The following is a 57,671-nucleotide window of genomic DNA, read 5'->3' on the forward strand; positions in this document are numbered from 1 at the left end:
CGAACTGCTCCGGCTCCCCGTCCCTGCCGCCCGACCCTGAGGAAGCGCTGTGACCGGTGTCCGCGGATACTTCCATCCCAAGACGGCGACGGGCGCCTCCTCGCTCGTCCCCGAACCGCCGTGGCACTACTCCGGCGATCTGCTCACCGTCGAGTACCGCACCGACCCGGCCCGGGTGCGCGAACTGCTGCCCGAACCGCTGCGGCTCGCCGAGGTGGACCCCGGCGCCGTCGCACTGATCTGGGCCGACTGGCAGTCCTGCGCCGCCTCGGGCGAGGAACTCCTCGATCCGGTGCGGGCCCAGTACAAAGAGGCGTTCGCCGTCGTCCGCTGCACCTACCGGGGGCGGACGTACACGCGCTGTGTGTACATCTGGGTCGACAAGGACTTCGCGCTCGCCCGGGGACTGCACCAGGGCTACCCGAAGAAGCTGGGCTCCATCCACCAGACCCGCCCGCACCCCTACGGGCCCGCCCCGCGGGTCGGCGCCGGCGCCCGCTTCGGCGCCACCCTCGCCGCCGCGGACCGGCGCCTCGCCCAGGTGGTCGTCACCCTGCGCGAGCCGTCCGCGGCCAACGGCTTCGTCAACAGCCACCCCATGGCCCACCACCGCTGGCTGCCCTCCGTGGAGAAGGGCAAGGGCCTGGCGCTCGACGAGCTGATCGAGTCCGAAGCCGCATCCTTCGAAGGGGGCCAACCATGGGTCGGCGAAGCGCAGTTGGAGCTTTTCGAGGCGCCCACGGAGGAACTGTCCCGGCTGGAGATCCGGGAGCCGATCGCCGCGTACTACCGGCAGGTCGGCGTGGTGTGGGACGGCGGCCGACTCCTGGAGTCCGGCACCTCCGGCGCCCGATGACCCAGCGAGCCCCGACCGAGCCGACCCCCGGGAGCCTGACGACATGAGCGGACCCACCACCACCGTCGCCGGAGTCACCGTCGACACCCGGCACTGGATCGGCGGCGCACGCCGCGCATCGGCCGGCACCTTCACGGACATGTCACCCATCGACGGCACGGCCCTCGGCGAGATCGCCCGCGGCACCCCCGTCGAGGCCGAGGCCGCCGTCGCCGCGGCCAAGGAAGCGTTCCCCGGCTGGGCCGCGACCCCCAGGACCGAACGCGCCCGCGTCCTGCGTGCCGTAGCCGACGGCGTGGAGAAGCGGATCGAGGAACTGGCCGTCGTGGAGACCGCCGACAACGGAGCCCTCCTGCGCTCCCACCGCCGGGCCGTCATGCCCAGGGTCGCGCACAACTTCCGCTTCTTCGCCGACCGGTTGCTCAGCCTCGAGCACGAGGACTTCGCCACCCGGGGCCACACCAACCACGTCAGCTGGGACCCGGCAGGACCGTGCGTGCTCATCACCCCGTGGAACGCGCCCCTGATGCTGGCCACGTGGAAGGTGGCCCCGGCCCTCGCCGCCGGGAACACGGTGATCCTGAAACCCGCCGAATGGTCGCCGCTGACCGCCTCGCTGCTCGCCGACATCGCCGCCGGGGCCGGGCTGCCCGCGGGCGTCCTCAACGTCGTCCAGGGGTACGGCTCCGAGATCGGCCCCACCCTCACCGGCCACCCGGACGTCCGCCGGATCAGCTTCACCGGTTCCGTGCGCACCGGCCGGAGCGTCGCCGCGTCGGCCGCCACCCACCTCACCCCGGTCAGCCTCGAACTCGGCGGAAAGTCACCCCTGTTGGTGTTCGCCGACGCCGATCCGGACCTGGCCGCCGAGCTCGCCGTCGAGCAGTACGACAACGCCGGACAGGTCTGTCTCGCCGCGACCCGCCTCCTGGTCGAGGAGACGGTCGTCGAGGAGTTCACCCGCCGCTTCACCGCGAAGGCGGCCCGGCTGCGCCAGGGCGACCCGCGGGACGACACCACCGACATCGGCCCCACCATCCACCCCCGCCAACTCGCGGCCGTCGACGGCTTCGTGGAGCGTGCGCTGGCGGCCGGCGCCCGCACGGTCGTCGGCGGCCACCGCCGGGGCGAGCGGTACTACGCCCCGACCCTGCTCACCGACGTCGCCCAGGACTCCGAGATCGTCCAGGAGGAGATCTTCGGACCCGTACTGACCCTGCAGACCTTCACCGACGAGGACGAGGCCGTACGACTGGCCGACGACACCCGCTTCGGCCTGGCCGCCACCCTCGTCACCGGCGACCCCGAGCGGGCCCGGCGTGTCACCGCCCGGCTGGTGGCCGGCACCGTCTGGGTCAACTGCTTCTACGTCCGCGACCTCCGCGCCCCCTTCGGCGGCGCCCGCCACTCCGGCGTCGGCCGCGAGGGCGGCAACTGGAGCTTCGACTTCTACTGCGACCTCAAGAACACGGTCACCGGGCCGAAGGGATGGCGGGACCATGGGTGAGATCGTCGGAGCCGGCCTGCTCGCCCACGTCCCCACCATCGTGCTGCCCGAGGCCGACCGCCTCGAACTCAACGAGGGCAAGGAGATCACCCTCGTCACCGGCCTGCGGCAACTGCGCGACGACGTCTTCGAGAGCGACGCCTACGACACCGTGGTCGTCCTGGACTCCCACTGGGCCACCACCGTCGAGTTCGTCGTCACCGCACAGCCCCGCCGCTCCGGCCTGTTCACCTCCGAGGAACTGCCGCGCGGCATGTGCCGTATGCCCTACGACTTCCCCGGCGACCCCGAACTCGCCCACCACGTCGCCTCGTTCGCGGACCGGCACGGCACCTGGATCACCCCGATCGACGACGCGTACCTGCCCATCTACTACGCCACCACCAACCTCTGGAAGTTCCTCGGCGAAGGGCTGCCGGACAAGCGGTGGGTGACCGTCGGCGTCTGCCAGACCGGCGACATGGAGGACCACCTGCGGCTCGGTCGCGCGCTGGCCGACGGCATCGCCGCCACCCCAGGGCGCCGGGTCCTCCTCATCGCCTCCGGCGCCCTCTCGCACACCTTCTGGCCGCTGCGCGAACTGCGCGCCCACGAGTCCGGCGACCCGGCGCACATCTTCACCCCCGAGGCACGGGCGGCCGATCACCAGCGCATCGCCTGGTTCAAGGAGGGCCGCCACGACAAGGTCCTGGACCGCATGGACGAGTTCTGGAAACACCGGCCCGAGGCGAAGTTCTTCCACTACCTGATGATGGCCGGGGCCCTTGGCGAGCAGGCGTGCACCGCGCGGGCCCGCCAGTACGGCGCGTACGAGAACTCCATCGGCACCGGCCAGGTCCACCTCTGGTTCGACCGGCCCGAGCACGGCTGGACCGGCACCGGGCTGCCCGCGCCGGCCGCCCCGCGCACCCCGCACAGCCGTACCTGAGGAGGTCTCCGCCATGTCCGAGCACCGCCGCATCCTGCTCGACGGGGCAGCCGTGGACACCGTCCGCGACGGCGACGAACTGGTCGCCGGGGACGGGCGCCGCGTCCAGGCGCGGGACGCCACGCACCTGCCCCCGGTCGTGCCGACCAAAGTGATCGCCGTCCACCTCAACCACCGCAGCCGCGTCGAGGAGTTCGGGATCCGCCTGCCCACCACGCCCACCTACTTCCACAAGCCCACCTCGGCGCTCAACTCGCACCAGGGCGCGGTCGTACGCCCCGAAGGCTGTCACTGGCTCAACTACGAGGGAGAGATCGCCGTCGTCATCGGCAGGACCGCACGCAACATCTCCCCGGCCGAAGCGGGCGCGTACATCGCCGGCTACACCGTGGCCGACGACTTCGGCCTGCACGACTTCCGCGACACCGACGCGGGCTCCATGCTCCGCGTCAAGGGCTCGGACACCCTGTGCCCGCTCGGCCCCGGCCTGGTCACGGAGTGGGACTTCCACGGCAAGAGGCTGCACACCTACGTCAACGGCCGGGTCGTCCAGGACGGCTCCACGGACGAGATGACCTGGGACATGCACTACCTCGTCGCCGACATCGCCCGCACCATCACCCTCTACCCAGGTGACGTGCTGCTGTCCGGTACCCCGGCGGGCTCCCGGCCCGTGCACCCCGGCGACGTCGTCGAGGTCGCGGTCGAGGGGCTGGGCCGGCTCGTCAACCACATCGTCGCCGGCCCCACAGCCGTCCGCACGGACGTCGGCGCCCAGCCCTCCGCATCCGAGGAGGTGCTCTCCACCGCGCTCGGCGGCGACTGGGAGTTCCGCGGCATCAGGCCACCGAAGCGCTGACCACACCCGGGAGGGCCGCATGACACCCGACACGCACGCCGTCACGCACGCCGTCACGCACGAGGAATGGATCCGCCGCGCCAAGGCGCTCGCACCCGTCGGCGCCCATCTGATCGACGGCGCCGACGCCCCGGGCGCGGGCAGCAGCTTCGGCGCGCTCTCGCCCCGCGACGGCCGGACCCTGGCCGACGTCGCCGACGCGGGCCCGGCCGAGATCGACGCCGCCGTCACCGCCGCGCGCCGCGCCTTCGACGCCGGCCCCTGGCCCCGCCTGGAGCCCGCCGAACGCGGACAGGTCCTGCTGCGCCTCGCCGGCCTGCTGGAGGAACACCGGGCGGAGCTGGCGCTCACCATCAGCCTGGAGATGGGCAAACCCATCACCGAGGCACACGACATCGAACTCTCCGCCGTCGCCGGCACGTTCCGCTGGTACGGCCAGCTCGCCGGCAAGCTCACCGACGAGGTGGCGCACACCACCCCGGACGCCCTCGCCCTCGTCACCCGGGAGCCCGCGGGCGTCGTGGGCGCGGTCGTCCCCTGGAACTTCCCGCTGACGCTCGCGGGCTGGAAGGTGGCCCCGGCGCTCGCCGCCGGCTGCACGGTCGTCCTGAAACCCTCGGAACACGCACCGCTGTCGGCGTCCGTGCTCGGGCGTCTGGGCCTGGAGGCCGGACTGCCGCCCGGCGTCCTCAACGTCGTCAACGGAGCGGGCCCGGTGGCGGGCCGGGCCCTCGGCCTGCACCCCGGGGTCGACGTCCTCGCCTTCACCGGCTCCACCGCCGTCGGCCGGCACTTCCTGCGCCACGCGGCCGACTCCAACCTCAAGCGCGTCTGGCTGGAACTGGGCGGGAAATCACCCAACATCGTGCTTCCCGACGCCCCCGACCTGGATCAGGCCGCGGCCACCGCCGCCTGGGGCATCTTCTTCAACCAGGGCGAGATGTGCACCGCGCCCTCCCGTCTCCTCGTCCACTCCTCCATCGCCGAACAGGTCACCGAGGCCGTCGTGGCACGCGCCCGCGCGCTGCGGGTGGGCGACCCCCTCGACCCGGCGACCGAGATGGGCGCCCTGGTCGGCGAGGGCCACCTCCACCGGGTGCTCGGCCATGTCCGTACCGCCGTCGAGGACGGCGCCCGCCTGCGCACCGGCGGCGCGCGCACCCTGACCGGCACCGGCGGCGTCTACCTCGAACCGACCGTCTTCGACCGGGTCGCGCCGGACAGCCCCCTGGCGCGCGAAGAGGTATTCGGGCCCGTGCTCTCCGTCTTCCCCTTCGACGACCTCGACGAGGCGGTGACCCTCGCCAACGCCAGCGAGTACGGGCTCGCGGCCGGGCTGTGGACCTCCGACCTGAGCACCGCACACCGCGTCTCACGCGCCCTCAGGGCCGGCACGGTGTGGGTCAACTGCTACGAGAGGGGCGATCTGACCGTGCCCTTCGGCGGCATGAAGCAGTCCGGCAACGGACGCGACAAGTCCGCCCACGCGCTGGAGAAGTACACCGAACTGAAGACCACCTGGATCCAGTTGTGACCCCCCGCCCGCTGATAGCGATGCCCGCCCGCTTCTCCGCCGTCAGCTCCTGCCTGCCCGAGCCGGGGGAGGTCAACGCCCGCGCCCTGATCGCCTCCGTCTGGCGGGCCGGCGGTGAACCCGCCACCCTCCACCCGTACGCCCCCGAGGGCACGGCCGATCCCGAGGACGTGCGCGCCCGGCTCGCCCGCTTCGACGGGCTGCTGCTCCCCGGCGGCGGTGACATCGCCCCGCACCGCTACGGGGCGGGGCGCACCCACCGGACCGTCTACGACGTGGACGACGAACAGGACGCGTTCGACCTGGAGGCGGCCCGGCAGGCCCTCGCGTGCGGAGTGCCGCTGCTGGCGATCTGCCGGGGCCTCCAGGTGGTCAACACGGCCCTGGGCGGCACCCTCCACCAGGACATGAACGGCGCCGACGGCTCCGGGCAGGGCCACCGGCACCTCCGGCAGTCCGTCTCCTTCGCCTCCCGGTCGGCCCTGGCACGGATCACCGGGACCGACAAGGCCGAGGCGTCCTGCTACCACCACCAGCACGTGGACCGCCCGGGGAAGGGGCTGCGCGTCACCGCGCGAGCCGCCGACGCCACGGTCGAAGCCCTGGAACTCACGGGCGACGGCGGCTGGTTCCTGGCCGTGCAGTGGCATCCGGAGGACACGGCGCACGAGGACTTGGTGCAGCAGCGCCTCTTCGACGCGCTCGTCGACGCGGCGCGGAGCGTCTGACTTCTTCGGGCCGGTTGCTCAGCCGCGGGCGCGGCGTCCGCTGCGGCGCGGGGTCGGGGCCGCGCCGTTCAGCAGGGTCCGGCGCCGCTCCTCGCCCTCCTCCTCGACCTGCTGCACGACGCGCCGCAGCCCGTCGGCCAGGCCACGGCATTCGGCGTCGCTCAGCCGCGAGGTGACGAAGGCCTCCTCCTCGTTGAAGGCGGGGAACACCTCGCGCATGAAGGCCTCGCCGTCGTCGGTGAGGCCGAGCAGGACGAGCCGTCCGTCGCTGGGATGGCCGGTGCGCCGCAGCAGCCCCCGCGACTCCAGCGTGCGCGCGACACCGGTCAGGGTGCCCTTCGAGATGCCGGCCTCCTCGGCGACGTGCCGGGTCTCGGACTCGCCCCAGACCCACACCACCCACAGCACCACGAAGCCGGTCCATGTCAGGTCCGAACCGCGCAGCACCGAGTTCTCCAGGTGCTGGCGGACGGCGGACGCCGCGCGGTAGATGTTGGCGACCGCCGCCATCTGCTCACGCCGGACGGGGATGCCGCCGAGTTTCGCCTCGGCGAGGCTCTCCGCCTGACGGATGGACCGCTGGCTCGGCACGGGCGCTCCCTCACAGTCATGACCGGTCCCGCGCGCGCCGCCGGAACCACGGTCGTTCGGCACCGAATCATACGGGGGCACGTCCGCGCGGCCCGTCCCCCGACCGGGCCGCGCTCGGACAGGCTCCTTCTCTCACCTCAGGGTGACCGTCACGGGCAGCTCCTTGATGCCGTTGACGAAGTTGGAGCGGACCCGGCGGACCGGACCGCTGAGGCGGATGTCCGCGAGGCGTGGGATCAGCTCCTCGAACATGATGCGGATCTCGGTGCGGGCGAGCAGGTTGCCCAGGCACAGGTGCGGGCTCGTCTTGCCGAAGGTGACGTGGTCGTTGGGGGTGCGGGTCACGTCGAAGACGTACGGGTCGGGGAACACGTCCTCGTCGCGGTTGCCGGAGGCGTACCACATGACGACCTTCTCGCCCTGCCTGATGGGCCGGCCGCCGAGCTCGGTGTCGCGGGTCGCTGTGCGCCGGAAGTGGTAGACGGGGGAGGCCCAGCGCAGGAACTCCTCCACGGCGACCGGCAGGAGCCCGGGGTCCCGGCGGAGCAGGTCGAGCTGCTCGGGGTGCTGGGTGAGGGCCAGCATGGTGTGGCTGATGGCGTGGCGCGTCGTCTCGTTGCCCGCGACGACCAGGAGCAGGAAGTAGTTGTCGAAGTCCTGCGCGGAGAGCGGCACGCCGTCGCGCGGGGTCTGGTTGACGAGGCGGGTGATCAGGTCGTCGCCTTGGCCGCCCTTGCGCTGCCGGGCCAGCTCACGTCCGTAGGCGAAGACCTCGGTGGCGGCGGGGGAGCGGAAGGGGAGATCGCGGTAGCGCTCGCTGTCCGGGTCGTCGAGCAGTACGTCCGCGTAGTCGGGGTCCGTGTTGCCGATGATGCGGTTGCCCCAGTCGATGAGCCGGCGGTTGTCCTCGGGCGGCACGTCGAGGAGGCGGGCGAGGACGTTGATGGGGAAGTCGGCCGCGACGTGGGTGACGAAGTCGAACGTGCCGAGGGGCAGCGCCGCGTCCAGGGTGCGGACGGTCAGGCCGCGCAGGAAGTCGGTGTACCGGCTGATGACGCTGTGCCCGAACTGCCGTTGCAGCAGTGTGCGCAGCGCGCGGTGCCGGGTGCCGTCGAGTTCCAGGATGGAGGCGCGTTTGGCGATCTGGTCGTCGTCGACCTCTTCCAGGTTGACGAACCGGGTCGAGGTGAAGGTCTCAGGGTCCCGGTCGACGGCGACGATGTCCGGGTGCCGGGTCAGCGCCCAGAACCCCGAGTTGGGCGCGGCCTCGGGCTGCCAGTGGACCGGGTCCTGGTGGCGCAGGGTGTGGAACATGCGCCACGGCTGTGTGCCGTCGCTGAAGCGGTCGAGGTCGGTGAGGTCGACCTCGTCGAGGGGCAGTGGCTCGACCGGGGCGGATGCCGTCATCGAGGGCTCCTTGGGGGCGGTCCGGATCACAGATGGTCGGCGTACTCGGTGAACTCCCAGTCCGTGACGTGGCTGTGGAAGCGGCCGACCTCGTCGCGCTTGTAGGTGAGGTAGGCGCTGACGAAGTCCTTGCCGAGGAGGCGGGTGAGGCCGGTGTCCGCCTCCAGCGCGTCGAGCGCGGCGGGCAGGCTCATGGGCAGCAGCGCCGCGCGGGCGGTGTCGTACCCGTACCCCTCCAGCGGGGCGGGCGGCTCCGTCGCGTCGAGGACACCGAGCAGGGCTGCCGCGGCGGTGGCGGCGATCAGCAGATAGGGGTTGGCGGAGGCGTCCCCGAGCCGTAGTTCGAGCCGGGCACCGGACCCGCGCTCGGGCGGCACACGCACCATGGCGCTGCGGTTGTCCAGGCCCCAGTCGATGAGCCAGGGGGCCAGGGTGTCGGGGCCGAAGCGCTTGTAGGAGTTGACCGTCGGGTTGAGGAGTGCGGCGAGCGCCGGGGCGTGCGTGAGCAGGCCGGCGACGGCGTGCCGGGCGGTGGCCGACAGGCCGTACGCGCCCGCCGGGTCGTCGAAGACGTTGCGGCCGTCGCCGTCGGTGCACGACAGGTGCAGATGGAAACCCGAACCGCCCGCGTCGTTGAAGGGCTTGGCCATGAAGGTGGCCATCCGGCCTTCTTTGCGGGCGAGTTCCTTGACGGCGGACCTGAGGCGGAACGCCCGGTCGGCGGCGTCCAGTGCCGTGGAGTGCCGGAGGTTGATCTCGAACTGCGCCCCGTCGAACTCGTGGTTCCCGGTGGTGATGCCGATGCCCAGATCGCGCAGCGGGCGCAGGACGCGCAGCAGGTGGTTGTCGGGGTCGGCGCGCAGACCGGCCGTGTACACGACTCCGGTGGCCGTGCTGTAGCGGCGCCAGCCGCCCGCCGCATGCGGATCCGCCTCGCAGAGGAAGTACTCGAGTTCGGGTCCGGCGACCGGGGCGAGACCGTGCTCCGCGCACCGCGCGAGCACCGTGCGCAGCAGGTCACGGGGGGACTCGGGGGCGGGCGCCCCGGTCCTGGCGTCGGTGACGTCGCCGAGGCAGGAGGCGACTCCCGGTTCCCAGGGCAGCGGGGCGAGGGTGGCGAGGTCGGGCCGGACGAGCATGTCGGGCAGCCCGGCGTCCAGCCCTCCCGCCACCGGCACGACGTCGCCGCGCGGGGTGGTGTGGTAGACGGCCCGGCAGAAGGCGAGCCCGTGCGCGCACGCCGTCGGCAGATGGTCGAGCAGGACGTCACGGGCCCGGTCGGTGCCGAGCAGGTCGGGGTAGACCACGCGGACCACGTCGATGCCCTCCTCGACGAGCCGCTCGGTGTGCCGGCGTAGCTGGGAGGGGTCGTGTGCGCTCACCGCTGCCTCCTCGGGCAGTTGGAACGGGGCCGTGACGTGGCCCGGGCGATGAGGTCGCCCGCCGCTTGTTTGATGCCAAACGGTATGTCGACCGTAGGGACGCCGGGCGCCTGACCGCAAGCCCGGCGGCCCAACTTGCTCCGCCTCGGAGGGGATTGACCGCGTCCGCACCCGCACTTACGTTGTTTGATACCAAACGAATGGCCCGGTCGTGCTCGGCGACGCGGCCGAGATCACGGCCCGGGGCCCCACCGGACGCACCGCTCGACTCCGGTACGGCGCCGCCCCGCCCACCGATCAGCGAGGAGCCGGGATGTCGGCGGATCCGCCCCAACGCCCCGCCACCGTGCGGCTGCGGCGCAACGCCCTGGGGGTCGTAGGCGTCCTCTTCCTCGTTCTGTCGGCCCAGGCCCCGCTGACCGGTATCGCGGGCGCCGTGCCGCTGTCGGTCGCGCTCGGCAACGGCCCCGGCGTCCCGGCCGCCTATGTCGCCGCGGGTGCGGTCGTCCTGCTGTTCTCCGTCGGCTTCGTCGCGATGAGCCGTTACGTCGTCGACCCCGGCGCCTTCTACACGTACATCGGCAAAGGGCTCGGCCCGGCCGCCGGGACGGGCAGCGCCGCCGTGGCGCTCTTCGCGTACTGCACCATCCAGGCCGCGATGTACGGCCTGTACGGGGCGACGCTCGCGGGGCTCCTGCGGACGCACGCGGACATCGACGTGGCGTGGTGGATGTGGGCCCTGCTCACCATGGCGGTGGTCCAGCTCCTCGGGGTGTCCGGCATCGACATGGGCGCCCGGGTACTGGCCGTCTTCGTGCTCGCCGAGACCAGCCTCCTGCTGGCGTTCGCACTGGTCACACTGGTGCGCGGCGGCGGTCCCGAGGGGCTCGACCTGACCGGGAGCTTCTCCCCGGGCGCCGCCCTGGACGGCGCGCCCGGGGTGGCGATGATGTTCGCCGTCGCGTCCATGTTCGGCTTCGAGGCCACCGCCATCTACGGCGAGGAGGCCCGGGATCCGCACCGGACCGTGCCCCGCGCCACCTATCTGTCCATCACGCTGATCACCGCGTTCTTCGCCCTCACCTCCTGGATGGTGATCTCCGTCCACGGCGCCTCGCACGCCACCGGGGCCGCGGGCCGCGCACTGGACAGCGGCGACTCCTCGGCGTTCGTCTTCCAGCCGATCGAGGACCTGTTCGGCGCCTGGGCGGGCGATCTGCTGCCCGTCCTGCTCGCCACCTCCCTCTTCGCGGGCATTCTTGCCTTCCACAATTCGGCCAACCGCTATCTGTTCGCCCTGGGCCGCGAGGGCCGCCTCCCGCACGCCCTGTGCGCTCTGAACCGGCGCGGCGCCCCCTGGGCCGCCGGACTGCTCCAGACGGCGATCGCGGTGCTGCTGGTCGTCCCCTTCGCCCTGGCGGACAAGGATCCCGTCGTGACGCTGTTCTCCTGGTTCAGCGGCGTCGCCGTCCTGGCCATCATGCTGCTGTACTTCCTGACCTCCGTGTCCGTGGTCGTCTTCTTCCGCCGCGCGCGCCTGGACCGCCGGCTCTGGAACACCGCAGTCGCCCCCGCCCTGGGCGCCCTCGGCATCGCCGGCGCCATCTGGCTGGTCCTGGCCAACCTGACCACCCTCATCGGCGGCGACCGCACCACCGCCACCTGGCTCGCGCTGAGCGTGCCCGCCGTCTGGCTCCTCGGCGCCGCCGCCCACCGCGTCCGCCCGGTCGAGCCCACGCCCCCGCGCCCCGCCCTCCAGAAGGACCCGCCGTGAGCTGAACCCCCGTGCACCGAACTCCCCGAGGAATGCTTGTGAACCGCTCCCCCCGTCCTCTCATCGCCATCCCCGCCCGCTTCGCGGTCTCCACCTCGGCCCTGCGCCACGCTGCCGAGGTCGTCGCCCGCGCTCTGGTCGAAGCCGTCTGGCGGGCGGGCGGCGAGCCCGTGACCCTCCACCCGCACGCTCCGGGCGGGAGCAGCGACCCGGCGCTCGTCGCCGACCGCCTGCGGCGCTTCGACGGCGTCCTGCTGCCGGGCGGCGACGAACTGGCCGCGGGCCGCTACGGGACCGCGCGGGCGTACGGCACCACGTACGACGCCGATGCCGAGCAGGACGGCTTCGATCTGGCCGTGGCCCACCACGTGCTGCGCACCGATCTCCCGCTGTTGGCCATATGCCGCGGTCTCCAGGCGGTCAATGTGGCGCTCGGCGGTACTTTGCAGGAGCATCTGGCGGGCCGGCGGCGCGAGCACCACCATCTCGTCCACCAGGTCACCGTAGAGCCCGCCACCCTGCTCGAACTGAGCATGGGTGCCCGGGTGGTGACGGCGTCCTGCCTGCACCACCGGCGTGTGGACCGGCTCGGAGCAGGGCTGAAGGTCACCGCGCAGGCGACCGACGGCACCCGTGAAGCGCTTGAACTCCCGCACCGGCGCGCCTGGTTCGCCGGTGTGCAGTGGCACCCCGAGCACACCGCCCCGCACGACCCGGCCCAGCAGGCCCTGTTCGAAGCCTTCGTCCGGGCCACGGGGGCGTCCCGATGAGTACCGCACCGTTCGTCCGCTGCCCCTTCGCAGGAAAGGAAGCCTCATGAAACGTGCCCTCGTGGTCATCGACGTCCAGAACGAGTACGTCACGGGCGCCATGCCGATCGTCTTCCCGCCTCTGACCGACAGCCTCGCGAACATCGCCGCCGCCATGGACGCGGCCGCCCAGGAAGGCGTCCCGGTCGTGGTCGTCCAGCACGCGGCCCCCGCGGGCTCTCCGGTCTTCGCCCGCGGCACCCACGGTTTCGCCCTGCACGAGGTGGTGGCCTCCCGTCCGCACGACCACCTCGTGGAGAAGACACTGCCCTCGTCCTTCGCGGGCACCGACCTGGACGCCTGGCTGCGGCGCGAGGGCGTCGACACGCTCACCGTCGTCGGCTACATGACGCAGACCTGCGACGAGTCCACGACCCGCGAGGCCGTGCACCTCGGCTACCGCGTCGAAATGCTCTCCGACGCGACCGGCACCACGGACCTGTCCAACCGGGTGGGGGCTCTGCCGGCCGCTGAGATCCACCGGGCCGTGCTCGTGGTCATGCAGTCGTTCTTCGCCTATGTGGCCGGCACCGCCGAATGGATCGGAGCTGTCCGCACCAAGACGCCGCTCGGCCGCCCGGACTTTGCAGCCGCTACCGACGCGGGACAGAAAAAGAGCCACGGCTGATTTCCCCCTCAACAAAGGGCCCCGGTGAACCGCGCCGGGGCCCCTTCGTATGCCCACCCGTACGTAAGCGCTTGAATTTCGAATACCTGTCCTAGGTGAGATGGTCTCGGATGGTCCGTGGCCAGAAAAAGCTCGCCGTGAAAGGCATTCGGCGACGGGGGGTGCGCCCCCGCCGTCGGTGTCCTGACGTCGGCTCCCTGGCAGGAAACGGCTCCCCGCCGGGCGCCTGGCGTGGGGCCCGGCGCGCCGGTTGCCTGCGGTTTCCGCAGTCATATGCAGCGGAACCGGTAATTCTCCTCTGCGTGCATACGGTCCACAGTGGCCTGCCCTTTCGGTCCGATGTAGGCACGTGCATGACAAAGCCGCGGCGGTCCGGTGAGGCGTTCGGGCCAAATTGAAACGGGAGAAGGGGAATTGTGTATTTCCGTGCCGCTGACATCTACGGTGGAGCCGCTCCACTACGCCTTGGTCGGCGAAGTCTCGTTGCGTTCTAAATCATCCGGCAGCCGGTAGGGATTGTGCGAAAGGAGGCCCCTGTGACGGAACCGCTTCAGAGTGGGTTGTTGATCGAGGCATTCGATGTACAACTGTTCAGGGAAAGCGCTGAATCGGTCCTCGCCAAGCTGGAGAAGCACCTGGCCGACCTGTCGATCCGCGGCCTCGAACTCGTCGAGCCCGCACAGCTGACCCGGGCGGCCAGGGCGCTGATGACCAAGGAGCGCGACCGGCCGGCCGCCTTCGACGAGGCGCGGCTCGCGGAGATCGTCGACCTCTACATCAGGACCGGCGTCCAGGTCCATTCACCCGGCTACATGGGCCGCCAGTTCTCCGGGGTCGTCCCGCTCTCCGGCGTCGTCGACTTCGTCAGCTCCGTCGTCAACCAGCCCTCGTCGTTCTACGAGGCCGGCCAGCTGCCCAACGTCGCCGAACGGATCATGGCCGACGAGCTCAACCAGTTCATCGGCTTCGAGCCCGGCACCTTCGCCATGGTGACCACCTCCGGCGGTTCGCTGGCCAACCTGACCGCTCTGCTCACCGCCCGCAACAGGGCCTTTCCGGGCGTGTGGTCCCGCGGCAGTTCGGAGATCCCGGGGCCGTCCAGGCCCGCCGTCGCCGTCGGCGCCGACGTCCACTACAGCGTTGCCCGGGCCGCCGGCATCCTCGGCATCGGCGAGGACCGTATCGTGCGGCTCCCGCTCGACGCCGAGCGCCGCATCGATGTCCGCCGGGTCCGCCCGGCCCTGGACGAGGCCGCCCGGCAGGGCCTCGACGTGTTCTGCCTCGTCGCGTCGGCGGGCACGACCGCGGTTGGCGCGTTCGACCGGCTCGACGCGCTGGCCGCCGTCGCGCGCGAACGCGACCTGTGGCTGCACGTGGACGGGGCCCACGGCGCGAGCCTGCTGGTCTCCGACGAACTGCGGCACAAACTGCGCGGCATCGACCAGGTGGACTCCCTGGCCTGGGACGCGCACAAGATGATGTTCGTGCCGGCGCCGTGCACGCTCCTTTTCTACCGGGACCGGGAACGCAGCCGCGGGGCGTTCCGGCAGACCGCCAGCTATGTTTTCGACGACCAGCCCAGTGTGTACACGGAACTCGACAGCGGCGACAAGAACTTCGAATGCACGAAGCGCCCCATGATCATGAGCCTCTGGGTGCTCTGGGCGATGTACGGAAGGGCTCTCTTCGCCGAGAAGATCGAGTATCTGTGCCGGTTGACGCGGTACGCCCACGCGATACTCGAAGAGCAGTCCGACTTCGAGACCCTGCACTACCCCGAGGCAAATATCATCTGTTTTCGCTATCGACCGGAATGGGTTGACGAGGACGAAGTGGCCAGGTTCCAGGTGGAGATCAGGAACCGGGTCAAACACCGGGGGAATTTCTTCATATCGAAAGTCGACGTGGACGGAGTGGCCGCCCTTCGTGTGGTCATGATGAATCACCAGATCACGACCGGGCACTTTCAGATGCTTCTCGATGAGATACGGAAGGCAGGAAAAGCTCAGTGACGAACTCGTACGGGGCCGCGGCGTCGCCCGCCGACGTCCAGTCCATGGTCAACCGGATCATCCCCGATGCGGAACTGACTCCACCCACCATCGACGCCGTGACGCTGCTGCCGTCGTTCGCCGAGAAGATGCGCGAGTGCGAACGGATCTGCCGGCAGCCGTACAGCGAGATCTCCCACGAGATCCAGGACGCCCTGGTCCTGCGCCGGCTGCAGCAGATGATCCACACCATCGGGCTCAACCCGGTCTGGCGCGCACGCCTGGAGACCGCGGGGGCGGACAAGCCCCCGGAGAGCTTCGAGGCGTGGCAGCACGTGCCGCTGTCCGACAAGGACACCCAGCGCGACCTCTTCATGGGCTCCCGCGACGGCATGGTCGTCCCGCACGGCCGCGGCGGGTTCGAGGTGGTCGCCAGCGGCGGCACCAGCACAGGCAAACCCCTGGAGACCGTGTACTCCCTGCGGGAACTGCGCGACACCTATGAGGTGGCCGGCCGGTTCCTCGGCACCTACCAGCTCAACGACCACCTGGCCGGCGCCGATCCCAAGTGGCTGCTCACCACGCTCGCCGACTACCAGATGTGGAGCAGCGGCACGATGGTCGGCGGCGTGCTCCAGAACGTGCCGGGCGTCAACTACATCGGCGCGGGCCCCGTCACCGCCCCCGTTCTGGAACACCTCTTCTCCTACCGGGGACCCAAGGCGCTGATGGGTATCTCGGCGGGTATCGCCATCCTCGCCGAGCTGGGCGCGGGCATGAGCCGCCAGGCCAGAGAGAGTTTCCGGGTCGCCCTGTACGGCAGCGGTGTGCTGCCCCGGCGCAACCGGGCCGAACTGAAGGCGCTCTACCCCAATCTGGCGATCCTCAGCTACTTCGCCGCCACGCAGGCGGAGACCATCGGTCTGCAGCTCGACGAGGCGAGCCCCGTGCTGACCGCGGTTCCGGGCCTGCACCTCATCGAGATCGTCGACGAGGAGGGGTTCTGGGTCCCCGTGGGCGAGGAGGGGGAGCTGGTCGTCACGCGGCTGCACGCCCACGAAGCGCCCCTGCTGCGGCTGAAGCTGGGCGACCGCATGATCCGCAGGCCCCGGCTCGACGGGTATCCGGGGCCGCAGGCCCAGCAGTTCGAGTTCGCCGGCCGCACCGGCGACGTCCTGCATCTCAACGACAGCCAGTACTCCGCGGCCCGCGCGTACGACGCGCTGCGTGACGAACTCAAGTCGGTGGGCGTGGTGGACCTGGACCAGTCGGCCCACGAGATCCAGTTCGCCAACCACCGCGAGAACCGCACCATCACCCTGTACGCCGCCGTGGACGACGTACTCGGACTGACCTACCGCGTCGACTCCATGCTCGGCCCGCAGGGGCTGCAGCAGGTGTTCGTCAACGCCCTGCCGCGGTCCCTCTCCCTGTTCAACGACGGCGAGGCCAACGCCGCCTCGATCGCGAAGACCGGCTACACCCTGCTCGTCAGGTTCGTACCCCGGCACTCGCCGGACATCGAGCGCACGGCGGTCGGCAAGGTGCCGCTGGTCCGTGACCACACCTGATCCGGCGCCCCGGAAGGAGACCCCCTGACCACCGCGTCACCCCCAGAGTCCCGCAGGAGGAACGAGTGGCTTACAAACCGCAGGTCAACATAGTCGCCGTGGTCGATGTCATCGGCGCCCTCTCCGGAGGAACACTGCTCAACGGCAATCTCTGCATGATGGACAACGGCGACCACGACAGCAGCGGACAGGGCACGCCGTACCTGTGCACCGTCGTCCGCCCCGGCCAGGTCGTCCAGTGGACCGTCCTCGCCGTCGACCTGCAGACCCCGGTCGAGATCAAGGGCATCACCTTCCTCGGCCAGAACGGCGAGGTGGTGCCCGCCGACCGGCTGTCCGCCGAGGGGGACGGCGACAAGCTCGACCTGGCGCACTGGGCCGGCATGGTCCCGCCGTCCCTCACCCCCGGCACACCCCACAAGTACCGCCTGGAACTGCAGATGTACGAGGGCGCGCACAGTGTGCTGCACGTCGACTCGCCGGCCCTGATGGGCGCATGAGCGCGACCGCGGGTCCGCACCGACCGGCGACAACCCAGAACGACGAGGTGGAAGCATGGCTCAACAGCTGGCGATCATCGTGCTCGTGGACGTGGGCAGCGCCCTCGAGGCCAACACGCTCCAGGGAAACACGTTCCTGTTCGACAACATGAAACTGCACGGCTCGGAGGGGCAGGGCACCGGCGATCTGGTGACCGCCATCCACGGCGCCTACTGGCGTGACGGTTCCCAGGCCACGGAGCAGGTGCTCAACTGGCTGCCCTACAGCCTGGGTTCCATAGCGCCGACCGTGCCGCGCGGCTACGAGGCGGACCGGGCCCGGCAGAGCGACTCGCAGGCGCTGGCGGAGCTGGACGCGATCACGGCCAAGCCCGACGCGGCGGGCTCCGATCCGGCGGCCGAGCTGAAGCAGATCCGCAAGGCGGTCGGCACCCGGGTCAAGACGACCCGGCGCACCAAGGGCCGCCTTTCGGGACAGAAGATCCTCGACGTCACCGGCCAGGTCGTCACCGACCCCACCAAGGACGCGTACAGCTACCCCGGCCCGGTGATCACCGACATCTACGGCCAGGCCGTCGACGAGAAGATCATGTATCCGGCGGAGTACGGCTCGCCGGACCTGGTGACCGACGGCTGGTACTGGTCCGCCACCGTGGACTCCTCCCGGCCCGGCACGTACGCGTACACGATGCGCATCCAGCTCCACAAGCTGGTGCAGAAGGGGAGCGAGACGCTCTGGGAGCCGGTGAACATGACCTGCGAGTCCAAGCTCAAGGTCACCACCGAGCCCAAGGTCAACGGCTTCACCGGCGCGGGCCTGGGTCTGCTGCCCATCCGGTCGACCGACAGGGGCGGCTCCATGTACGCGCAGGGTCCCGGTCCGCACGACACCACCGCGTAGACGAGGAGCGGCAGATGGCCACCAAGAAGAGGGCGGAGAACAACGACGTCGGCAAGCGGCCCATCTCGATCACCGCGGTCGTGGACTGCGTGGGCGCGCTCGCCACCGGCACCTTGCACGGCAACCTGTACTTCTACGACACCAACAGGGCCGGCGGATCCACCGGCGCCGGAACCGAGGAGCTGCGTACCCGCGTGCGGGCCGGCGACCAGCTTCTGTGGAGCGTCCTCGCCCTGGAGTGCGAGGCGTACCTGGCGATCGACGGCATCGAGATCGACCACGACCTGGTCGAGCCGGAGCGCAGGGTCTATCCCGGCACCGATGTCGCGTACTGGATCGGGACGGTGAAGAAGGACACCGACGGGGACCTCGGCTACCGGGTCAGGTTCAAGGTCGGTTCGCGGGACGAGCCGATCACCACGACGCTGTCCCCGAGCCTGGTCGGCTAGGGCCCCTCGTTCGAAACAGGAGGAGCGATGAGTACCAGCACCATCGGCAGCGCCCAGGAACAGAAGCAGAACCCCGGCCAGCTGAACTCGGTCCAGCTCAACATCGTCACGCTCATCGACATGGAACGGGCGACGGCGACCCAGTCGCTCGACGAGTCGATGTACATGATGGACAACAGCATCGGGGGTGACGGCCAGGGCACCAACCACCTGCAGACGGTCTGCAAGCAGGGGCAGGTGCTGAACTGGATCATCCGGCCGATCGACATGGAGAAGCGGCTCGACAACACCTGGCCGCCCATGCCGAAGATCAACAGCATCGTCTTCCTCGACACCGAGTCCGGGGACGAGGAGGACGTGGCGGAGCGCAAGATATTCACCGAGCTGAAGATCTATGGAGCGCCGGACCGGATGCGCGACAAGTTCACCCCGGTCTACTACTACTGGGCGGGCACCATCCTGAGCACCGCCAAACCCGGCCTGTACCGGTACCGGCTGGTGCTGGAGCTCGAGCAGGAGGGCACCAAGGAGAAGCTCTATCTGAACACCGAACAGCACCCGTCGATCCGCGTCATCGCCGTGTGAGCCCGACACAGCGGGGCGGTGGCCCGAGGTGGTGGCCCGCCCCGCTGTGTGTGTGGTGCCCGGAGGTGCGGGATCAGTGGCTGAGCGCCCGGTCCACGGTCCGGACCAGTTCCCCGTCGGGGGTGTCGCCGTCGAGGGACCAGAACATCGCTCCGCCCAGCCCCTTGGCGCGTACGTAGGCCGACTTCAGGCGCAGGACCTGCGGATCGTCATAGGTCCACAGAGTCGTGCCGTCGAAGAGCCAGGCGTGGCCGCCGCGACGGTCCCGGTACAGCTCGTACGTACCCGAATCCGCCCACGCCTTCAGCTCCTTGTAGTCCGCGTAGCCGTCGGCCCACTGGGCGGGAGCCGGTGCGGCCGCGGGCTGGCCCAGACCGTCGCCGCCGCCGGTGACGCCGGTCCAGCCCTGCCCGTAGAAGGGCATGCCGACGACGAGCTTGCGGGCGGGTGCGCCGCGGTGCAGCCAGGCGTCGACCGTGCCGTCGACGCTGAAGTCGTCGCGGGCGTACAGGGCCGACTGCTGCGCGGTCGTCTTCTCGCCGCTGACATGGAAGTCGTAGCCCTGCAGATTGACGAAGTCGAAGTCCTTCATGATCTTGCGGACCTCGAAGCCCGCGTCGATCTTCGCGGGTGCCGTCGGGACGAAGGCGGACAGCTCGTAGTGCTTGTGCTTCGTGCGGCCGTACGCGTCGAGCTGCTTGCGGAACTCGGCGACCAGCGCGGTGAAGTTCCGCTTGTCCTCCGGGCGGTACACGGTGTCCGTGTCGCCTTCGGAGCCCGGCCACTCCCAGTCGATGTCGATGCCGTCGAACACCCCGGCCGCCGCGCCCCGGCCCCCGCGGGCACCGTCCTCGGGGAGGTTGCCCTTGATGTACAGGTCGACGCAGGACGCGACGAAGGCCTTACGGGAAGCGGGTGTGCGGGCGGCGTCCGAGAAATGGGTCGACCAGGACCAGCCGCCGAGCGAGATCATCGCCTTGAGCCGCGGGTTCTCGGCCTTCAGCTCGCGCAGCTGGTTGAAGTTGCCCGCGAGGGCCTGGGTGTCGGTGTCGGCGACCCCGTCGACGGAGTTCTCCGCGTCGAGCGGGCGCTGGTAGTCGGCCCAGGGGTCCGACTCGCCGGGGACGTTGCCCATCAGGCACTTTCCGTCCGGGCTCGCGTTGCCGAAGGCGTAGTTGAGGTGGGTCAGCCGGGCGGCGGCTCCGCTCTTCTTCAGGTCCTGGACCTGGAAGTCCCGTCCGTAGACGCCCCACTGGGTGAAGTAGCCGACGCGGCGCGGCGTGTCGTGGCCGCCGCCGTGGGCCGAGGCGGCGGGCGCGAAGGCCCCGAGGAGGGAGAGGGAGCTGACGGCGACGGCCGCCCGGGTGAGAAGTCTTCGGCGCAGGCGTGGGCGCATGGGCGGGCTCATTCCTGTGAGGAGCGGCAACTGGCGTGCACGCAGGTGAAGTTATTGGTCTGGACCAAAACGGTCAAGAGGGCGGAACGACGACCTTGGACGATGCACTGCCGTGGCGTCGGACGACGCTCTGCCGGGGCCCCGGACGCGGCGGCCGAGCCCGCCCCAGCGGGATTGTCAGTGGTGGACGGCAGGATGTGGGTCATGACGACGACTTCTGCCGTTCCCGCCGTGCTGTCCGACGCCGCCGCCTACGCCCAGGCGGTCGAGGAGGCCAAGACCGCGTCCGCCGCGTACTACGAGGGCGGCACCTCACGCCTCGACGACGACGCGTACGACCGCCTGGTGCGCTCGATCACCGCGTACGAGTCCGACCACCCGGACCAGGTGCTGTCCGACTCGCCCTCCGGGAAGGTCGCCGGCGGCGCGGTGGAGGGGGACGTGCCGCACACGGTCCCGATGCTGAGCCTGGACAACGTTTTCTCGGACGAGGAGTTCACCGTCTGGGCCGCCTCGGTCGAGCGGCGCATCGGCCGCGAGGTCGCCCGCTGGAACGTTCAGCCCAAGCTCGACGGCCTCGCGATCGCCGCCCGGTACGAGGACGGACGCCTCACGCGCCTTGTCACCCGGGGCGACGGGAGCGCCGGGGAGGATGTCTCGCACGCGATCGGCACCATCGAGGGACTGCCCGCCGAGCTCTCCGAGCCGGCCACGATCGAGGTGCGGGGCGAGGTCCTGATGACCACCGCCCAGTTCGAGTACGCCAACCAGGCGCGCACCGAGCACGGCGGCGAACCGTTCGCCAACCCGCGCAACGCCGCGGCGGGCACACTGCGCGCCAAGGACCGCGCCTACACGGTGCAGATGACGTTCTTCGGCTACGGACTGCTGCCGCTGCCCGGCACCGACGAGGCGCTCGCCGCCGAGCTGGCCGAGGAGGCGCACGGCGCGCTCATGGACCGTGCGGCCGGGTACGGCGTCAACACCCCCGCGAGTACGGCGGTCGCGGGCATCGTGGTGCCGTCCGTCGAGCAGGTGCTCGTCCGGGTGAAGGAGATCGCCGCGCTGCGGGCCGAGCTGCCGTTCGGCATCGACGGGATCGTCGTCAAGGCCGACCTCGCCGCCGATCAGCAGGCGGCGGGGTCGGGCACGCGGGCACCCCGCTGGGCCGTCGCCTTCAAGCTCCCGGCCGTCGAGAAGATCACCAAGCTGGTCGGCGTGGAGTGGAACGTGGGCCGCACCGGCATCATCGCGCCGCGCGCGGTCCTCGAGCCGGTGGAGATCGACGGCTCCACCGTCACCTACGCCACCCTGCACAACCCCGCCGACATCACCCGCCGCGATCTGCGCCTGGGCGATCACGTCATGGTCTACAAGGCGGGCGACATCATCCCCCGCATCGAAGCGCCGGTCGCCCATCTGCGCACGGGCGAGGAGCAGGAGATCGCCTTCCCCACCGAGTGCCCGCAGTGCGGCTCCGGCATCGACACCAGTGAGCAGCGGTGGCGGTGCGAGCGCGGCCGCAACTGCTACCTGGTCGCCTCGATCAGCTACGCCGCGGGCCGCGACCAGCTCGACATCGAGGGCCTCGGGCACACCCGGGTCGTCCAGCTCGTCGAGGCCGGGATCGTGGCGAGCCTGCCCGACCTGTTCGACCGGGTGACGCGCGAGCAGCTGCTCGGCCTGGAGCGGATGGGGGAGACCAGCACCGACAAGCTCCTGGCCGCGCTGGAGGCGGCCAAGCGGCAGCCGCTGTCCCGGGTGCTGTGCGCGCTCGGTGTGCGCGGCACCGGCCGCTCCATGTCCCGCCGCATCGCCCGGTACTTCGCCACGATGGACCTGATCCGGGCCGCGGACGCGGAGGCGATGCAGCGGGTCGAGGGGATCGGCGCGGAGAAGGCGCCGGTCATCGTCGCCGAACTCGCCGACCTTGCCGAGCAGATCGACCGGCTCGCGGCGGCGGGACTGAGCATGACGGAACCGGGGGCCACGCCGCCCGCCCCGGCCGGGGAGGCGGACGGGGACACCGATGCACCGGCCGACGGGGACGCGGGCCCGCTGGCAGGGCTGAAGGTCGTCGTCACCGGAGCGATGACGGGCCCCCTCGAAAAGCTCTCCCGCAACCAGATGAACGAGCTGATCGAGCGGGCCGGCGGCAAGTCATCGGGCAGCGTCTCGAAGAACACCGGTCTCGTGGTGGCGGGAGAGGGCGCGGGCTCCAAGCTCGCCAAGGCCGAATCCCTCGGCGTCCGTCTGGCCACGCCGGACGAGTTCGCGGAGATGGTCGCCGACCTGCTCGACTGACCGGACCCGCGGGCAGGTTCTCAGGGTGCCGCGGCCACCTCGTCGGCGATCTGGCGGTCCTCGCCCGCGGGGTGCGTCACCCGGTGCACGAGCGCGGCCAGCACACCGCCGACCAGGGGCGCGACGATGAACAGCCACAGTTGCGACAGCGCGGAACCACCGGCGAACAGCGCCGGGCCGAGGCTGCGCGCCGGGTTGACGGACGTGCCGGTCAGCGGGATGCCGACCAGGTGGATGACGGCGAGGGCGATACCGATCGGCAGGCCGTCGAAGCCGACGACGGCGACGCGGTGCGTCACGGCGAGCACCACGAACACGAGCAGGAAGGTGAGGACGACCTCGGCGAGGAACGCGCCGCCGGTGTTGATGTGCACCGCGGACCGCGCGCCGTAACCGTTGCTGCCGAAGGCACCGTCGGCGTGGAAGCCCGGCACCTGCTTGGCCAGCAGGAAGAGGAGGGCCGCGCCGGCGATGCCGCCGACGAACTGCGCGATCCAGTAGCCGACCGCGGTCCGCACGTCGATGCGGCGTGCGCACAGCATGCCCAGGGTCACCGCGGGGTTGATGTGGCACCCGGAGATCGGACCGAGCGCGTAGGCCAGCGCCAGCAGCGTGAAGCCGAAGGCAAGGGCGATACCGAGGGTGCCGATGAACTCGACCCCGATGACCGCGGAACCCACGGCGAAGAAGACCAGAAGCAGAGTCCCGATGAACTCGGACGCCAACGCTCTCGTACGCATCGCCACCACCCTCACTACGTCGATACCAGCCGTAAGGAGAGCGTTGGGCCGACAGGGTGGGAGCGCCCCTCGGGAGCCGTGATGCAGGGCCGAACGGGTGAATTACGCGCACGTCGGGACCGAAAGGGTTTCAGCGCCTGTCCCGGCCGCCTGTCACCGCCGCCCGCCTCAGCCGTCCTGGACGGGCAGCGCGTGCAGCTTCGGCAGGTTCACCACGATCGCTTCCTGCGTGCTGCGCGCGATGACGACCACGGCCTCGTCGGCCGGATCCGGATTCTCTTCGCGGTGCGGCACGTACGGGGGCACGAAGATGTAGTCGCCGGGGGCCGTGCGCAGGCGGATCTCCTGCTCGCCGTCGCCCGTGTCCTCGATGAAGACGAACTCCGGGTGTCCGCTGACCACGTAGATGGCGGTCTCGGACTCGCCGTGGTGGTGGTCGGAGGACGATGTCGCGGGGGCGACATGGGTCTGGCCCATCCAGAGCTTCTCCGAGCCCACGGTCCGCCCGCTGACGGCGGCGAACCGGCGCATGCCGCCCGTCTGTGCGGTGTCGCCGTCCAGGGAGTCGGCGCGGATGTGGTGCAGACGGCTGCGCAGCGGGGTGGCGGCCGAAAGGTCCGGGGCGTCGTGCAGATGCGGGTGGAAACCTTCGCCAGGGGTGGTCAGCGAATCGCTCATGGCCCGGACGCTAGAGCGCCCCGGAAAAGGATGTCAAGAGGTGTCCATTGCGTCTCACCTGCGGCAATGTTCCCGCAACAAAGGAACGGGGGAGTACGAAGGACCTTGTCGTGGCCGGGGGTTCAGGCATGATGTGCGCATGCATATCTCCGCGAAGGCGGACTACGCCACGCGGGCGCTCCTCGAGCTCGCCCGTGTCCCCGATCGTCCGTTGACCTGCGAGTCCATCGCCTCCTCGCAGGGGATCCCGTTCCGTTTCCTGAAGTCCGTGGTGGGCGAGCTGCGCAAGGCCGGCCTGGTGCGCAGCCAGCGCGGCTGCGAGGGCGGCTACTGGCTGGGCGACCGTGCCGAGGAGATCTCCCTGCTCGACGTCGTGCGCGCCGTCGACGGTGAACTGATCACCTTGCGCGGTGAGCCGCTGGACGGCCTCGACTACCCGGGCGCCGCCACGGGCCTGCCCGACGTGTACCGCCGTATCGAGGCCGACGCGTCGGCGGTCCTGGCCGGGGTCACCCTCGCCTCGCTGCTGCCGGCCGACGCCCGCGAGCCGCAGCCGGACAGGACCGCCGCATGACGTCCCCGCCCGGCGCGCCGGAGCTCGAAGTCGTCGAGTACACCGACCCGTTCTGCCCCTGGGCCTGGGGTTCGGAGCCCACCTTCCGCCGTCTGCGAGCCGCCCTCGACGGGCGGGCCCGCTGGCGCCGGGTGTACGGCATCCTGTTCGACGACGACGATGACCCGCCGCCCGATCCGGTGGCGGAGACCGCCTGGTACGCCCGCTACGTCGAGCGCATCTGCGGCCACACGAAGGCGCCCCACGCCCCCCTTCTGTTCCGGGTCGCGGCGAGTTCCCGGCCCGCCTCCCTTGTCGCCAAGGCGGCCGAGGAGCAGGGGAGTTGCGTTGCCGACCGGGTGCTGCGGCGGCTGCGCGAGAGCATGTTCGTGACCGGGCGTCCCGCCGACACCCTCGGCTCCGCCTTGCATGCCGTGGAGAGCGTGCCGGAGCTGGAGGTGGAGCGGCTGCGGGCCGACGCGGCCTCCGACGCCGTACGCGAGCGTGTGCGGGCCGACCGCGCCGAGGCGCGCCGGCCGGTCCCCGAGGTGCTCCGGATCGACTCCGACTCGCCGCATCCCGGCGCGGCGAAGGAGGGCTCGGACGGCCAACTCCGTTACGCCTTGCCGACGTTGCTGTTCCGGACCTCCGGCGGCCGTCGTGTCGTGCCCGGCTGGCGCCCCTACGACGCGTACGCCGCAGAGGTCGAGGAGCTGAGCCCCGGCCTGCTGCCGGCGGCCGCGCCGACGCTGCCCGCGGCGCGGGCGCTTCGGCACTACCGCAGCCTCACCGGACCGGAGAGCCGGGCGCTGACGAGCGGCCCGTGGCCACCGCCCGACGCGGTGCGCGTCGACATCCCGGGCGGCCCGCTGTGGTTCCTGACGGAGGAGGCCCGGTCCGCTCCGATCTACCGGCCGAGCGCACCCGGCGCGTCCTGACAAGCCGTTGACCAGCGGCGAAAGTCCGTCCGCCGAATGAGACACCTTTTGGTGTCCATTGACATGGGCGGACGACCGGCCCCAGGATGTGGCACATGCTCACGACGCACCCCGGTGTGGTGTGCCGCTACGTGGATCTGCGGCGCACCTGTAGCGCCCTCTGTCGCTGACCGACCGAGTCCACCGCCCTCCGCGCTGCCCGCGCACTCTTCGGCCGAGCGCGTCCTCGACCGCGCCGCCGCTCCTGTGCTCCGCATCCCGGTCCACCCCGTGACTCGCTGACACCCACGCCTTCGCCCGTCGTGCCCGCATGCCCGTGCGCGCCGGCCGGTTCAGGCGTGCGTCGGTGCCGGTCGCGGGGGCGCCGCCCCTCGCCCCGCTCCCCGCCGCCCCGGGCGGCGGCGGGCCATCGACGAAAGAGAACCATGTCCGGACGCCGCACGCCCCGTCGCCCCGCAGGCCACCCCCGCCCCGCCGCCCGGCTGCGCACCGCAGGTCTCGTGACCGGCCTGGCCGCCCTTCTCGTCCCGGCCCTGAGCGCCTGCGGCGGCGAGGCCGCCTCCGCCGGCGCGGGCTCCGCCCTGAAGTGGACGTCCTCGTACTTCCCCACCCACTGGGACCCGGTCGTCGGCGGCAGCGGCGCCCAGTTCCGTGAACTCTCCCTCGTGTATGCCTCGTTGACGCGTACGGACGAGAAGGGGGACGCGGTCCCGGACCTCGCCAAGAGCTGGGAGTACAACGAGAAGGGCGACCGGATCACCTTCCATCTGCGCTCGGGCCTCAAGTTCAGCGACGGTGAGCCGGTGAACGGCGCCGCGGTGAAGGCCGCCGTCGAGCGGGCCAAGAAGCAGAAGAACTCCGCCCTCTACGGCGACCTCACCTCCGTCGAGTCCGTGGACGCCAAGGGGCTCGACGCCGTCGTCCATCTCAGCCAAGTCGACTACCAAATACCGCAGTTGTTCGGTCAGCGTGTCCTGCAGATCGCCAGCCCCAAAGCCGCGAAGTCCCCGGCGAAGCTGGACCAGAACCCGGTCGGCGCCGGCCCCTTCACCGTCACCCAGGTCATCCCCGGCACCAAGGCGGTCCTGAAGAAGAACCCGGACTACTGGGACGCCGACAACATCCACATCGACACCGTCGAACTGACCTCGGCCCCCGACGCCTCCACCGTCATCTCCGGCCTGCAGACCGGCGTCTACAACTTCGCCGACATCGAACCCAGTCAGGCCTCCGCCGCCAAGAAGGCCGGACTCGACGTCTTCGTCCAGCCCGGCTTCAATGCCTCCAACATCAGCCTGAACATCAACAAGAAGCCGTTCGACAACGACAAGGTCGTCGACGCCGTCCGCTACGCGGTCGACCGCCAAGAGTTCGTGGACAAACTCACCTTCGGCTACGGCGAAGCCACCGACCAGCCCTTCCCCAAGGGCTACGTCGCCTACGACCCGAAGTCCGAGAACGCCTACCCGCACAATGTGGCGAAGGCCAAGAAGCTGCTCGCCGAAGCGGGTTACCCATCCGGCGACCTCAAGCTCAAGCTGGTGATCCCCGCCGAAGACCCGCAGGCCGAGATCGTCCAGTCGCAGCTCGCCAAGGTCGGCATCACCGTCGACATCAAGATCGACAAGAACTGGGCGACGCCCTTCTTCGCCAAGGACCTGACCTTCTCGCTGTACTCCACCACCGGCCGCGACTCCGCCGCGCAGACCCTCACCGCCCACTTCGGCCCGAACGGCCCGCTCAACCTCAGCTCGCCCTACGAGCCCGACGGCTTCGAGTCCGCCATCGCCAAGGTCCGCGAGACGCCGCTCGACTCGCCCGAGTACGCCACGACCTTGCAGGCGGCGACGCGGGCCGGACTGGAGAGCAAGGCCCTCGTCTTCACGTACTCCCAGCCCAACCTCATCGCCAAGAGCAAGTCCATCTCCAAGCTGCCCGCGAACCCGGCCCACATCGACTGGACCGGCGTCACCATCGGCGGCGCCGAGTGAGCGCCCCACGCTCCCGGACCCGGCACGCCCTGGGCCGTGTCCTGGCCGTCATCGGCCGGTCGGTCGCCCTCTTCGTCCCCGTCTTCCTGGTCGCGACCTTCGTGACGTTCGCACTGCGCTCGCTCAGCGGACTCAGCCCGGCGCGCATCCAGTTGGGCGAGGAGGCGACCCCTGAGGCCGTCGCGCGCGTCGAGGCCGAGTGGGGGCTCGACCGGCCCTTCCTCGTCCAGTACGGGGACTGGTTCAAGGGCATCCTGCACGGCGATCTCGGCACCAGCTGGACCAACGGCGCCGACATCTCCACCCTCATCGGCGTCGGACTCGGCGTCAGCCTGTCCATCGCGACGTTCGCCCTGCTGATCGGCGTCGTCGTCGGCTTCGTCCTCGGCACGCTCGCCGCGCTGCGCCGTACCACCTGGATCGACCGGACCGTCACCGGCTTCGTCACCGTGATCTCGGTGATGCCCGCGTTCGTCGTCGGCATCGTCCTGGGCACCGTGTTCGCCGTCGGCCTCCATCTGTTCCCCTCGGCCGGTTACGTGCCCGCAGCGCAGGGCGTCGGACCGTGGCTCGCCCACATCACGCTGCCCGCGCTCGCCCTGAGCTTCGACGTCATCGCCGACGTCGCCCGGCAGTTGCGCTCCAGCCTGATCGCCGCGTACAGCGAGAACTACGTGACCGGCGCCGTCGTCCGGGGCCTGAGCCCCCGGCGGATCTTCTTCGGGCATGTCCTGCGCAACGGGCTCGGCCCGACCCTCGCCACGCTCGGCCTGAAGTTCCCCGCGCTGGTCGGCGCCTCCGTCGTCACCGAGTGGATCTTCGGCCTGCAGGGCTTCGGCCGGTTCGCCAACGACGCCGCCCAGTCCGGCGACGTACCCGCCGTCCAAGGAGTCCTCGTCGTGTCGATCGTCCTGGTCGTCACCTTCAACCTGCTCGTCAATCTCGTCCTGGCCCGCGTGACGCCGGCCTCGCAGAGGGGAGTGTGACCATGGTGCGCCGCGTCCTCGGCCTGACCTCCGGACGGATCGCCGTCGCCATCCTCGCCGTGATCGCCCTGCTCGCGCTCCTCGGCCCGCTGCTCGCCCCGCAAGACCCCCTCGCCACCAGCACCCACACCCTCGCGGACGCCTCGTCCGCCCACTGGCTCGGCACCGACTACCTCGGCCGCGACACGTTCAGCCGCCTCCTCGACGGCTCCCGCGTCAGCGTCCTCGGCTCCCTCGAAGTCGCCCTGACCGCACTGGTCGTGGGCTCCGTCCCCGGCATCCTGTCGGTCTATCTCGGCCGCGTCTTCGAGTGGGTCACGCTGCGGCTGACCGACACCCTCGTGGCCCTGCCGTTCCTGCTGTTCGCCGTCGCCGTGATCGCCCTCCTGGGCAACGGCATCACGCAGGCCATGCTCGTCACCGGCGTCCTCGTCTCCCCGCTGTTCTACCGGGTGGCCCGCGCCGCGACCCTCACCGTGGCCCGCTCCCCGTACGTCGAGGCCGCGCTCGTCTCCGGCGCATCCCTCGGCTGGATCGTCCGCCGTCACGTATGGACGAAGGTGCTGCCGCCTCTCGCGGTCGCCCTCGCCCAGACCATCGGCGTCGGCTTCGTCATCGTCTCCAGCCTCACCTTCCTCGGCATCGGCGTCCAGCCACCCGCCCCGACCTGGGGCGGACTGCTCGCCTCCGACCTCGCCTACCTCAGCCACCAGCCGTGGGCGCCCGTCGCCCCCGCCCTGCTGATCATGGTGACGGTCTGGGCGAGCAACCTCCTCGCCGACGCCATCCGCGACGTCTCCGGCGAAGCGGGCCGCGCCCTCGTCAACCGACGCAAGGCCCGCGCCCACCGCGTCGACACGGCCGAACCCGCCCCCGCCGGAGGTGCCCGATGACCCAGAAGACCCTTGCGCAGCCGGTCGCCGCGAGCGCACAGCGCCCCGCCCCGGCCACACCCGTGCTCTCCGTACGCGACCTGCGCATCAGCGACCTCGCCGGTGACCGCGAGATCGTGCACGGCGTGAGCTTCGAGCTGACGCCGGGCAGGACCGTCGGGATCGTCGGCGAGTCCGGCAGCGGCAAGACCCTCACCTGCCGCGCCGCACTGGGCATCCTGCCCCCGCACTTCGAGGTCACCGCCGGCTCGATCGAGATCGCCGGCAGCGACATCACCACCCTGACGCAGGGCCGGTGGACCGAACTGCGCGGCACCACGATCAGCGCGGTCTTCCAGGACCCCGCCTCCTACCTCAACCCCTCCATCCGCGTGGGCACCCAGCTCGCCGAGGTCCTGCGGGTGAAGCTGGGGCTCAAGCGCCGCGAAGCCCGCGAGCGCGCCGTCGAACTGCTGCGCGCCGTCCACCTCCGCGACCCCGGGCTGGTCCACGGCCAGTACCCGTACGAACTCTCCGGCGGCATGCTGCAACGCGTACTGATCGCCGCCGCCATCGCCGCCGAGCCGCGCATCCTCATCGCCGACGAGGCCACCACCGCCCTCGACGTGACCGTGCAGGCGGAGATCCTCGACCTCCTCGCCGATCTGCGTACGAAGAACGGGCTGGCGCTCGTCGTCGTCTCCCACGACCTCGCCGTCGTCGCGCAGCTCTGCGACGAGGTCCTCGTCATGCGGCAGGGCGAGGTCGTCGAGCAGGGACCGACCCGCTCGGTCCTGCACGACCCGCGCCACGAGTACACCCGGCTGCTGATCGCCGAGCACGAGAGCTACGGCCTCGACAAGTTCCGTACCCCGGCGATGACTTCGGCGAAGGAGGACGCATGAGCACCGGGAACCCGGCCGAGGTGGAGTCCAGCAGTCCGATCCTGGAGATCACCGGCCTCGACGTGCACTACGGGCCGCGCCGCCGGCGCCGCCAGGCCCTGCACGGCGTCTCGCTGAGCGTCGCCCCGGGCGAGACCGTCGGCCTCATCGGCGAGACCGGCTCCGGCAAGTCCACGCTCGCCCGCACGGTCCTCGGCCTGGTGCCCGTCTCCAGCGGGTCGATCGTCGTCGGGGGAGCGGAGGTCGGCTCCTACCGCCGCCGCCAGTGGCGCGAGCTGCGCCGCAGCGGCATCATCCAGTACGTCTTCCAGGACCCGCTGCGCAGCCTCGACCCCGACCTCACCGTCGAGGACTCGCTGAGCGAACCCCTGCTCGTCCAGGGCGTGCCGCGCGGCGAGGCGGCCACCCGCGTCCGGAGCTTCCTGGAGCGGGTCCGTCTGACCGAGGACCTGCTCGGACGGCTGCCCGGGGAGCTCTCCGGAGGCCAGCGCCAACGCGTCGCCGTCGCACGGGCGTTGGTCACCGAGCCCCGCCTCGTCATCCTCGACGAACCGGTCAGCGCCCTGGACTCCGCCAACCGCGTCCAGATCCTGGAGATCCTCAAGGAGCTGCGCGCCGAGGGCACGGCGCTGGTCCTCATCTCCCACGACCTCGGTTCCGTCGCCGGTGTCGCCGACCGTATCGCCGTCCTCTACCAGGGCGAACTCGTCGAGGTCGGCTCCGCCCACAGCCTCGTCAACGAGCCGCGGCACGCCTACACGCGCCTCCTGCTCGGTTCCGCGCCGACCCTGCACGGCGCCCCGGCCGACCGGGCCGAACGCGACGCGCTGCGCGCCCTGTTGCACACATAGAAGCCCGTAGAAACCCCCCGAGAGGAACGACCATGTCCCGGAAGAGGATCCACCTCGCGCTGCACCCCTACGGCGTCGGCGGCCCCGGCCAGCACGGCCTGTGGAAGGACCCGCGCGTCGCCAAGAACGCCAGCATCGACATCAACTACTACATACGCCAGGCGCAGGCCGCCGAACACGCCCTGTTCGACGCCCTGTTCATCGTCGACAGCCAGTTCATCAACGCGACCTACCCCTCGCACTACCTCAACCGCCTCGAACCCCTCACCCTCCTGTCGGCCGTCGCCACCCACACCCGGCACCTCGGCCTCGTCGGTACGGCCAGTTCCACCTACAACTCACCGTTCAACCTCGCCCGCCGCTTCGCCTCCCTCGACCACATCAGCGGCGGCCGCGCCGGCTGGAACGTCGTCACCAGTTTCGACACGGGCACCTCGAAGAACTACGGCCTCGACGAGCACCTCGACTACGCCACCCGCTACGGCCGCGCCCTGGAGTTCGTCCAGGTCGCCCAAGGCCTGTGGGACTCCTACGAGGACGACGCGTTCCCGGCCGACGTCGAACGGAACGTCTTCCTGGACCCGCTCAAGCTCCACGACCTCGACCACGTGGGGGAGCACTTCAAGGTCGCGGGGCCGCTGAACCTCTCGCGCTCGCCGCAGGGCCAGCCGGTGATCTTCCAGGCCGGCGTCTCCGAAGAGGGCCGCGACCTCGCCGCCCGGGTCGCCGAGGGCATCTACGCGCCCGGCGGACCGCTCCAGCAGGCGCAGGAGTACTACGCCGACATCAAGCGCCGCACCGCCGCCCACGGCCGCAACCCCGACCACATCAAGATCTTCATCCACGGCGGGCCCGTCGTGGCCGCGACCGACGAGGCCGCCCGGCTGCGCGAGCGCGAGATCTTCGAGGAGGACAACGACTTCGACCGCCATCTCGCGCTCCTCGGCCGCTCCTTCGGCGCGTACGACTTCAGCGTCCACGACCTCGACGCGCCCTTCCCCGATGTCGCGCACCTCGCCGAGAAGGGCGGCCGCACCGGCGCCGCGAAGATCATCGAGCGGGCGAGGACCGAGAACCTGACTTGGCGTCAAGTAGCGCAGTCGCTGGCCGAGTTCCGCCGCTCGCCGTTCGTCGGCGCCCCCGAGACCGTCGCAGACCGCATCGAGGAATGGTTCGACGCGGGCACCTTCGACGGCATCAACCTGGCCTTCCGCACCGAGGAGGAGCTGGAGCTCTTCGTCGACGGCGTCGTCCCGATCCTGCAGAAGCGCGACCTGTTCCGTACCGAGTACGAGGCCGACACCCTGCGCGGCAACCTCGGCCTGCCCGTCCCGGCCAACCGGCACACCGCCGGGGCGACGGGCGCGTGAGTGCCCCGCGCCGCCTCCGCACCCAGTGCGATCCGGCGGCCGCACCCCTCCTCGTATCCGCACCTACGTCCGCACCGACGTCCGCATGCACGTCCGCGTCCACACCCACGCCCGCATCCGCAGGAGCAGTCGCATGAGCCAGCAGTACACCGACCATCACGCACCCGAGGGCCTGCGCACCCGTGGCACCGTCGTCGTGGTGCCGGGCCGGGGCGAGACCCGTGCGACCTACGACCGGCTCGGCAAGCGCCTCGCCGCCGACGCCTACCGGGTCCGCGTCATCGATGCGGCGGAGCCCAGCGACACTCAACTCGGCGCATATATGCGGGAGTTCGGGGAGCGCCTCGCCGCTGCCGTGGCGGACGCGGCCCCCGAGGACGGCACCGTACGCCCGCTCGTCCTCCTGGGATCCGACACGGGCGCCGCCGCGCTCGCCGCACTGACCGGCAGCCCGGACAGCACCGGCGCACCCCGGCCGGACGCCCTCGTCCTCGCCGGCCTCCCCGGGGACGGCGCCGCCACCAGCGCCGGCTGGGACGACGAACTGGACGTCCGGACGACCTGCCCCGCCCACCGGAGCGTCCTCACCGCCGACCCCGGCGTGCGGCGCGGAACCCTCGACGGCCCCGTGCCGCAGGCCCTCCTCGACGCCGCCCACGCCACCGTCTCGGACCTCCCGCACCTGCTGCTCGTCGGCGAGGACGACCGGCTCGCCGACCACGACGGACTCGGCCGGCTGGCCAAGGCGCTGCCCCGCGCCCGCCACGCCGTGGTCCACGGCGCCCGCCACGACGTCCTGAACGACCAGCAGCACCGCTCGGTGGCCGCCGAGATCGTCACGTTCCTCGAAGCCCTGCGCAACGACCTGACACCGCTCGTCACCGTCGGGGCCAGCGCCTGGTGAACGTGAACGTGTGAACGCCCGACCGTGAACGTGTGCACACCTGATCACACCGCAGACCTCGCTCCACCGAACCCGGAAGGTTCCCCATGGCCGCCGTCCTCTCCGTCTCCGGAAGCCCTTCAGCCACCTCGCGCACCGGCCGGCTCCTGCGCCACATCGACGCCCGGCTCATCGACAGCGGCCACGAGGTGACCACCCTCGACGTCCGCGACCTGCCCGCCGAAGCGCTGCTGCGCGCCGACTTCGGGCACCCGGCGATCATCGACGCCGCGGCGCGGTTCGCCCGTGCGGACGGGATCGTGATCGGCACGCCCGTCTACAAGGCGGCGTACAGCGGTCTGCTGAAGGCACTGCTCGATCTGCTCCCGCAGTACGCCCTGGCCGGGAAGACGGTGCTGCCGCTCGCCACCGGCGGCAGCACCGCCCATGTCCTGGCCATCGACTACGCGCTGCGTCCCGTCCTGACCTCCATGGGCGCGGCCCATATCGTGCCCGGCTGGTTCACCCTCGACAAGGACATCACCGTCGACGGCGGCCGCACGGTCATCGCGGCGGCGTCCGCCGAGGCCCTGGGTCAGGCCGCCGACGTCTTCTCGGCCGAACTGACCGGCCGGGTGAGCGTCCTGGCCTCGTAGCGGACAGGGTGTGCGGTGCCGTTTTGGACACATCCGGGGTGTGTCTGGCAAGGTCGCCCGTCCGTTCCCCTATAACCGGAAGGACGTGGCGCGGTGACCGAGGTGAGTACGCGCAGTGTCCAGGAAGCCGCTGCGGTGGAGCAGCTGCGTGCGAGCACCACGACGCTCTCCATCCCCCAGGGTTTCGACCTGTGGCAGCCCGAGGAGATGGAGGACTGGCTGAGCGAGGTGGAGGACGACCCGGATGTCTCGGACGCCGACTTCTACGAGGCCCGCCAGGCGGTCCTGAGTGCGATGGGCAAGGACACCGACTGAGACGGACCGGGCCGGGACAGGCGGAAGGCCGGACGTCCCGCATGACGTCCGGCCGAGGTTCCGCGCAGTCGGCGCGTGTGCGCGTCAGCTCTTGGGCATGAGCACGGAGTCGATGATGTAGACGTTGGCGTTGGCGGTCTTCACATTGCCGCAGACCACGTTGGCCGTGTCGTTGACCTTGTAGGACTCACCGGAACCGGCCGTGGTGAGCATGGACTTCTCCAGCGTCTCGAACGAACCCTTCTCCAAGTCCTTGGGCGCCAGCTTCTGGCCCACCACGTGGTAGGTGAGGATCTTGGTGAGCATGGCCTTGTCGTTGAGCACCTTGTCCAGGTCCGCCTTCGGGATCTTGTCGAAGGCGTCGTTGGTGGGCGCGAACACCGTGATGTTCTCGGCATTGTTGAGCGTGTCGACGAGACCCGCCTTCTTCACGGCCGACACGAGAGTGGACAGCGCGGGGTTGTGCGAAGCGGCCGTGGCGACGGGGTCCTCGGCCATGCCGTCGAAGGAGCCCGCGCCGTCCTTGGGCACCGAGGAGCAGGCCGGGCCGAACGGCTCCGTCATGGACCCGGAGGAGTCGGAAGGGCTGGCCATGTCCGAAGCCTTGGAGGAGCCGGCCGAGGCGCTGTCGGACGCCTTGTCCTTGGAGTCGCTGTCCGAGCAGGCGGTCAGGGCCAGGGGAAGGACGGCGCTGACGGTGACGGCTACGGCGATGCGACGGATTCGAGTGCGCATGGCAACTCCTCAACGAGATGGTTCACAAAGGCGATCTGCCTTCGTCGGTGGGAATCCGGAACTGATCGCCGCGCGGATTGGTCGATCGCCCGGATGAGTGACAGCCGGTGTGCGAAAGGCGTGGGAGTCAGTCGACGGTGACGACGACGGAGTGCCACCCGGAGGCACCGTCCGGGACGGTCGGTGCACGCTTCTCGGTCTGTGTCTCGCCGGTGCGGTCGGTGGCCCGCACGGTCAGCGTGTGGCTGCCCTTGGTGGCCTGCCAGGGGTAGGACCACTGGCGCCAGGTGTCACGGGTGTCCTCGGCGGCGAGCCGGGCTTCCTCCCACGGCCCGTCGTCGACACGGACCTCGACCTTGTCGATGCCGCGGTGCTGGGCCCAGGCGACCCCGGCGACCATGACGGTGCCCCTCTCCGGCCGGGCGAAGGGCTTGGGCGTGTCGATCCGGGACTCGGTCTTGATGGGGGCCTGCCTGGCCCAGTCCCGCTCGACCCAGTAGGAGTCGTAGGCGTCGAACGTGGTCAGCTCGATGGACTCGATCCATTTGCACGCGGAGACATAGCCGTAGAGGCCGGGCACCACCATGCGGACCGGGAAGCCGTGGGCGAAGGGGAGTGGCTGCCCGTTCATGCCGACGGCGAGCAGGGCGTCGCGGCCGTCCATCAGGTCCTCGACGGGGCTGCCGATGGTCATGCCGTCGACGGAGCGGGCCACGAGCTGGTCGGCGGGGCCGCCCTTGGACGGCGGCCGTACCCCGCACCGCTCGAGCAGGTCGGCGAGGCGGACACCGATCCAGCGGGCGTTGCCCGCGTACGGTCCGCCCACCTCGTTGGAGACACATGTCAGCGTGATGTCGCGTTCGACGAGAGGCATCTTCAACAGGTCGTCGAAGGAGACGGTCAGCTCGCGCGCGACCCCCTTGCCGTGGAGGCGCAGCCGCCACTTCGTGGCGTCGACCCTCGGCACGGTCAGGGCGGTGTCGACGCGGTAGAAGTCGTCGTTCGGCGTCATGAACGGGCTGATGCCGCCGATCCGCAGCGCGGCGCCACGGGGCACGGGCGCGGCCTTCGACGCCGGGGCGGGCAGCACCACGTTCCCGCGCGAGGCCACCGCGTTCTGCCCCCGGGAGCCGCTGAGGGCCCGGCCGCCGAACGCCGCGCCGGTCGACGCGGCGGCGGCCGCGGTGGCGGCGAGAAGGAAACCCCGGCGGTCCCAGCCCGGCCCGGTGGCGTCGTCCCGCTCGCGCGCACCGCCGGCCGGATCGAGCCGTCCGGCCAGCCAGTACAGCAGCCCGGCGCCGGCCAGCGCGCCCACGACGGACGGCAGGGCGTCGGTGAGACTCGTCGAGTCGGGCCGGTTCACCGCGGCAAGGGCGCCGACGGCACCGAACACCAGGACCCCGGCCGAGCCGGCCGACCGCCACCGGGTGGCCAGCATGCCGAGGCCGACGGCGAGCAGGGTCAGCACGGCGAGGATGCCGAGCCGCAGCACGAGCTTGTCGTCCGTGCCGAACTGGCGGATCGCCCAGTCCTTGACGGCGGGCGGAGTGCGGTCGATCGCCGCGCCGCCCACCGCGACGACCGGCCCCGACTCGGGACGTACGGCGGCGGCGAGCAGTTCGGCGACGGCGATCGCCGCGTACCCGGCGAGCAGGCCGCTCAGTGCGCCCAGTGACAGCCGGGGGAGGCCGCGGAGCGGGTGTTGCGTTGCGTCGTCCATGGCGGGAATCCGTCCCCGAGGCCTGCTCGGATTGGTGGTTCACGCCGATGGATCAACCGGCCCGCGTCAGGCGGGCAGCGGCAGCAGCGCCACCGGCTGCGACGTCGGGTGCCGCGAGCCGCCCGCCGGCTCGACCGTGACGCCCATGCCGGACGCGTCGCCCACCGCACCGTCCATGAGCACGGTCTGCGCGGTGCGCCCGGGGTCCATCAGGCCGGCGGGCCGCATCGTGCCGTCGTCGTCGAACCACAACTGGTAGACCTTGCCGCTCGGCGGCCGGGCCATGGACGCGGCCACGAACACGGCCTTGTCCCGCTCCTCGGAGACGACGACCGTGCCGCTCGCGCCGTCCGCCAGACGCGCACTGCGGGTCCTGGCGTCGGGCGCCGCGAGGACGTCGGCCACCTGGTCCGTGGCCTGCTGGGCCTGCCGGGCGTCCTGCCGCGCGTCCCGGGCCTCCAGGTGCTGCCAGACCGTGGTGGCGCCGAGCGCGGCGACCGCGGCGAGGCAGGCGGCCAGCGCCCAGTTCGAGACCGTGCGGCCGCGCCGGGACGCCCCGGCGGCGGCCGGGCCCGCGGAGGTGCGCGGCGGCTCCTGGCGCACGCTGTCGATCCGGCGCAGGACCGACTCCTTGAAGCCATCGGGCGGTACGAGGGTAAGAGCACTTCCGAGTCGGGCCGCCGTGGCGGACAGCTCCCGGACCTCCTGGGCGCAGGCCGGGCACGCGGCGAGGTGCCGTTCGAACTCGGCCTGTTCGTCGGGGTCGAGGGCGTGCAGGGCGTAGGCCCCGGTCAGCGTGTGCAGTTCGGCGGTCATGCGCTCACCCCCAGGCAGTCCCGCAGCCGGATCAGTCCGTCGCGCAGCCGCGTCTTGATCGTGCCGAGCGGCACCGCGAGCAGTTCACCGACCTGGCTGTAGGTGAGTCCACGGTAGTAGGCCAGCGACACGGACTGCCGCTGGAGTTCGGTCAGCGTCCGCAGACAGCGCCGCAGCTGTTCGTGCTCGAGCCGCGTCTCCACCGCCTCGGTGACCTCGTCGAACTCGGGTGTCCGCGCCAGAAGGGCCGCCTGGTGGTCCCGCGCGGCGGCGGCCTCCACCGAGCGGACCCGGTCGATGGCGCGGCGGTGGGCCAGCGTCAGTACCCAGTTGATCGCCGTCCCGCGGTCGGTGCGGTAGCGGGCCGCGTTGCCCCACACCTCGACGAGCACCTCCTGCGCCACCTCCTCCGACTGCGCGCGGTCCCGCAGGACGCCGCGCACCACACCCAGGACCGAGCCCGCCACGGCGTCGTACACCGAGGAGAACGCGTCCTTGTCGCCCTTGGCCACATCGGCCATGAGCTCCTCCAGGGTGGGTCCTGTTCCTGGCGCGGGACCGATGTGGACCGCTTCCTTCACGTTCGAGACCTCCGAGCTCTGCGGGCGCGCACACGTGATCACGGGTGCGGTGGTAATACGGAGCCGCGAGGTGTACGGATGGGTCGGGCCGCCAGATTTCCGACGGCGCAGGCCGGCCCGGGACCGGCGGGACCGGAACGGTCAGGAGCGGCGGGACCGGTGCTCCGCGGTGGCGGCGATATTTCGGGCCATGCCGCCGAACACCACGGAGTGGAAGGGGGCCACGCTCCACCAGTAGGCCTGCCCTGCCAGGCCCCGGGGGTGGAACAGCGCCCGCTGCCGGTAGCGGGCCCGGCCGCCGTCCACCTGCTCCACGGACAGCTCGAGCCAGGCCAGTCCGGGCAGCCGCATCTCGGCGCGCAGCCGCAGCAGCCGGCCCGGCTCGATCTCCTCCACGCGCCAGAAGTCCAGCGAGTCGCCGACCCGCAGCCGGGCCGCGTCGCGCCGGCCGCGCCGCAGCCCGACGCCGCCGACCAGCCGGTCGAGCCAGCCGCGGACGGCCCAGGCCAGCGGGAAGGAGTACCAGCCGTGCTCGCCGCCGATCCCCTCGACCACGTCCCAGAGCCGCTGCGGCTCCGCGTCCACCAGGCACTCCCGCTCGTCCGTGTACAGGCTGCCGCCCGCCCAGTCCGGGTCCGTGGGCAGCGGATCGCTGGGTGCGCCGGGGTAGGAGGCGGAGGACCAGCGCGTGGCGACCTCGGTCTGCTGGACGCGGCGCAGCGCGAGCGTCACGGCCTCGTCGAAGCCGATCATTCCGCCCGGCGGGTCCGGTACGTACCGGGCGATGTCGTGTTCGTGGCAGACGACCTCGTGGCGCAGCGACTCGCAGAGCGGCCGGGCGATGGACGCGGGCACGGGTGTCACCAGGCCGACCCAGTGGCTGGACAGGGTGGGGCTGAGCATGGGCACCGGGAGCAGGAGCCGCTTGGGCAGCCGCGCCTCGGCCGCGTACCGGACCATCATGGCGCGGTAGGTGAGGACGTCGGGGCCGCCGATGTCGAAGGCGCGGTTGACGTCCGGCGGCATCGTCGCGCTGCCGACGAGCGTGCGCAGGACGTCGCGCACGGCGACCGGCTGGATCCGGGTGCGCACCCAGCTCGGCGTCACCATCACCGGCAGCCGCTCGGTCAGGTAGCGCAGCATCTCGAACGAGGCCGAGCCCGAGCCGATGATGACGGCGGCCCGCAGCACCGTCGTCGGAACCCCGGAGGCGAGCAGGATGTGCCCGACCTCGGCGCGGGAGCGCAGGTGCGGGGAGAGTTCGTGCTCGGGGACGCCCACCGGGGTGAGTCCGCCGAGATAGACGATGCGCCGCACACCGGCCTCGCGGGCCTGGTCGGCGAAGATCCGCGCGGCCTCCCGGTCCGTCTCCTCGAAGCCGTCGCCGGTGCCCAGGGCGTGCACCAGGTAGTAGGCGACATCGACGCCGGTCAGCGCCGCGCGCACGGAGGCGGCGTCCATGATGTCGCCGCGCACGATCTCCGTGTCCTTCGCCCAGGGATGGTCGCGCAGTTTGGCGGGGGTGCGGGCCAGACAGCGCACCCGGTGCCCGGCGTCGAGCAGTTCGGGCACCAGTCGGCCGCCGATGTACCCGCTCGCCCCGGTCACCAGGCAGAGCATCCCGTCGTCGGCCGCGTCCAAGACCACTCCCTCGTTCGGTGCTGCTGTCTCCACCCTGTGATGTCACGGTCCGGTCCGCCAGCGGGCGGGCCGGACAGATGTCCGGCGGTCGCCCGCTTTCGGTGGCGGGGCCGGGAGTCTCCCGGCCCCGCCACCGAGTGTCACGTCACGGTGATCCGATCGATGTCGGGTGCCCATCCGGTGGGGTTGGCGATGGTGATGCTGTTGCCTGTACCCGCGTTCAGGGCGACACTCACCGTCGTGGAGGCGGTGGTCGCCCAGTCGGCGGTCGGGGCGAAGTCGATGGTGCGGGTGGCGCCGCCGCCTGCCCGGACGGTCGCCGAGCGGGGTGCGGCCGTCGCGTAGTGGATGGTCAGCGTTCTGGTGCCGCCGCTGCCGCCGTCGACGCCCCGGAAGGTGAGCGCCGCGCCGTTGCCGACGTAGCCGACCTTGTGGCCGCCGGAGCAGCCCGCGCAGTCGGCGACCACGGCGGTGCCGGTGAGCGTGTTGCCGGCGGCTTCGGCCTCGTAGGCGGCCGGGTCGGTCGTGCCGCCGGAGCCCACGGTCAGGGCGCCGAGGTCGAGCCAGCCGTCGGCGTGCTGGCCGGAGTTGGCGAAGCGCAGCTTCTTCGCGGCGGAGCTGACGTCCTCCAGGGGGTTCTTGGCCTTCATGACGAGTTGGTAGTCACCCGAGGCGATGCCGGAGAGGTCGATGCCGGAGTCGAAGTACTGGGCGTAGCCGTAGTCGAGGTACGTGGGGTCGGGGCCGAGGTTCCAGTCGGGGAAGGCCCGGATCTTCTGCGGCATGACCTTGCGCAGGTCCCAGGGGGTGGCCCAGGTCTTGACGACGTTCCCGGAGGTGTCCTTCAGGCCGAGGCTGACCGTCCAGGGGTAGTAGAACGGGGCGACGCCGCTGTTGTTGATCCGCACACCGACGGTGGTGCTGCCCTGCGCGGTGTCGTGGAAGTAGGCGTGGTCGACGCTGAGGTCGTAGCCCATCATCCGGACCGCGGCCCCCACTTTGGCGTCGCCCGCCGCGTAGTCGGCGCTGCCTTCGTTGATCTTCCAGGTGGTGTGCTCGAGTTCGAGGCAGGCCTTCATGTCGTCCACGGCGCCGGTGCCGCCTGGCCAGTCGGCGAAGGCGGTGGACTGGATCTCGGGCCGTACCTCGCCGCCCATGGAGGCGGTGGTCCAGCGGTTCTCCACGCCGTGTTCGAGGGCTTTCTGCAGTTGGGCGTAGGGGGCTCCGCCCAACGACGACGGCAGGGTGACCCCGGCGAGCGGACTGCCCTCGCGGTAGCAGAAGGAGTCGTCGTGGTAGCCGATCCGTGGCAGGCCGTCGGCGGCCCCGCCGGCCGACTCCGCGTATCTGACCTCGACCTTCGTGCGGGTGAAGGCGTCGTTGTAGGCCTGGACGAGCCGGGCGCCGTGGGCGTCGGTGGGCATGTAGTTCGGATACGTGTCGCCCGAGGTGTCGGTGTCGTACGGCCACGTGTGCCACTCGCCCCAGAGCCCGACCAGTCCCATGTGGATGAACCCGATGCGCGGGTCGCCGTCGTAGCGTGCGCCGTACGCGGCGATGAAGTCCTCGAGCGCGTCCAGCAGGTACGGGCTGTCGTAGTCGGGGCTCGTGGTGTTCCAGTAGCTGTTGGTGCGGTTGTCGACGTGCCCGGCGAAGCAGGGCGGGATCGCGTTGGCCGGATGGCTGCCGCTGCCGCCGGGATACTCGATGTAGAAGCGGATCGCGGCCTGGTTGCCGTACGAGGCGGTCTCGTCGAGGGCCTTGTCGAGCACGGACCAGTCGTAGTGACGGCAGTCCGACGCGGAGTCCATGACTTCGGACAGGCCGAAGTAGCTCCAGGTCAGTGCGTGCGGATAGCCCGTGTTCTGGTCGCTGCCCGGTTGGTAGAACCGGGCGAAACCCTTGAGCGGGTTGTCGAGCGGCGCGTCGGCGCGGGTGAGCGCGTGGGCCGGCAGCGAGGGGTCGGGGGCGGGGCCGGGATCCGGACGAGGGGGTGCGCCCTGCGCCGAGGCGGTGGACGCCGAAGCGGACGCGGGTTCGGGCGGCGGGGCGGCCTGAGCGGTGACCGGGAGCGCGGTCAGGGCGACGGCGACGGCCGCGGAACCGAGCGCGGCCAGCAGTCTTCTGCCGCGTCGTCGAGCGAAGGTGCGCATGGGGTCAACCTCCGTGTGTGTCATGGGACTTGGGTTCCTGCGAGGTTCAGCAGCGGATGAGCGGCCCGGTCGTCCGGCGGTGCGGTGGCCTCGTGACGAGATCACCGAATTTATGCGCCAGCATTGACAAAGTTTCGCTGCTGCTCATCAATATGTGTCCACGGAGCCCCACTGACAAGAGGTGCGGCGAAGATCCGCTCGGAGGCGACCCATGGGCGCGGACACGGCAGTTGCGCCACCACCTGAGATGGCGGGCCCCGCCCCGGGCGGACCCGCAGGCTCAGGAAAACCGCGCCGAGCCCGCGACGACCGCAAAGCGGCCTGGCTCTTCCTGGCTCCCGCCCTGGTGGGCTTCGCGCTCTTCTACGCGTATCCGACCATCCGCGGTGTCTACTACTCGCTCACCGACTACAACCTGCTGTCCCCGCCGTCCTTCACCGGCGCGGACAACTACCACCAGCTCATCGGCGACGACCAGTTCTGGAACGCGCTGAAGGTCACCGGCTACTACGTCGTGCTCAACATCGGCTCCCAGACCGTCCTCGGCCTGGGCCTCGCCACCCTCATGCACCGCCTGACCAGGTCGGTGGCGCTACGGGCGATGCTCCTCGTGCCCTGGCTGGTGCCCAACGTCACCGTCGGCCTGCTCTGGATGTGGCTCCTGGACGCCAACCTCGGCTTCGTCAACCACATCCTGGACGCCCTCGGCCTCGGCACCACCGGCTTCTTCACCTCACCGGACCTGGCGATGCCGACCATCGCGGCCGTCAACACCTGGGCCTACACCGGATACACGGCACTGCTGCTGTACGCCGGCATGCTTCAGGTCCCTCAACACCTGTACGAAAGCGCCTCGTTGGACGGCGCGGGCGAGTGGCGGATGTTCACCAAGATCACTCTGCCGCTGCTGCGGCCGGTCCTCGCACTGGTCCTGGTCGTGTCACTGATCGGCTCGTTCCAGATCTTCGACACGATCGCGGTGACCACCAAGGGCGGGCCGGTCAGCGCCACCCGGGTCATCTACTTCTACATCTACGAACAGGCCTTCACGAACTTCCACATGGGCTACGCCTCCGCCGTGGCCGTCGTGCTCGCGCTCGTCCTCGGCGTGCTGACCGCCGTACAGATGCGCCTGCTGCGTGCTTCCCGCTCGGACCTGGCCTGAGGAGACGGACCGTGAACCGCATACGTACGAACAGCATGCGCAGAAGGGTCTCGCCGGGCCGGATCGCCGCCTGGACGGCGCTCACCCTCGCCCTGCTCGTGACCGTCTTCCCGTTCTACTGGATGGTCCGCACCGCCCTGACGCCCGCGGCGGACATCTACTCCGACGCCACCAGCCTCGTCCCGCACCACCCGACGATGATCAACTTCCTGCGTGTCCTCGGGCTGACCAGCGAGGAGGAGGCGCGCGCCGCCGGCGGGTCGGGCGCGCACGTCGACTTCCTGCGCTACCTGCTCAACTCGGTCGTCTACAGCGGACTGATCGCCGTCCTCCAGACACTGTTCTGCGCCATGGCCGGCTACGCGTTCGCCCGCCTGCGCTTCCCCGGCCGGGACGCGGTCTTCGGGGTGCTGATCGCCGCGCTCATGGTGCCGCCGATCTTCACCGTGCTGCCCAACTTCGTCCTGGTGAAGAACCTCGACTGGCTGAACACCTTCGCCGGCATGGTCGCGCCCAGCGTGCTCATGACGCCGTTCGCGGTCTTCTTCCTGCGCCAGTTCTTCCTGTCGATCCCGCGGGACGTGGAGGAGGCGGCCGTGCTCGACGGCGTCGGCGCCTGGGGCATCTTCTGGAAGATCGTGATGCCGATGAGCCGCGGCCCGCTCATCACCATCGGGCTCACCACCACCGTGTGGGCCTGGAAGGACTACCTGTGGCCGCTGCTGACCGGCCGCGACGAGCAGACCCGCGTCCTGACCGTCGCGCTCGGCATCTTCCAGCAGCAGTCGCCCAACACCCAGCCCGACTGGACCGGACTGATGGCCGGGTCCGCCCTGTCGGTCCTGCCCGTCCTCGTCCTGCTGATCGTGCTGGGCCGCCGACTGGTCGAGTCCCTCAACTTCACCGGCATCAAATAGCCGCCCCCGCACCGCTGTTCACCCCCCACGCCGCACGACTCCCATCCCTGTACGAGCCCGAGAGGCCCCTCGTGATGAGTTCCACGCAGAAGAGTTCCAGGCGCCGGCGCACCGGCGCGGCCCTGCTGTGCCTGAGCGCCCTGTCCACCGTCGTCTCCTGCGGCGGGTCCGGCGGCGACTCGGCCGGCGGCACGACCATCGACTACTGGCTGTGGGACGACAAGCAGCTGCCCGCCTACCAGGAGTGCGCGACCGCCTTCCAGAAGGCCAACCCCGACATCACCATCAAGATCACTCAGACGGCCTGGGCCCAGTACTGGACGAACCTCACCACACAGCTCACCTCCGGCGACGCACCCGACGTCTGGACCAACCAGGCGTCCTACTATCCGCAGTTCGCCACCACCGATCAGCTCCTGGACCTCCAGCCCTACGTCGAGAAGGACAAGCTCGACCTCTCCGCCTACCAGGCAGGACTCGCCGACACCTGGGTCAAGGACGGCAAGCGCTACGGGCTGCCGAAGGACTGGGACACCATGGCCCTCGTCTACAACACCACCATGCTCGAGAAGCAAGGTGTGGACGCCGCGCAGCTCGCCGACCTGACCTGGAACCCCGACGACGGCGGCACCCTGGAGCAGGCGATAGCCAAGGCCACCGTCGACACCGAGGGCCGGAACGGCCTCGACCCCGACTTCGACAAGAAGCACGTGAAGACGTACGGCTTCCTGCCCGAGTGGGCCGACGGCTCGCAGGGCCAGAACGGCTGGGGCGAGTTCGCCGCCGCCAACGGGTTCACGTACCTCGACAAGAACCCATGGGGCACGAAGTACCGCTACGACGACCCGAAACTCGCCGAGACCATCGCCTGGTTCAAGCACCTCATCGACCAGGGCTACGCGCCCCGCTTCGACAAGCAGTCGAGCGTCGCCAACTCCGAACTGCTCACCGCGGGCAAGGGCGCCATCATGGTCGCGGGCTCCTGGACGATCCCCACCTTCACCGACCCCAAGGTGAAGCAGAAGCTGGCCTTCGCCCCCCTGCCGACCGGCCCGGCCGGCCGCAAGAGCGCCATCAACGGCCTGTCCGACGCCATCTGGGCCGGCAGTGAGCACAAGGACCAGGCCTGGAAATGGGTCGAGTTCCTCGCCTCGGCCGACTGCCAGAACCGGGTCGCCGAGCACGCCGTCGTCTTCCCGGCCCTGAAGTCCGCCACCGACAAGGCGCTCGCCGCGCACCGGGCCAAGGGGCGTGACGTCCACGTCTTCACGGACATCGTGGGGGACAAGGACAGCACGTTCCAGCTGCCCGTCACCGAGCACGGCACCGAGATCGGGCCCATCGTCCAGGACGCCGTCCAGTCGGCCATCCTCGGCCAGGCGCGGCCGCAGTCCGCACTCAAGTCGGCCAACGACAAGGTCAACGGCCTCTTCAAGTAGCCCAGGCCCCGCTCACCCGCACATCCGCACATTCCTACGCAAGGAGATCCATGGCCCAGGTCGTAGACCTCGCAGGGCGCACGTTCGCCGTCGAGCTCACCGGTGACGCCCCGCCCCGGCCCGTAGACGGAGGCCTGCTGCTGCCGCCCGGCCGGGTGGCCCTGCTGCACAGCCTCGGCGACGCGCTGTTCTACCGGCACGGACACAACTCCTGGAGCCCGTGCGGCTGGACCCGGCTCTCCGCCGCCCCGCTGCGCATCGAGAGCGACGAACGCCGCGTCACCGCCGACGACACCGTCTGGGACGACCCCGCCCGCCACCACTCCTCCGCCGTCGCGGCCCTCCAGGGAGCCGACGGACAGGTACTGCTGCTCGGCGCCCTCGGCCTCGACATCCCGCGCCTCACCGCGGACCGGGACGCGCTCGCGGGATGGTCCGAGCGGGGCGACGCCCCCTGGTTCCTGGCCTACGGCGACGAGGAGGAGGTCTTTGCCGCCTACGCCCGGCACCTCGCCACCCGGATCGGACACAGCCGCAAACGGGCGGGCAACGTGTGGTGCAGCTGGTACGCGTACTACGAGAACATCACCGAGGAACAGCTCACCAAGGACATCACCGCCCTGCGCGGTCTGCCCTTCGACGTCGTCCAGGTCGACGACGGCTGGGAACGGACCGTGGGGGACTGGCAGCCCAATGACAAGTTCCCCTCGGGAATGCGGGCGCTGGCCGACCGGATCACGGACGCGGGCCTGCGGCCCGGTCTGTGGATCGCCCCGTTCATCGTCCTCCCCGACTCCGACACGGCCCGCGACCGCCCCGAGCTGCTGCTGCGCGACGGCCGCGGCGAGCCGGTGGTCGCCGGCCACAACTGGGGCACCGGCTACTGGGCCCTCGACCTCACGCTGCCCGCGGCGCAGGACCACCTGCGCGAGACGATCCACCGGGTCAGCCGGGAATGGGGCTTCACCTACCTCAAGCTCGACTTCATCAACGGCGGCGCGGTACCGGGCGCCCGCTCCGCGGACCTCGGCCGCGAGGAGGCGTACCGGCTCGGCCTGCGAATCATCCGCGAGGAAGCGGGCGCGGACGCCTACCTCCTCGGCAGCGGCGCCCCTCTGCTGCCGTCCCTGGGGCTGATCGACGGCATCCGCAGCGGCCCCGACGTCGCACCCCTGTGGGAGCACTACGCGACGCAGGACCCCTCCGACGCACTCGCCCGCAACGCGGTCGTCAACGCCCTGCACCGGCTCTGGCAGACACCCCTGCTCGAGGTCGACCCGGACGTCGTCTACTTCCGCAGCAGGCTGAACCTGCTGACGGACCAGCAGCAGAGCTGGCTGCGCGACCTCGCCGACATCTGCGGATTCCGCGCGGTGTCCGACCCGCCCGGCTGGCTGCACCCCGACGAACTGCAGGCGATGACCCAGTACTTGGCCCACCACCCCGAGATCCGCAGGCTCGGCCGCTACCGCTTCGCACTCGACGGACGGGAGGTCGACTTCACCCCGGCGGTCATGCCCGAGTCGGAACAGCGCTACCCGATCGCCTGATGCCTTACCCCGCTGCCAGGAATTAGTAAACTCCTCAGCATTATTGAGAAGCATTGTTGAGTAGCGGGCACCGCAACCCCTCCAGGGAGCACCAGCATGGCGACGACCGGAACAGACATGTCCCGGATGCGCGAGATGAACCAGCTGTCGATCGTGTGGGCGCTGCGCGGCAATCCACCCTCCACCGTCACCGAACTCGCGGGCCGCGCCGGACTGTCACGGCCCGCCGTGGACGTACTGGTGCAGGCGCTCGTCACCGACGGATGGGCGGAGGTCGAGGAACCGGGGGCCAGCAGCGTCGTCGGGCGCCCCGCCCGCCGCTTCCGGTTCCGTGCCACCGCGGGCCACGCGCTCGGCATCGACATCGGCGTCCACAAGATCCTCGTCATGGTGAGCGACCTGGAGGGCGACATCGTCCGCACCGCGCGGCGCCCCGTCGACCCCGAGGCGGCGCCCGAGGCGCGGCTCGCGGCCGTCGACTCCGTCATCGACGAGGTGCTGGCGGACGCCGGCATGACACCGTCCGACATCTGGGCCGTCACGGTCGGCGTGACAGGACCGGTCGACGCCACCGGCCGCACCACCCTGTTCAGCCCCCTGCCCGGCTGGCACACCACCGATCCGGCCGCCCACCTCGCCACCCGCTTCACCTGCCCGGTCCAGGTCGAGAACGACTGCAAACTCGCCGCCGTGGCAGAACGCTGGAAGGGCGTCGCCCAGGACGCCGACGACATCGTCTTCCTCCTCGCCGGGCTGCGCACCGGCGCCGGACTCATCCTCGACGGCACCCTGCGCCGCGGCCACGGAGGCGCGGCGGGCGAGATCGGCGCCCTCAAGGCCGTACGGTGGCTCACCGCCCCCGACCACCTGGAATCCTGCCCGGGCGTACCGGCGACGGCCGGCGAAGCGGCGGCGTGGGTGTTCCAGGCCGCCCGCGAAGGCGATCGGGACGCGAAGACCGCCGTCCGGCGCTACGCCCGCGACCTGGCGATCGGCGTCGCCGCCCTGGTGCTCGCCCTCGACCCCCAGGTCGTCGTCTACGGCGGCGGGTTCTCCCGCTCCGCCGACGTGATCCTCGACCCGCTGCGCCGCGAACTGACCAAGCACTGTCTGCGTCTGCCGGAGCTGCGCACCTCGACCCTGGGCGACGAGAGCGTGGCTCTCGGGGCGCTGCGCCTGGCCCTCGACGAGATCGACAGCCGCCTGCTCCGCGACGGACTGGCGGCCCCGACGGCCCCGCGGGGGTAGGCGGCTCGGCGCGGCCACCCGGCCCCAACTGGTGGCCGAAAGACCGGAATTGGTCACTGAGGCGGTTCCGTTTCGGTGCCCGGGGACTACGCTGGAGCCGTACCGTGAGTTGCCCGAGCCGGGTGGATCCGGCGCAGGGGTGGTTCGGACGGTTGACAGGGATCGAGGCGGCAGGCAGCACGTTCCGTCAGCGGGCATGACACGGCTGTCGGCAGCCGACTTTCAAATGGTGGCCTCTTCGGGCGCGTCTGTGCGCCTTGCCCCAGCCCGCTGCATGGTCCGGGGGGTGACGGAAGGGACGCCTGTGATGTCTGCCGTACCACGTGATGTTCTGGTCGCCCAGGCCGTCTTCGACCTGGCCGCGCGCCCGGACGGATTCGATGTGCTGGAACTGATGCACGATCTGACGACGCACACGGTGCGTCTGGTGGGGGTGCGCTCGGCCGGGGTGACCATCCTGGACCACGACGGTCGGGTCGACTACCTCACCGCCTCCGACGAGGACTGCCGGCGCCTGGAAGAGGACCAGGTCGAACTGGACGAGGGGCCCTGCGTGGACAGCACGCGCAACGGCAGCCTCCTGTCCCCGGTGAACCTGCATCGCGCCGGCCTCGGTTCCCAGCGCTGGCCCCGGTTCACGCCGCGGGCCCTGGCCGCCGGATACAGCAGCGTCGCCTCGGTGCCGCTGCGCGTCTCCGAGAGCGCCGTCGGAGCCGTGAACCTGCTGCATGCCGGGCCCCGCCGGCTGACCGGTGTGGACCTGCAACTGGTCCAGGTGCTCGCGGACACCGCCGGGACCCGCCTGCACCAGCGCCGGACCCTGATCGCCCGGAACGACGTCATCGCCCAGCTGGAGACCGCCCTCAGCTCACGCATCGTCATCGAGCAGGCCAAGGGCATACTGGCCTCCCGCCTCGGCACCGACGTCCAGGACGCTTTCGTCCGGCTGCGCGCGCACGCCCGCTCCCGGCAGCAGAACCTCACCGACCTGGCCCGCATGGTCGTCCGGGGACAGATCCCGGCCGACCTCGACAGGACACACTGAGTGGCCCGCGACCAGTGGGACAGCGACTCCGGCGATGTCCCACCGCCCCGTGACGCCCTGACCGAACTGCTGGCCCGCGCCCGTCGCGCCATCCGTTCCGGATACGGACCGGGCCGCGCGCTGCCGTCCCCCACGGCGCGTCTGTTCGGCGTCGACGCCCTGACCCTGAACGCACTCACCCATGAGCGTCAGCTCGAACTGCTGTGGGCCGACCCGCCCGACGGGCTGGGGCCCGAACTCGACACCCTGCAGTACACCCTGGGCGACGGCCCCACCCTGCAGTCCGCATACGAGGGCCGGACCGTGACCGAGCCCGACCTTGCCGCGGCCGACACGGCCCGCTGGCCCCTGTTCCTGCCCGCCGCCGCCGGCACCCCCGTCCGCGCCGTCGTCGCCCTGCCCCTGCTGCTCGGCGGTGCCGGTGTCGGGGTCCTCACCGGCTACCGCACGACCCCCGGGTCCCCCACAACCCGCCAGCTGGACGTCCTCCGCGACCTGGCAGCCACCCTCCTGCTGTTCCTGACCGCCGACGTCGCCGTTCAGGCCAACGGCACGACACCCGGCACCGGCCTGCGGCTCTACCGAGCCGAGGTCCATCAGGCCACCGGCTATCTCGCCGCCGAACTCGACATTCCCCTGGGGCAGGCCCTGGTGCGGCTGCGGGCACACGCCACCGCCTACGACCGCGCCCTGGCCGACCTCGCCCACGCCTTCCTCACCCGCAGCCTGGCCGCCGACGCCCTACACCGGTGAACCCCGGACCACAGGCCGGACGCACGACCGCGCGCATCGCCCCTGGGATGATGCGCGCGGCCCGGCCGGGCGCGGGATCAGGGCGCCCAGGGCGCCTCCACGGCCCACGTCGTGTCCTCCGCGAACAGACTCGGGTTGTCCGCCGCCCGCGATCCGCCGGGGACGGCGAGGTACACCTCGGAGTTGTAGTGACGCAGGTACTGGCCCGGGTAGTTCTGGGCCATCAGCCGGACGCCGCCCTGCCCCTGGACCGCGCAGAACGTGGCGTCCGCGCGGAACAGCGCCGAGCCGTCACCGGCCTCCCGGTGCACGCGGAACTCGCGGTGGCGCAGATACTCGCCCGGATAGTTGCGGGACTCGAAGGAGTAGCACGCGCTGTCGGCGAGACCCGGCACGATGCGCCACGTGGCGTCGCTCTTCAGCAGGGCGCTGCTGCCGCTGCCCACGACCTCGGTGTACGCGAGAGCGTCCTGGTGCCGCAGGTAGCGGTCGGTGTAGCCGGGCGTGGTGACCCGCAGCGACCTGTACCCGCTGGGCAGGGTGACCGGCGCCGCCGTACTCCGCGAAGCGTCGATCAGGGCCTGGTTCGCCGCCTTGATCCGCCCCTGGTCGACCTTGGTCACCTGACGGTCGTACGTCAGCAGGCCGTTGACCTCGTTCTCGACGTCGGTGATCTCGGTGTAGACCGACGCGGAGAGACCGGCCGGCATCTGCTGGAGGCGCAGCGCGTCGATCAGACCGATGAACCGGTTGTTCAGGTGAGCGGCGTCGGCCTGGTCCTCGTAGGAGAAGCCGTTGCCGGGCGACCACTCGTGGCCCGGCACCCGCAGCCCGAGTCCGCCGAACTCGCCGAGGACGGCGGCCCGCGTCGACGATGGACGGGTGACACCGGGACCTACGTAGTTGTGGTGGTCGATCACGTCACCGTTGCCGCCGTCGACCGCGCCGCAGCAGTTGATACCGCTCATGTTGTCGACGAGGCGCGAGGGGTCGGCCGCCTTCACCTTGTCGGCGATCCTGGCCTGGTCGTACTGGCCCCAGCCCTCGTTCTGGTTCACCCACATCACGAGCGACGGGGAGCTGCGGTGCTCGTCGATGACCTGGTCGAACTCGGCCTCCCACTGCGTGCGGGCGGCGGCGTCCGGGGCGCGGGTGTCCATCGCGGGCATGTCCTGCCATACGAGGAGCCCGAGCCGGTCGGCCCAGTAGAACCAGCGCTGCGGCTCCACCTTGATGTGTTTGCGGACCATGTTGAAGCCGAGGTCCTTGTGCTTCTGCAGGTCGTACTTGAGGGCGTCGTCGGTGGGCGCGGTGTAGATGCCGTCGGGCCAGTACCCCTGGTCGAGGGTGCCGGTCTGGAAGACGAACTTGCCGTTGAGCAGCAGCCGTTGCTTGCCGTCGAACGTGCCGCGCGAGATCGACCGCATCCCGGCGTACGAGCCGACGGTGTCGACGACCGTGGAGCCGCTGACGAGTTCGGCCTTCACGTCGTACAGGAAAGGATCATCGGGCGACCACAGATGCGGGTTGGCGATGCGCACCGAGACCTGCGATCCGACCGCGCCCGTGACCGTGCCCACCGTCGTGCCGCCGGAGCTGACGGTGACGCGCGCGCTCTGGCCGCTGATCCCGTCGCCCCGGACGGTGACGCGCAGGGTCGAGTCGGACAGGTTCGGCACCATGTCGAGGCGGGTGATGTGGGCGGCGGAGGTGGGTTCCAGCCACACGGTCTGCCAGATGCCGGAAGCGGCGGTGTAGAAGATGCCGCCGCCGGGGTGCGGTGTCACGTCGTTGATGCGCTGCTTGCCGACGGCCTGACCGCCGGTCTGGGTCGGGTCGAACACGGAGACCACGATGGTGTTGGTGCCGCCGTTGAGCAGGGGCGTGATGTCGTGACCGAAGGCGTCGTAGCCGCCGTTGTGGACGGCTCCGGCCTGCTGCCCGTTCACCCACACCGTCGTACGCCAGTCACTGGCGCCGAAGTTGAGCTGGACCCGGCGGCCGTTCCAGTTCGACGGCACGGTGAACGTGCGCTTGTACCAGAGCTTGTCGTTCTGGGTGATCTTGCGCTGGATGCCGGAGAGCGCGGACTCCGCGACGAACGGGACGCGGATCTGCTCGCTGAACGAGGCCGGCTGTCCGGCGCTCGCCGAGGTGACGGCGAAGTCCCAGATGCCGTTCAGATTGGCCCAGTCGGGGCGGGTGAGCTGCGGCCGCGGGTACTCGGGAAGCGGATTGTCCCGGGAGACCTGGCCGGTCCACGGCGTCGTCATCGGAGACGGTTTGGGGGTCCAGGCGGCCGGCGCGGCCTGTGCCGCGGGGGCCAGGGCGGTGGCGCCGCCCAGCAGCAGCGCGAGGGTGCTCAGCAGGATGCCGAGCGCGTGCCGCACGGATCTGAGGCGGGTGGGGGCGGGGCGATGGCGCATCGGAGCTCCTCGTGACGCAGGTCGCGGCCGGTGGGGCCGCCGGACGGCGGTACGGAGGTGCGGGTTCTTTCTCTACAACGCTGTACAGAGGGGGACCGGCATGCGGCCCGGTTCCGGGGACCGGTGGTGGGGGAGCCGGAGACGTCGCAGGCGGGCACGTGCAGCCGATGCCACGTTCTTACATCGTTGTAAGAGGGTTTTACGCACTGCCCGCGGGCGCGTCAACGCTCCGGACGCGCAAATCTGCGCGGGCGGTCGACGAGGGCCGAAAACGGTTCAGGCCGCCGGGCCGCCGGTGCCGCGGTGCGGGCCCAGTTCGCCCAGGACGGCGGCGAGTTGGCCGGGAGTGAGGGCGGGGGAGGCGAGCGGGAGCGCGGCGGGCGCGGTGTGCAGTCCCGCGAGGAACAGGGCGAGCGGCCGGCGCCAGGCGTCGGCGTCGGTCGCGGCGGTCAGGGCCGGAACGGCGCGGCCGAGGGCGGCCAGCGCGAACAGGACGTCCTCGGCGGTCACCTCGGGACGTACGGTGCCCTGCGTGCGGCCGCGCTCCAGGAGCAGTTCGACGGTCCGGCGATTGTGCGCGTGCACCGCTTCCAGCGCCTCGACGCCCCGCAGGCCGGTGGTCATGAGGTCGTTGGTGCCGCGGTCCGTGGCGAGCACGGTGAAGACGGACTCCAGGTAGCCGGTCAGCCCCGCCCAGGCGTCCGGGGCCTGCCGGGCCTCCTCGCCCGCGGCCATCGTGTCCGTCAGCGGTTCGCGGAAGACGGCGTCGACGAGTGCGACGCGGGTGGGGAAGTGGCGGTAGAGCGTCGCGTTGCCCACCCCCGCCCTGCGGGCGATGACATCGAGCGGCGCTTCCAGACCCTGCTCGCGGAAGACCTCCTGGGCCGCCTCGATCAGCAGCTCCCGGTTGCGACGCGCGTCGCGCCGGCGGGGAGCGGTCCCAGGATCCGCACCGGTGCTCATCGTCGTCCTCCATCAGGGTCTGCAGCGGCAAGCGGGGAGTGCTCCCCGGGCGAGATGCTATCGCCCCTCCAGTAAACGGGGAGTGCTCCCCACTTGGCCGCGCGAGTGAGCGGCCGGACCGGCGCCCGGCGCACACACGACCGGGGTACGGCCCCCCGGGTTTCTCCGCGAGGGACCGCACCCCGTGCCGTCAGTCCTGGGCCATGGCGGGCGGAGCCACGCCCGTGCCCCAGCTCGTCGGCCTGTCCGAGAGCTTGACCTTCTCGGTGCCGGAGCGGAGCAGGTCCTCATGGGAGAGCCAGCTCTGGCGCAGCTTGCCCTTGCGCGTGTCCACGGAGGACACGTATTGGAGCTTCGACGCGTCGGCACCCGGCGCCTCGATGCTGATCCTGCGTCCGTGCTCGGGCCGGATCTCGACCTTCTCGAACATGGGCGCGGAGACGATGTACTTCGCGGAACCGGGCTGGGCCTCGAAGATCCCGGCCATCGCGAAGACGAGCAGCGACGAGGTGGAGCCGAGGTCGTCGTTGCCGGGCATGCCGTACACGCTGTCCGTGAAGAGCGTCCGCATCGCCCGCAGCACCGCGGAGGTCTTCCACGGCGCACCCGTCCACGCGTACATCCACGGCGCGTGGAAGTCGGGCTCGTTGTTCGGGTTGAAGGCGAAGTTGTTGTGGTAGTCGTAGGCGCCCGTCACCCACGACTCGGACGCGGCCTTCGCCGGGTCGGTGAGCACGGTCGGCAGGTCGAAGAACTTGTCGAGCCGCTGCTCGGCCGCGCCCTGCCCGCCCATGAGACCGAAGAGGGTCTTCGGGTCCTGCTGGGCGAGCCACTGGTACTGCCACGCGGTGCCCTCGTGGAAGGCGCCGGACTGCGTCGGGTCGGGATCGCCCGCCAGGCTGCCGTCGGCGTTCTTCGTCACCGGGAACCCGGTGAAACCCTGCGAGGTGACGTCGGTGTCCCACAGCTTGCTGAAGTTGTCGCAGCGCGAGGCGAGCGTGGCCGCCTTGTCCTGGTATCCGAGACCGTCGGCCATCGTGGACAGCGCGCAGTCGGCGAGCGCGTATTCGAGCGTCGCCGAGCCTGCCTGCCGGCTGTCACCGTACTTGTAACCGGGCAGGTTCTGGTAGCCGACGAAGCCGTTCTCGACGTAGGTCGGGTTGCCGTCGCGGCCCCGGAAGAGCGACTGGTCCGCAGGCACCTCATTGACGTTCTTCCACAGCGCGTCGAAGAGCTGCCGCGAGGTGCGCTTGTCGAGCAGACCACGGTTGTACAGGTCGACGACCCACGGGGTGACGGGGTCGCCGCTCATCACGTTGGTCTCGCCGCCGCCGAGGCCCCAGCGCGGCAGCCAGCCACCGTCCTGGTAGACGCGCAGCACGGACTTGGCCATGTCCGTGGCCTTGTCCGGGTTGAGCAGAGCCACCAGCTGGTTCTGCGAACGGTAGGTGTCCCAGAGCGAGAACATCTGGTAGTACGGCGCGTCCGCCCGGTGCACCTTGTCGTCGAAGCCGCGGTAGCGGTTGTCGACGTCGGAGCCCACCGACGGGTGCAGCAGCGAGTGGTAGAGCGCGCTGTAGTACGTGCGCTGGTCGGCGGTGCTGCCACCGGCCACCCGCATCCGGTTCAGCTCGTCCTGCCAGGTGTCGTGCGCGCCGGCCCGGGCCTTCTCGAACGACCTGGGCTGCTCCGCCTCGCGGTTGAGACGCGCGCCGTCCACCGAGGTGTAGGACAGGCCCACCGAGGAGCCCACCTGCTTGCCCTTGGCCGGGTCGAACGACAGCCAGGCGCCCGCGCGCTTGCTGCCGCGCGACGCCTCGCGCTCGCCCGGGGTGAGTGTGCCGTCGGTCCACGTACCGAAGTCGGCGAACTTCCGGTCGAACTTGGCGCTGAAGTAGACCCGGTAGCGCTCCTTGCCGGTCTCGCCGCAGAAGTTGCCGCCCTGCACCCAGCCCTCGACGGTGTCGTTGCCGACCACCTTGATGTCACCGGCGTACGTGCTGCCGTTGCTCTCGCCGGCCTCGATGAGCACGTTCTCCGCGCCCGATCCGCCGGGGTATGTGTAGCGGTGCTGGCCGGTCCGCTGCGTCGCGCTGAGCTCGGCCTTGATGCCGTTGTCGAACTTCACGCCGTAATAGCCCGGCGACCGGGTCTCGTTGTCATGGTTGAACTTCGCGCCGTACTGCGCCGGGTCGGACGACGTGACCGCGCCCGTGGTCGGCATGAACCGGATATTGCCCATCGTCTGACAGCCGACGCCCGACAGGTGCGTATGACTGAAGCCCAGGATGGTGTCCTGCGCGTAGTCGTAGGAGGCGTACTTGTTCAACTGTGTGTCGGGGCTCAGCTGCACCATGCCGAACGGGGCGGCGGCGCCGGGGAAGGTGGTGCCGTCCCCGTTGTTGCCGATCGACGTGTCGACCAGCTCGGTGGGGTCATCGGCGAACCGCGGCCCCCGCTCCCGGGCGTTCGCGACGCCCGTGGTGACGGAAGCCGATGCCATGGTGGCGATGATCAACAAGGCGGTGGACAGGCGCTTCCACGCTCTCATCGAGATCCTCTCTCGTACGACAACGTTGTCATATTCGTGCCTGTCGATCTTTGTGCGTGGGGTGCCGCTACGTCAATGCATCGTTGCAAGCCGCTGGCCCGAAGTCAGCTCAATGCAGGTCAAAGCCCCTCGGTGGTGTCCGGCGGGCGGGACAGGACGACCAGGCTCCGCTCCTCCACCAGGAGCGACGTCTGCGCCTTGTACTCCGTCTCGTCGCAGACGCCGTCCGCTTCGGCCGTGTCGATCAGCTTGGTCCAGCGGATGCCGAACGCGGCGTCGGGCAGCGTGAACTCCGTCGGTCCCCAGTAGCAGTTGAACAACACCAGGAAGGAGTCGTCCACGACCGTGGGCCCCTTGAGAGCGGGCGCCGAGATCTCGTCGCCGTTCAGGAACACGCCGATGGCGTGGGCGTCCGGCCGCCGCCAGTCCCTGGGCGTCATCTCCGCGGCGTCCGGCCGCAGCCAGACCAGGTCCGGCAGCCGCCGTCCCTCCTGCGTGCCCCCCTCGAAGAAGTGACGTCGGCGCAGCACCGGATGGGCCTTGCGCAGGGCGATGAGTTCGCGGGTGAACCGCAGCAGGTCCTGCTGCTCCTCGTCGAGTTCCCAGTCGATCCAGCTCACTTCGTTGTCCTGGCAGTACACGTTGTTGTTGCCGCCCTGGGTGCGGCCGAGTTCGTCGCCGTGGCTCAGCATCGGGATGCCCTGCGACAGCATCAGCGTCGTCAGGAAGTTGCGCTGCTGACGGCCGCGCAGCTCCCGCACCGACGGGTCGTCCGTGGGCCCCTCCGCGCCGCAGTTCCAGGACCGGTTGTGGGCTTCACCGTCCTTGTTGTTCTCGCCGTTGGCCTCGTTGTGCTTGTCGTTGTACGAGACCAGGTCGCGCAGGGTGAACCCGTCGTGGGCGGTGACGAAGTTGACGCTCGCGCGCGGGCGCCGGTACTCGTGCGCGTAGAGGTCTGCGGAGCCGGTCAGGCGGGAGGCGAACTCGGGCAGGGAGCGGTCGCGGGCGCGCCAGAAGTCCCGGACGCCGTCGCGGTACTTGCCGTTCCACTCCGACCACAGCGGAGGGAAGTTGCCGACCTGGTAGCCGCCGTCGCCGAGGTCCCAGGGCTCCGCGATCAGCTTCACGCGGCTGATCACCGGGTCCTGCTGGATGATGTCGAAGAAGGCGGAGAGCCGGTCCACCTCGTGGAACTGGCGGGCCAGGGTGGCGGCGAGGTCGAACCGGAAGCCGTCGACGTGGCACTCGGTCACCCAGTACCGCAGCGAATCCATGATCAGTTGCAGCACGTTCGGGTGCCGCATCAGCAGGCTGTTGCCGGTCCCCGTCGTGTCGTAGTAGCGGCTGAAGTCCTCGTCGGACAGCCGGTAGTAGGACGCGTTGTCGATGCCCCGGAAGGAGATCGTCGGCCCCTTCTCGTTGCCCTCGGCCGTGTGGTTGTAGACCACGTCGAGGATCACTTCGAGGCCCGCGGCGTGCAGGTCCTTCACCATGGTCTTGAACTCGGTGACCTGCTCGCCGAGCGTTCCG

Annotated in this window: 50 protein-coding genes (1 of these 50 cut by a window edge); 34 read left to right on the forward strand and 16 right to left on the reverse strand. The window is 70.7% G+C overall.

Annotation, left to right across the window (positions count from 1 at the left end; translation table 11 throughout):
• The first annotated feature begins 49 nt into the window (after positions 1-49).
• From ABD366_RS12985 to ABD366_RS13010, 6 genes are read left to right on the forward strand one after another with little or no spacing between them, the layout of a single operon-like run.
• Positions 50-856: an acetoacetate decarboxylase family protein gene (locus ABD366_RS12985; RefSeq protein ID WP_324777247.1), complete on the forward strand. Its 807-nt coding sequence runs from the start codon at positions 50-52 to the stop codon at positions 854-856.
• Between the two features lie 43 nt (positions 857-899).
• Positions 900-2,363, forward strand: coding sequence for an aldehyde dehydrogenase (locus ABD366_RS12990; protein ID WP_324777249.1), 1,464 nt, complete (start codon positions 900-902; stop codon positions 2,361-2,363).
• Positions 2,356-3,291, forward strand: a complete 936-nt coding sequence (locus tag ABD366_RS12995; RefSeq protein ID WP_324777251.1) for a 3,4-dihydroxyphenylacetate 2,3-dioxygenase — start codon at positions 2,356-2,358, stop codon at positions 3,289-3,291. The genes ABD366_RS12990 and ABD366_RS12995 overlap by 8 nt, the downstream gene beginning before the upstream one ends.
• Positions 3,292-3,304: 13 nt before the next feature.
• Positions 3,305-4,150 (forward strand): fumarylacetoacetate hydrolase family protein, encoded by an 846-nt coding sequence (locus ABD366_RS13000; protein ID WP_324777253.1) that lies wholly within the window; start codon positions 3,305-3,307, stop codon positions 4,148-4,150.
• Between the two features lie 19 nt (positions 4,151-4,169).
• Positions 4,170-5,684 (forward strand): aldehyde dehydrogenase, encoded by a 1,515-nt coding sequence (locus ABD366_RS13005; protein WP_324777255.1) that lies wholly within the window; start codon positions 4,170-4,172, stop codon positions 5,682-5,684.
• Positions 5,685-5,704: 20 nt separating this feature from the next.
• Positions 5,705-6,412 (forward strand): gamma-glutamyl-gamma-aminobutyrate hydrolase family protein, encoded by a 708-nt coding sequence (locus tag ABD366_RS13010; RefSeq protein WP_324777293.1) that lies wholly within the window; start codon positions 5,705-5,707, stop codon positions 6,410-6,412.
• An 18-nt stretch (positions 6,413-6,430) separates the two neighbouring features.
• Here the strand turns inward: ABD366_RS13010 and ABD366_RS13015 are convergent, their stop codons facing one another.
• From ABD366_RS13015 to ABD366_RS13025, 3 genes are all read right to left on the reverse strand, one after another.
• A complete protein-coding gene (locus ABD366_RS13015) occupies positions 6,431-7,003 on the reverse strand; it encodes a MarR family winged helix-turn-helix transcriptional regulator (RefSeq protein WP_324777257.1) in 573 nt (190 codons plus the stop codon).
• 132 nt (positions 7,004-7,135) lie between these two features.
• A complete protein-coding gene (locus ABD366_RS13020; RefSeq protein ID WP_324777259.1) occupies positions 7,136-8,410 on the reverse strand; it encodes a cytochrome P450 in 1,275 nt (424 codons plus the stop codon).
• Between the two features lie 26 nt (positions 8,411-8,436).
• Positions 8,437-9,792 carry a glutamine synthetase family protein gene (locus ABD366_RS13025; RefSeq protein WP_324777261.1) on the reverse strand — a complete coding sequence of 452 codons (1,356 nt, stop codon included), beginning with the start codon at positions 9,790-9,792 and terminating at the stop codon, positions 8,437-8,439.
• Positions 9,793-10,105: 313 nt separating this feature from the next.
• Here ABD366_RS13025 and ABD366_RS13030 point away from each other — a divergent pair, with 313 nt between their 5' ends.
• The 9 genes from ABD366_RS13030 to ABD366_RS13070 all read left to right on the forward strand — a co-directional run bounded on the left by ABD366_RS13030 (position 10,106) and on the right by ABD366_RS13070 (position 19,000).
• Positions 10,106-11,566: an APC family permease gene (locus ABD366_RS13030; RefSeq protein WP_324777263.1), complete on the forward strand. Its 1,461-nt coding sequence runs from the start codon at positions 10,106-10,108 to the stop codon at positions 11,564-11,566.
• Between the two features lie 32 nt (positions 11,567-11,598).
• Positions 11,599-12,336 (forward strand): gamma-glutamyl-gamma-aminobutyrate hydrolase family protein, encoded by a 738-nt coding sequence (locus ABD366_RS13035; protein WP_324777265.1) that lies wholly within the window; start codon positions 11,599-11,601, stop codon positions 12,334-12,336.
• Between the two features lie 46 nt (positions 12,337-12,382).
• Positions 12,383-13,003: a cysteine hydrolase family protein gene (locus tag ABD366_RS13040; protein WP_324777267.1), complete on the forward strand. Its 621-nt coding sequence runs from the start codon at positions 12,383-12,385 to the stop codon at positions 13,001-13,003.
• A 536-nt stretch (positions 13,004-13,539) separates the two neighbouring features.
• A complete protein-coding gene (locus ABD366_RS13045; protein WP_324777269.1) occupies positions 13,540-15,015 on the forward strand; it encodes a pyridoxal phosphate-dependent decarboxylase family protein in 1,476 nt (491 codons plus the stop codon).
• Entirely contained in the window at positions 15,012-16,565 is a 1,554-nt protein-coding gene (locus ABD366_RS13050; protein WP_324777271.1) for a phenylacetate--CoA ligase family protein, read from the forward strand. Before ABD366_RS13045 ends, ABD366_RS13050 begins: the two co-directional genes overlap by 4 nt.
• A 65-nt stretch (positions 16,566-16,630) precedes the next feature.
• Positions 16,631-17,065: a hypothetical protein gene (locus tag ABD366_RS13055; RefSeq protein ID WP_324777273.1), complete on the forward strand. Its 435-nt coding sequence runs from the start codon at positions 16,631-16,633 to the stop codon at positions 17,063-17,065.
• Between the two features lie 55 nt (positions 17,066-17,120).
• Positions 17,121-17,966: a hypothetical protein gene (locus tag ABD366_RS13060; protein ID WP_324777275.1), complete on the forward strand. Its 846-nt coding sequence runs from the start codon at positions 17,121-17,123 to the stop codon at positions 17,964-17,966.
• 14 nt (positions 17,967-17,980) lie between these two features.
• The gene (locus ABD366_RS13065) at positions 17,981-18,415 is read left to right on the forward strand and encodes a hypothetical protein (RefSeq protein ID WP_324777277.1); all 435 of its coding nucleotides are present in this window, start codon (positions 17,981-17,983) and stop codon (positions 18,413-18,415) included.
• 27 nt (positions 18,416-18,442) lie between these two features.
• Positions 18,443-19,000, forward strand: a complete 558-nt coding sequence (locus ABD366_RS13070; protein WP_324777279.1) for a hypothetical protein — start codon at positions 18,443-18,445, stop codon at positions 18,998-19,000.
• Between the two features lie 73 nt (positions 19,001-19,073).
• Here the strand turns inward: ABD366_RS13070 and ABD366_RS13075 are convergent, their stop codons facing one another.
• On the reverse strand, positions 19,074-20,384 hold the full coding sequence (locus tag ABD366_RS13075) for a glycoside hydrolase family 18 protein (RefSeq protein WP_411293914.1): 1,311 nt from the start codon (positions 20,382-20,384) through the stop codon (positions 19,074-19,076).
• Between the two features lie 216 nt (positions 20,385-20,600).
• On the opposite strand from ABD366_RS13075, the gene ligA reads away from it, so the two are divergent.
• Positions 20,601-22,700, forward strand: coding sequence for an NAD-dependent DNA ligase LigA (gene ligA, locus ABD366_RS13080; RefSeq protein WP_324777283.1), 2,100 nt, complete (start codon positions 20,601-20,603; stop codon positions 22,698-22,700).
• Positions 22,701-22,720: 20 nt separating this feature from the next.
• Here ligA and ABD366_RS13085 read toward each other — a convergent pair whose 3' ends face one another.
• Positions 22,721-23,440, reverse strand: a complete 720-nt coding sequence (locus tag ABD366_RS13085) for an MIP family channel protein (protein ID WP_324777285.1) — start codon at positions 23,438-23,440, stop codon at positions 22,721-22,723.
• Positions 23,441-23,608: 168 nt separating this feature from the next.
• Positions 23,609-24,118: a cupin domain-containing protein gene (locus ABD366_RS13090; RefSeq protein WP_324777287.1), complete on the reverse strand. Its 510-nt coding sequence runs from the start codon at positions 24,116-24,118 to the stop codon at positions 23,609-23,611.
• Positions 24,119-24,257: 139 nt separating this feature from the next.
• Here ABD366_RS13090 and ABD366_RS13095 point away from each other — a divergent pair, with 139 nt between their 5' ends.
• The 11 genes from ABD366_RS13095 (at position 24,258) to ABD366_RS13145 (ending at position 34,438) form a co-directional block, all read left to right on the forward strand.
• Positions 24,258-24,692, forward strand: coding sequence for an RrF2 family transcriptional regulator (locus ABD366_RS13095; protein WP_324777289.1), 435 nt, complete (start codon positions 24,258-24,260; stop codon positions 24,690-24,692).
• Complete coding sequence (locus ABD366_RS13100; protein ID WP_324777291.1) at positions 24,689-25,609, forward strand: DsbA family oxidoreductase; 921 nt, start codon at positions 24,689-24,691, stop codon at positions 25,607-25,609. Before ABD366_RS13095 ends, ABD366_RS13100 begins: the two co-directional genes overlap by 4 nt.
• 425 nt (positions 25,610-26,034) lie before the next feature.
• Entirely contained in the window at positions 26,035-27,600 is a 1,566-nt protein-coding gene (locus ABD366_RS13105) for an ABC transporter substrate-binding protein (RefSeq protein WP_344441727.1), read from the forward strand.
• Positions 27,597-28,586: an ABC transporter permease gene (locus ABD366_RS13110; protein ID WP_324769640.1), complete on the forward strand. Its 990-nt coding sequence runs from the start codon at positions 27,597-27,599 to the stop codon at positions 28,584-28,586. Before ABD366_RS13105 ends, ABD366_RS13110 begins: the two co-directional genes overlap by 4 nt.
• A gap of 2 nt (positions 28,587-28,588) precedes the next feature.
• Complete coding sequence (locus tag ABD366_RS13115; RefSeq protein WP_324769641.1) at positions 28,589-29,479, forward strand: ABC transporter permease; 891 nt, start codon at positions 28,589-28,591, stop codon at positions 29,477-29,479.
• Positions 29,476-30,363 (forward strand): ABC transporter ATP-binding protein, encoded by an 888-nt coding sequence (locus tag ABD366_RS13120; RefSeq protein WP_324769642.1) that lies wholly within the window; start codon positions 29,476-29,478, stop codon positions 30,361-30,363. Before ABD366_RS13115 ends, ABD366_RS13120 begins: the two co-directional genes overlap by 4 nt.
• A complete protein-coding gene (locus tag ABD366_RS13125; protein ID WP_324769644.1) occupies positions 30,360-31,214 on the forward strand; it encodes an ABC transporter ATP-binding protein in 855 nt (284 codons plus the stop codon). Before ABD366_RS13120 ends, ABD366_RS13125 begins: the two co-directional genes overlap by 4 nt.
• 32 nt (positions 31,215-31,246) lie before the next feature.
• The gene (locus ABD366_RS13130) at positions 31,247-32,584 is read left to right on the forward strand and encodes an LLM class flavin-dependent oxidoreductase (protein WP_324769645.1); all 1,338 of its coding nucleotides are present in this window, start codon (positions 31,247-31,249) and stop codon (positions 32,582-32,584) included.
• A 133-nt stretch (positions 32,585-32,717) separates the two neighbouring features.
• On the forward strand, positions 32,718-33,488 hold the full coding sequence (locus ABD366_RS13135) for an alpha/beta hydrolase (protein ID WP_324769646.1): 771 nt from the start codon (positions 32,718-32,720) through the stop codon (positions 33,486-33,488).
• A gap of 86 nt (positions 33,489-33,574) precedes the next feature.
• Positions 33,575-34,123, forward strand: a complete 549-nt coding sequence (ssuE, locus tag ABD366_RS13140) for an NADPH-dependent FMN reductase (RefSeq protein ID WP_324769647.1) — start codon at positions 33,575-33,577, stop codon at positions 34,121-34,123.
• 93 nt (positions 34,124-34,216) lie between these two features.
• Positions 34,217-34,438 (forward strand): hypothetical protein, encoded by a 222-nt coding sequence (locus tag ABD366_RS13145; protein ID WP_324769648.1) that lies wholly within the window; start codon positions 34,217-34,219, stop codon positions 34,436-34,438.
• 84 nt (positions 34,439-34,522) lie between these two features.
• Here ABD366_RS13145 and ABD366_RS13150 read toward each other — a convergent pair whose 3' ends face one another.
• The 6 genes from ABD366_RS13150 to ABD366_RS13175 all read right to left on the reverse strand — a co-directional run bounded on the left by ABD366_RS13150 (position 34,523) and on the right by ABD366_RS13175 (position 42,084).
• Positions 34,523-35,173, reverse strand: coding sequence for a fasciclin domain-containing protein (locus ABD366_RS13150; RefSeq protein WP_324769649.1), 651 nt, complete (start codon positions 35,171-35,173; stop codon positions 34,523-34,525).
• A 127-nt stretch (positions 35,174-35,300) separates the two neighbouring features.
• Positions 35,301-36,893 (reverse strand): molybdopterin-dependent oxidoreductase, encoded by a 1,593-nt coding sequence (locus ABD366_RS13155; RefSeq protein WP_344441732.1) that lies wholly within the window; start codon positions 36,891-36,893, stop codon positions 35,301-35,303.
• Positions 36,894-36,959: 66 nt separating this feature from the next.
• Entirely contained in the window at positions 36,960-37,709 is a 750-nt protein-coding gene (locus ABD366_RS13160) for an anti-sigma factor (protein WP_324767167.1), read from the reverse strand.
• Complete coding sequence (gene sigK, locus ABD366_RS13165; RefSeq protein WP_324767168.1) at positions 37,706-38,290, reverse strand: ECF RNA polymerase sigma factor SigK; 585 nt, start codon at positions 38,288-38,290, stop codon at positions 37,706-37,708. The genes ABD366_RS13160 and sigK overlap by 4 nt, the downstream gene beginning before the upstream one ends.
• A 141-nt stretch (positions 38,291-38,431) precedes the next feature.
• Entirely contained in the window at positions 38,432-39,910 is a 1,479-nt protein-coding gene (locus ABD366_RS13170; protein WP_324767184.1) for an SDR family oxidoreductase, read from the reverse strand.
• A gap of 161 nt (positions 39,911-40,071) precedes the next feature.
• A complete protein-coding gene (locus ABD366_RS13175) occupies positions 40,072-42,084 on the reverse strand; it encodes a DUF4832 domain-containing protein (protein ID WP_324767169.1) in 2,013 nt (670 codons plus the stop codon).
• 211 nt (positions 42,085-42,295) lie between these two features.
• On the opposite strand from ABD366_RS13175, the gene ABD366_RS13180 reads away from it, so the two are divergent.
• The 7 genes from ABD366_RS13180 to ABD366_RS13210 all read left to right on the forward strand — a co-directional run bounded on the left by ABD366_RS13180 (position 42,296) and on the right by ABD366_RS13210 (position 50,201).
• Positions 42,296-43,249, forward strand: coding sequence for a carbohydrate ABC transporter permease (locus ABD366_RS13180; protein WP_324767170.1), 954 nt, complete (start codon positions 42,296-42,298; stop codon positions 43,247-43,249).
• Positions 43,250-43,284: 35 nt separating this feature from the next.
• Positions 43,285-44,166, forward strand: coding sequence for a carbohydrate ABC transporter permease (locus ABD366_RS13185; RefSeq protein WP_324767185.1), 882 nt, complete (start codon positions 43,285-43,287; stop codon positions 44,164-44,166).
• Between the two features lie 74 nt (positions 44,167-44,240).
• A complete protein-coding gene (locus ABD366_RS13190; RefSeq protein ID WP_324767171.1) occupies positions 44,241-45,605 on the forward strand; it encodes an ABC transporter substrate-binding protein in 1,365 nt (454 codons plus the stop codon).
• Positions 45,606-45,655: 50 nt separating this feature from the next.
• Positions 45,656-47,155, forward strand: coding sequence for a glycoside hydrolase family 36 protein (locus tag ABD366_RS13195; RefSeq protein ID WP_324767173.1), 1,500 nt, complete (start codon positions 45,656-45,658; stop codon positions 47,153-47,155).
• A gap of 96 nt (positions 47,156-47,251) precedes the next feature.
• The gene (locus tag ABD366_RS13200; RefSeq protein ID WP_324767174.1) at positions 47,252-48,403 is read left to right on the forward strand and encodes an ROK family transcriptional regulator; all 1,152 of its coding nucleotides are present in this window, start codon (positions 47,252-47,254) and stop codon (positions 48,401-48,403) included.
• A 307-nt stretch (positions 48,404-48,710) separates the two neighbouring features.
• Positions 48,711-49,448 carry a GAF and ANTAR domain-containing protein gene (locus ABD366_RS13205; protein ID WP_324767175.1) on the forward strand — a complete coding sequence of 246 codons (738 nt, stop codon included), beginning with the start codon at positions 48,711-48,713 and terminating at the stop codon, positions 49,446-49,448.
• Positions 49,449-50,201, forward strand: a complete 753-nt coding sequence (locus ABD366_RS13210) for a GAF and ANTAR domain-containing protein (RefSeq protein ID WP_324767176.1) — start codon at positions 49,449-49,451, stop codon at positions 50,199-50,201.
• A gap of 77 nt (positions 50,202-50,278) precedes the next feature.
• Here the strand turns inward: ABD366_RS13210 and ABD366_RS13215 are convergent, their stop codons facing one another.
• From ABD366_RS13215 to glgX, 4 genes are all read right to left on the reverse strand, one after another.
• Entirely contained in the window at positions 50,279-52,627 is a 2,349-nt protein-coding gene (locus tag ABD366_RS13215) for an AbfB domain-containing protein (RefSeq protein ID WP_324767177.1), read from the reverse strand.
• 276 nt (positions 52,628-52,903) lie between these two features.
• Positions 52,904-53,590, reverse strand: a complete 687-nt coding sequence (locus ABD366_RS13220) for a TetR/AcrR family transcriptional regulator (RefSeq protein ID WP_324767178.1) — start codon at positions 53,588-53,590, stop codon at positions 52,904-52,906.
• Positions 53,591-53,780: 190 nt separating this feature from the next.
• Positions 53,781-56,093, reverse strand: a complete 2,313-nt coding sequence (locus tag ABD366_RS13225) for a GH92 family glycosyl hydrolase (protein ID WP_324767179.1) — start codon at positions 56,091-56,093, stop codon at positions 53,781-53,783.
• Between the two features lie 167 nt (positions 56,094-56,260).
• Positions 56,261-57,671, reverse strand: the 3' portion of a protein-coding gene (gene glgX, locus ABD366_RS13230) for a glycogen debranching protein GlgX (RefSeq protein WP_324767180.1). 695 nt of this gene lie beyond the right edge of the window; 1,411 of the gene's 2,106 nt are visible here — the last part of the coding sequence; the start codon falls outside the window, past its right edge; it ends in the stop codon at positions 56,261-56,263.

Source organism: Streptomyces kunmingensis, assembly GCF_039533535.1.
GTDB lineage: Bacteria > Actinomycetota > Actinomycetes > Streptomycetales > Streptomycetaceae > Streptomyces > Streptomyces kunmingensis.

Bases quoted from the DNA above. Each gene is read 5' to 3' on its own strand.
- ABD366_RS13000 (WP_324777253.1), top strand. From the start codon at position 3,305: ATGTCCGAGCACCGCCGCATCCTGCTCGACGGGGCAGCCGTGGACACC.
- ligA (WP_324777283.1), top strand. From the start codon at position 20,601: ATGACGACGACTTCTGCCGTTCCCGCCGTGCTGTCCGACGCCGCCGCC.
- ssuE (WP_324769647.1), top strand. From the start codon at position 33,575: ATGGCCGCCGTCCTCTCCGTCTCCGGAAGCCCTTCAGCCACCTCGCGC.
- ABD366_RS13130 (WP_324769645.1), top strand. From the start codon at position 31,247: ATGTCCCGGAAGAGGATCCACCTCGCGCTGCACCCCTACGGCGTCGGC.
- ABD366_RS13180 (WP_324767170.1), top strand. From the start codon at position 42,296: ATGGGCGCGGACACGGCAGTTGCGCCACCACCTGAGATGGCGGGCCCC.
- ABD366_RS12990 (WP_324777249.1), top strand. From the start codon at position 900: ATGAGCGGACCCACCACCACCGTCGCCGGAGTCACCGTCGACACCCGG.
- ABD366_RS13215 (WP_324767177.1), bottom strand. From the start codon at position 52,627: ATGCGCCATCGCCCCGCCCCCACCCGCCTCAGATCCGTGCGGCACGCG.
- ABD366_RS13060 (WP_324777275.1), top strand. From the start codon at position 17,121: ATGGCTCAACAGCTGGCGATCATCGTGCTCGTGGACGTGGGCAGCGCC.
- ABD366_RS13100 (WP_324777291.1), top strand. From the start codon at position 24,689: ATGACGTCCCCGCCCGGCGCGCCGGAGCTCGAAGTCGTCGAGTACACC.
- ABD366_RS13120 (WP_324769642.1), top strand. From the start codon at position 29,476: ATGACCCAGAAGACCCTTGCGCAGCCGGTCGCCGCGAGCGCACAGCGC.
- ABD366_RS13070 (WP_324777279.1), top strand. From the start codon at position 18,443: ATGAGTACCAGCACCATCGGCAGCGCCCAGGAACAGAAGCAGAACCCC.
- ABD366_RS13205 (WP_324767175.1), top strand. From the start codon at position 48,711: ATGTCTGCCGTACCACGTGATGTTCTGGTCGCCCAGGCCGTCTTCGAC.
- ABD366_RS13040 (WP_324777267.1), top strand. From the start codon at position 12,383: ATGAAACGTGCCCTCGTGGTCATCGACGTCCAGAACGAGTACGTCACG.
- ABD366_RS13155 (WP_344441732.1), bottom strand. From the start codon at position 36,893: ATGGACGACGCAACGCAACACCCGCTCCGCGGCCTCCCCCGGCTGTCA.
- ABD366_RS13020 (WP_324777259.1), bottom strand. From the start codon at position 8,410: ATGACGGCATCCGCCCCGGTCGAGCCACTGCCCCTCGACGAGGTCGAC.
- ABD366_RS13225 (WP_324767179.1), bottom strand. From the start codon at position 56,093: ATGGCATCGGCTTCCGTCACCACGGGCGTCGCGAACGCCCGGGAGCGG.
- ABD366_RS13005 (WP_324777255.1), top strand. From the start codon at position 4,170: ATGACACCCGACACGCACGCCGTCACGCACGCCGTCACGCACGAGGAA.
- ABD366_RS13195 (WP_324767173.1), top strand. From the start codon at position 45,656: ATGGCCCAGGTCGTAGACCTCGCAGGGCGCACGTTCGCCGTCGAGCTC.
- ABD366_RS12995 (WP_324777251.1), top strand. From the start codon at position 2,356: ATGGGTGAGATCGTCGGAGCCGGCCTGCTCGCCCACGTCCCCACCATC.
- ABD366_RS13085 (WP_324777285.1), bottom strand. From the start codon at position 23,440: ATGCGTACGAGAGCGTTGGCGTCCGAGTTCATCGGGACTCTGCTTCTG.
- ABD366_RS13220 (WP_324767178.1), bottom strand. From the start codon at position 53,590: ATGAGCACCGGTGCGGATCCTGGGACCGCTCCCCGCCGGCGCGACGCG.
- ABD366_RS13150 (WP_324769649.1), bottom strand. From the start codon at position 35,173: ATGCGCACTCGAATCCGTCGCATCGCCGTAGCCGTCACCGTCAGCGCC.
- ABD366_RS13170 (WP_324767184.1), bottom strand. From the start codon at position 39,910: ATGCTCTGCCTGGTGACCGGGGCGAGCGGGTACATCGGCGGCCGACTG.
- ABD366_RS13190 (WP_324767171.1), top strand. From the start codon at position 44,241: ATGAGTTCCACGCAGAAGAGTTCCAGGCGCCGGCGCACCGGCGCGGCC.
- ABD366_RS13065 (WP_324777277.1), top strand. From the start codon at position 17,981: ATGGCCACCAAGAAGAGGGCGGAGAACAACGACGTCGGCAAGCGGCCC.
- ABD366_RS13030 (WP_324777263.1), top strand. From the start codon at position 10,106: ATGTCGGCGGATCCGCCCCAACGCCCCGCCACCGTGCGGCTGCGGCGC.
- ABD366_RS13135 (WP_324769646.1), top strand. From the start codon at position 32,718: ATGAGCCAGCAGTACACCGACCATCACGCACCCGAGGGCCTGCGCACC.
- ABD366_RS13200 (WP_324767174.1), top strand. From the start codon at position 47,252: ATGGCGACGACCGGAACAGACATGTCCCGGATGCGCGAGATGAACCAG.
- ABD366_RS13090 (WP_324777287.1), bottom strand. From the start codon at position 24,118: ATGAGCGATTCGCTGACCACCCCTGGCGAAGGTTTCCACCCGCATCTG.
- ABD366_RS13160 (WP_324767167.1), bottom strand. From the start codon at position 37,709: ATGACCGCCGAACTGCACACGCTGACCGGGGCCTACGCCCTGCACGCC.
- ABD366_RS13115 (WP_324769641.1), top strand. From the start codon at position 28,589: ATGGTGCGCCGCGTCCTCGGCCTGACCTCCGGACGGATCGCCGTCGCC.
- ABD366_RS13035 (WP_324777265.1), top strand. From the start codon at position 11,599: ATGCTTGTGAACCGCTCCCCCCGTCCTCTCATCGCCATCCCCGCCCGC.
- ABD366_RS13095 (WP_324777289.1), top strand. From the start codon at position 24,258: ATGCATATCTCCGCGAAGGCGGACTACGCCACGCGGGCGCTCCTCGAG.
- ABD366_RS13010 (WP_324777293.1), top strand. From the start codon at position 5,705: ATGCCCGCCCGCTTCTCCGCCGTCAGCTCCTGCCTGCCCGAGCCGGGG.
- ABD366_RS13185 (WP_324767185.1), top strand. From the start codon at position 43,285: ATGCGCAGAAGGGTCTCGCCGGGCCGGATCGCCGCCTGGACGGCGCTC.
- ABD366_RS13125 (WP_324769644.1), top strand. From the start codon at position 30,360: ATGAGCACCGGGAACCCGGCCGAGGTGGAGTCCAGCAGTCCGATCCTG.
- ABD366_RS13105 (WP_344441727.1), top strand. From the start codon at position 26,035: ATGTCCGGACGCCGCACGCCCCGTCGCCCCGCAGGCCACCCCCGCCCC.
- ABD366_RS13175 (WP_324767169.1), bottom strand. From the start codon at position 42,084: ATGCGCACCTTCGCTCGACGACGCGGCAGAAGACTGCTGGCCGCGCTC.